Origin of the sequence: Colwellia sp. 1_MG-2023, assembly GCF_030546755.1 — a bacterium.
In the GTDB taxonomy this organism is placed as follows: Bacteria; Pseudomonadota; Gammaproteobacteria; order Enterobacterales; family Alteromonadaceae; genus Thalassotalea_H.
Map to the genome: position 1 here is coordinate 1 of NZ_JAUOPE010000008.1, position 57,671 is coordinate 57,671.

49 protein-coding genes and 5 pseudogenes (1 of these 54 running past the window's edge) are annotated in these 57,671 nt (G+C 37.1%); 32 read left to right on the forward strand and 22 right to left on the reverse strand.

The genetic code is table 11. The features are described 5' to 3' along the window. Nucleotides 1–531: 531 nt before the first annotated feature. On the reverse strand, nt 532–1,359 hold the full coding sequence (pssA, locus tag Q4493_RS10465; RefSeq protein ID WP_303452321.1) for a CDP-diacylglycerol--serine O-phosphatidyltransferase: 828 nt from the start codon (nt 1,357–1,359) through the stop codon (nt 532–534). A gap of 180 nt (nt 1,360–1,539) precedes the next feature. Here pssA and Q4493_RS10470 point away from each other — a divergent pair, with 180 nt between their 5' ends. After that, nucleotides 1,540–1,950: a DUF4124 domain-containing protein gene (locus Q4493_RS10470; protein ID WP_303452323.1), complete on the forward strand. Its 411-nt coding sequence runs from the start codon at nt 1,540–1,542 to the stop codon at nt 1,948–1,950. Between the two features lie 64 nt (nt 1,951–2,014). Here the strand turns inward: Q4493_RS10470 and rpsO are convergent, their stop codons facing one another. The 6 genes from rpsO to rimP all read right to left on the reverse strand — a co-directional run bounded on the left by rpsO (nt 2,015) and on the right by rimP (nt 8,685). Continuing rightward, nucleotides 2,015–2,284 (reverse strand): 30S ribosomal protein S15, encoded by a 270-nt coding sequence (rpsO, locus tag Q4493_RS10475; protein WP_303452325.1) that lies wholly within the window; start codon nt 2,282–2,284, stop codon nt 2,015–2,017. Nucleotides 2,285–2,415: 131 nt separating this feature from the next. Next, the gene (gene truB, locus Q4493_RS10480) at nt 2,416–3,363 is read right to left on the reverse strand and encodes a tRNA pseudouridine(55) synthase TruB (protein WP_303452327.1); all 948 of its coding nucleotides are present in this window, start codon (nt 3,361–3,363) and stop codon (nt 2,416–2,418) included. A gap of 4 nt (nt 3,364–3,367) precedes the next feature. Continuing rightward, nucleotides 3,368–3,769, reverse strand: a complete 402-nt coding sequence (rbfA, locus tag Q4493_RS10485) for a 30S ribosome-binding factor RbfA (protein WP_303452329.1) — start codon at nt 3,767–3,769, stop codon at nt 3,368–3,370. Between the two features lie 219 nt (nt 3,770–3,988). Continuing rightward, on the reverse strand, nt 3,989–6,670 hold the full coding sequence (infB, locus tag Q4493_RS10490; RefSeq protein WP_303452331.1) for a translation initiation factor IF-2: 2,682 nt from the start codon (nt 6,668–6,670) through the stop codon (nt 3,989–3,991). 22 nt (nt 6,671–6,692) lie between these two features. Beyond that, entirely contained in the window at nt 6,693–8,186 is a 1,494-nt protein-coding gene (gene nusA, locus Q4493_RS10495; protein ID WP_303452333.1) for a transcription termination factor NusA, read from the reverse strand. 37 nt (nt 8,187–8,223) lie between these two features. Further along, the gene (gene rimP / locus Q4493_RS10500; RefSeq protein ID WP_303452335.1) at nt 8,224–8,685 is read right to left on the reverse strand and encodes a ribosome maturation factor RimP; all 462 of its coding nucleotides are present in this window, start codon (nt 8,683–8,685) and stop codon (nt 8,224–8,226) included. A 572-nt stretch (nt 8,686–9,257) separates the two neighbouring features. On the opposite strand from rimP, the gene Q4493_RS10505 reads away from it, so the two are divergent. The 8 genes from Q4493_RS10505 (at nt 9,258) to nth (ending at nt 17,768) form a co-directional block, all read left to right on the forward strand. Beyond that, nucleotides 9,258–11,129: an EAL domain-containing protein gene (locus tag Q4493_RS10505; RefSeq protein ID WP_303452337.1), complete on the forward strand. Its 1,872-nt coding sequence runs from the start codon at nt 9,258–9,260 to the stop codon at nt 11,127–11,129. 287 nt (nt 11,130–11,416) lie between these two features. Beyond that, entirely contained in the window at nt 11,417–11,998 is a 582-nt protein-coding gene (gene rsxA, locus Q4493_RS10510) for an electron transport complex subunit RsxA (protein WP_303452339.1), read from the forward strand. Beyond that, nucleotides 11,998–12,576 (forward strand): electron transport complex subunit RsxB, encoded by a 579-nt coding sequence (rsxB, locus tag Q4493_RS10515; protein ID WP_303452341.1) that lies wholly within the window; start codon nt 11,998–12,000, stop codon nt 12,574–12,576. Before rsxA ends, rsxB begins: the two co-directional genes overlap by 1 nt. Further along, nucleotides 12,577–14,676, forward strand: a complete 2,100-nt coding sequence (gene rsxC / locus Q4493_RS10520) for an electron transport complex subunit RsxC (protein ID WP_303452343.1) — start codon at nt 12,577–12,579, stop codon at nt 14,674–14,676. Between the two features lie 2 nt (nt 14,677–14,678). After that, on the forward strand, nt 14,679–15,728 hold the full coding sequence (rsxD, locus tag Q4493_RS10525; protein ID WP_303452345.1) for an electron transport complex subunit RsxD: 1,050 nt from the start codon (nt 14,679–14,681) through the stop codon (nt 15,726–15,728). Between the two features lie 8 nt (nt 15,729–15,736). Further along, nucleotides 15,737–16,375: an electron transport complex subunit RsxG gene (gene rsxG, locus Q4493_RS10530; RefSeq protein WP_303452348.1), complete on the forward strand. Its 639-nt coding sequence runs from the start codon at nt 15,737–15,739 to the stop codon at nt 16,373–16,375. A gap of 3 nt (nt 16,376–16,378) precedes the next feature. Beyond that, nucleotides 16,379–17,083 (forward strand): electron transport complex subunit E, encoded by a 705-nt coding sequence (locus Q4493_RS10535; RefSeq protein ID WP_303452350.1) that lies wholly within the window; start codon nt 16,379–16,381, stop codon nt 17,081–17,083. A 52-nt stretch (nt 17,084–17,135) separates the two neighbouring features. Next, nucleotides 17,136–17,768, forward strand: coding sequence for an endonuclease III (nth, locus tag Q4493_RS10540; protein WP_303452352.1), 633 nt, complete (start codon nt 17,136–17,138; stop codon nt 17,766–17,768). A 130-nt stretch (nt 17,769–17,898) separates the two neighbouring features. Here the strand turns inward: nth and Q4493_RS10545 are convergent, their stop codons facing one another. Beyond that, nucleotides 17,899–18,720, reverse strand: a complete 822-nt coding sequence (locus Q4493_RS10545; RefSeq protein ID WP_303452354.1) for a DUF4437 domain-containing protein — start codon at nt 18,718–18,720, stop codon at nt 17,899–17,901. A gap of 149 nt (nt 18,721–18,869) precedes the next feature. On the opposite strand from Q4493_RS10545, the gene Q4493_RS10550 reads away from it, so the two are divergent. Together Q4493_RS10550 and Q4493_RS10555 are read left to right on the forward strand one after the other, a co-directional pair. Next, nucleotides 18,870–19,826 carry a LysR family transcriptional regulator gene (locus Q4493_RS10550; protein ID WP_303452355.1) on the forward strand — a complete coding sequence of 319 codons (957 nt, stop codon included), beginning with the start codon at nt 18,870–18,872 and terminating at the stop codon, nt 19,824–19,826. A 1-nt stretch (nt 19,827) separates the two neighbouring features. Further along, nucleotides 19,828–20,088: pseudogene (locus Q4493_RS10555) on the forward strand (endonuclease III); the annotation flags it as partial. Between the two features lie 111 nt (nt 20,089–20,199). On the opposite strand, the gene Q4493_RS10560 reads toward Q4493_RS10555, so the two are convergent. Further along, nucleotides 20,200–20,940, reverse strand: coding sequence for a hypothetical protein (locus Q4493_RS10560; protein WP_303452357.1), 741 nt, complete (start codon nt 20,938–20,940; stop codon nt 20,200–20,202). Nucleotides 20,941–21,232: 292 nt separating this feature from the next. On the opposite strand from Q4493_RS10560, the pseudogene Q4493_RS10565 reads away from it, so the two are divergent. After that, nucleotides 21,233–21,481: pseudogene (locus Q4493_RS10565) on the forward strand (endonuclease III); the annotation flags it as partial. A 143-nt stretch (nt 21,482–21,624) separates the two neighbouring features. Here Q4493_RS10565 and Q4493_RS10570 read toward each other — a convergent pair. From Q4493_RS10570 to Q4493_RS10580, 3 genes are all read right to left on the reverse strand, one after another. Beyond that, entirely contained in the window at nt 21,625–22,017 is a 393-nt protein-coding gene (locus Q4493_RS10570; protein ID WP_303452360.1) for a nuclear transport factor 2 family protein, read from the reverse strand. 130 nt (nt 22,018–22,147) lie between these two features. Beyond that, nucleotides 22,148–22,765: a DsbA family protein gene (locus tag Q4493_RS10575; protein ID WP_303452362.1), complete on the reverse strand. Its 618-nt coding sequence runs from the start codon at nt 22,763–22,765 to the stop codon at nt 22,148–22,150. Continuing rightward, complete coding sequence (locus tag Q4493_RS10580; RefSeq protein ID WP_303452364.1) at nt 22,759–23,625, reverse strand: MBL fold metallo-hydrolase; 867 nt, start codon at nt 23,623–23,625, stop codon at nt 22,759–22,761. Before Q4493_RS10580 ends, Q4493_RS10575 begins: the two co-directional genes overlap by 7 nt. Nucleotides 23,626–23,740: 115 nt before the next feature. On the opposite strand from Q4493_RS10580, the gene Q4493_RS10585 reads away from it, so the two are divergent. After that, nucleotides 23,741–24,637 carry a LysR family transcriptional regulator gene (locus tag Q4493_RS10585; protein ID WP_303452366.1) on the forward strand — a complete coding sequence of 299 codons (897 nt, stop codon included), beginning with the start codon at nt 23,741–23,743 and terminating at the stop codon, nt 24,635–24,637. 233 nt (nt 24,638–24,870) lie between these two features. Here the strand turns inward: Q4493_RS10585 and Q4493_RS10590 are convergent, their stop codons facing one another. Next, nucleotides 24,871–25,224, reverse strand: coding sequence for a DoxX family protein (locus tag Q4493_RS10590; protein ID WP_303452367.1), 354 nt, complete (start codon nt 25,222–25,224; stop codon nt 24,871–24,873). Nucleotides 25,225–25,326: 102 nt separating this feature from the next. Between Q4493_RS10590 and Q4493_RS10595 the strand changes: the two genes are divergently transcribed. From Q4493_RS10595 to Q4493_RS10615, 5 genes and pseudogenes are all read left to right on the forward strand, one after another. Further along, on the forward strand, nt 25,327–26,220 hold the full coding sequence (locus Q4493_RS10595; RefSeq protein WP_303452369.1) for a LysR family transcriptional regulator: 894 nt from the start codon (nt 25,327–25,329) through the stop codon (nt 26,218–26,220). Between the two features lie 155 nt (nt 26,221–26,375). Next, nucleotides 26,376–26,621: pseudogene (locus Q4493_RS10600) on the forward strand (endonuclease III); the annotation flags it as partial. A 148-nt stretch (nt 26,622–26,769) separates the two neighbouring features. Further along, nucleotides 26,770–28,953, forward strand: coding sequence for a hypothetical protein (locus Q4493_RS10605; RefSeq protein WP_303452371.1), 2,184 nt, complete (start codon nt 26,770–26,772; stop codon nt 28,951–28,953). Between the two features lie 171 nt (nt 28,954–29,124). Continuing rightward, nucleotides 29,125–29,370 (forward strand): annotated as a pseudogene (locus Q4493_RS10610) (endonuclease III); the annotation flags it as partial. Between the two features lie 512 nt (nt 29,371–29,882). After that, nucleotides 29,883–31,985: a glycosyl hydrolase 53 family protein gene (locus Q4493_RS10615; protein ID WP_303452373.1), complete on the forward strand. Its 2,103-nt coding sequence runs from the start codon at nt 29,883–29,885 to the stop codon at nt 31,983–31,985. Nucleotides 31,986–32,415: 430 nt separating this feature from the next. Here the strand turns inward: Q4493_RS10615 and map are convergent, their stop codons facing one another. Further along, nucleotides 32,416–33,189: a type I methionyl aminopeptidase gene (map, locus tag Q4493_RS10620; protein ID WP_303452375.1), complete on the reverse strand. Its 774-nt coding sequence runs from the start codon at nt 33,187–33,189 to the stop codon at nt 32,416–32,418. Further along, nucleotides 33,182–33,388 carry a ParD-like family protein gene (locus tag Q4493_RS10625; RefSeq protein WP_303452691.1) on the reverse strand — a complete coding sequence of 69 codons (207 nt, stop codon included), beginning with the start codon at nt 33,386–33,388 and terminating at the stop codon, nt 33,182–33,184. The genes map and Q4493_RS10625 overlap by 8 nt, the downstream gene beginning before the upstream one ends. Before the next feature lie 231 nt (nt 33,389–33,619). On the opposite strand from Q4493_RS10625, the pseudogene Q4493_RS10630 reads away from it, so the two are divergent. Beyond that, nucleotides 33,620–33,868, forward strand: a pseudogene (locus tag Q4493_RS10630) (endonuclease III); the annotation flags it as partial. A gap of 248 nt (nt 33,869–34,116) precedes the next feature. Here the strand turns inward: Q4493_RS10630 and Q4493_RS10635 are convergent. Beyond that, on the reverse strand, nt 34,117–36,330 hold the full coding sequence (locus Q4493_RS10635; protein WP_303452377.1) for a prolyl oligopeptidase family protein: 2,214 nt from the start codon (nt 36,328–36,330) through the stop codon (nt 34,117–34,119). Nucleotides 36,331–36,970: 640 nt separating this feature from the next. Here Q4493_RS10635 and Q4493_RS10640 point away from each other — a divergent pair. The 3 genes from Q4493_RS10640 to Q4493_RS10650 are packed head-to-tail and all read left to right on the forward strand — an operon-like array spanning nt 36,971 to nt 39,286. Then, on the forward strand, nt 36,971–37,717 hold the full coding sequence (locus Q4493_RS10640; protein ID WP_303452380.1) for a hypothetical protein: 747 nt from the start codon (nt 36,971–36,973) through the stop codon (nt 37,715–37,717). 27 nt (nt 37,718–37,744) lie between these two features. Continuing rightward, complete coding sequence (locus tag Q4493_RS10645) at nt 37,745–39,094, forward strand: hypothetical protein (protein ID WP_303452382.1); 1,350 nt, start codon at nt 37,745–37,747, stop codon at nt 39,092–39,094. Nucleotides 39,095–39,112: 18 nt separating this feature from the next. Next, complete coding sequence (locus Q4493_RS10650) at nt 39,113–39,286, forward strand: hypothetical protein (protein WP_303452384.1); 174 nt, start codon at nt 39,113–39,115, stop codon at nt 39,284–39,286. A 127-nt stretch (nt 39,287–39,413) separates the two neighbouring features. On the opposite strand, the gene speA is transcribed toward Q4493_RS10650, so the two are convergent. Beyond that, entirely contained in the window at nt 39,414–41,375 is a 1,962-nt protein-coding gene (speA, locus tag Q4493_RS10655; protein WP_303452386.1) for a biosynthetic arginine decarboxylase, read from the reverse strand. A 12-nt stretch (nt 41,376–41,387) separates the two neighbouring features. Beyond that, the gene (gene speB, locus Q4493_RS10660; RefSeq protein WP_303452389.1) at nt 41,388–42,317 is read right to left on the reverse strand and encodes an agmatinase; all 930 of its coding nucleotides are present in this window, start codon (nt 42,315–42,317) and stop codon (nt 41,388–41,390) included. 182 nt (nt 42,318–42,499) lie between these two features. Between speB and Q4493_RS10665 the strand changes: the two genes are divergently transcribed. After that, nucleotides 42,500–43,462, forward strand: coding sequence for an adenosylmethionine decarboxylase (locus tag Q4493_RS10665; RefSeq protein ID WP_303452391.1), 963 nt, complete (start codon nt 42,500–42,502; stop codon nt 43,460–43,462). Further along, entirely contained in the window at nt 43,452–44,312 is an 861-nt protein-coding gene (speE, locus tag Q4493_RS10670; RefSeq protein ID WP_303452393.1) for a polyamine aminopropyltransferase, read from the forward strand. The genes Q4493_RS10665 and speE overlap by 11 nt, the downstream gene beginning before the upstream one ends. Before the next feature lie 189 nt (nt 44,313–44,501). Here the strand turns inward: speE and Q4493_RS10675 are convergent, their stop codons facing one another. Both Q4493_RS10675 and Q4493_RS10680 read right to left on the reverse strand, forming a co-directional pair. Next, nucleotides 44,502–46,580 (reverse strand): S9 family peptidase, encoded by a 2,079-nt coding sequence (locus tag Q4493_RS10675; protein ID WP_303452395.1) that lies wholly within the window; start codon nt 46,578–46,580, stop codon nt 44,502–44,504. A 219-nt stretch (nt 46,581–46,799) separates the two neighbouring features. After that, a complete protein-coding gene (locus Q4493_RS10680; protein WP_303452397.1) occupies nt 46,800–47,684 on the reverse strand; it encodes a LysR family transcriptional regulator in 885 nt (294 codons plus the stop codon). 105 nt (nt 47,685–47,789) lie between these two features. On the opposite strand from Q4493_RS10680, the gene Q4493_RS10685 reads away from it, so the two are divergent. Then, nucleotides 47,790–48,545, forward strand: a complete 756-nt coding sequence (locus Q4493_RS10685; RefSeq protein WP_303452399.1) for an SDR family oxidoreductase — start codon at nt 47,790–47,792, stop codon at nt 48,543–48,545. Nucleotides 48,546–48,592: 47 nt separating this feature from the next. Continuing rightward, entirely contained in the window at nt 48,593–48,994 is a 402-nt protein-coding gene (locus tag Q4493_RS10690; protein WP_303452401.1) for a hypothetical protein, read from the forward strand. 492 nt (nt 48,995–49,486) lie between these two features. Here Q4493_RS10690 and Q4493_RS10695 read toward each other — a convergent pair whose 3' ends face one another. Next, nucleotides 49,487–50,128, reverse strand: a complete 642-nt coding sequence (locus Q4493_RS10695) for a hypothetical protein (protein ID WP_303452402.1) — start codon at nt 50,126–50,128, stop codon at nt 49,487–49,489. A gap of 387 nt (nt 50,129–50,515) precedes the next feature. Here Q4493_RS10695 and Q4493_RS10700 point away from each other — a divergent pair, with 387 nt between their 5' ends. The 6 genes from Q4493_RS10700 (at nt 50,516) to Q4493_RS10725 (ending at nt 57,409) form a co-directional block, all read left to right on the forward strand. Further along, complete coding sequence (locus tag Q4493_RS10700) at nt 50,516–51,001, forward strand: Hsp20 family protein (RefSeq protein WP_303452693.1); 486 nt, start codon at nt 50,516–50,518, stop codon at nt 50,999–51,001. 298 nt (nt 51,002–51,299) lie between these two features. Beyond that, nucleotides 51,300–52,250, forward strand: a complete 951-nt coding sequence (locus Q4493_RS10705) for an ABC transporter ATP-binding protein (protein WP_303452403.1) — start codon at nt 51,300–51,302, stop codon at nt 52,248–52,250. Further along, nucleotides 52,240–55,167: a Gldg family protein gene (locus tag Q4493_RS10710; RefSeq protein ID WP_303452404.1), complete on the forward strand. Its 2,928-nt coding sequence runs from the start codon at nt 52,240–52,242 to the stop codon at nt 55,165–55,167. Before Q4493_RS10705 ends, Q4493_RS10710 begins: the two co-directional genes overlap by 11 nt. A gap of 11 nt (nt 55,168–55,178) precedes the next feature. Beyond that, nucleotides 55,179–56,111, forward strand: coding sequence for a DUF4340 domain-containing protein (locus Q4493_RS10715; protein WP_303452405.1), 933 nt, complete (start codon nt 55,179–55,181; stop codon nt 56,109–56,111). Between the two features lie 135 nt (nt 56,112–56,246). Then, the gene (locus Q4493_RS10720) at nt 56,247–56,543 is read left to right on the forward strand and encodes a hypothetical protein (protein WP_303452406.1); all 297 of its coding nucleotides are present in this window, start codon (nt 56,247–56,249) and stop codon (nt 56,541–56,543) included. Between the two features lie 17 nt (nt 56,544–56,560). Further along, complete coding sequence (locus tag Q4493_RS10725; protein ID WP_303452407.1) at nt 56,561–57,409, forward strand: RNA polymerase factor sigma-32; 849 nt, start codon at nt 56,561–56,563, stop codon at nt 57,407–57,409. Nucleotides 57,410–57,522: 113 nt separating this feature from the next. On the opposite strand, the gene Q4493_RS10730 is transcribed toward Q4493_RS10725, so the two are convergent. Beyond that, nucleotides 57,523–57,671, reverse strand: the end of a protein-coding gene (locus Q4493_RS10730; RefSeq protein ID WP_303452408.1) for a sterol desaturase family protein. Its footprint extends 604 nt past the window's final position; only the last 149 of its 753 coding nucleotides appear in the window; its start codon lies beyond the right edge, outside the window — the gene reads right to left on this strand; it ends in the stop codon at nt 57,523–57,525.

Here is a 57,671-nt window from a genome sequence, read left to right on the forward strand (position 1 = left end):
TTACGTCCAATGGACTTATGTAAAATCAATGTAATGTGAGTGCCCACACAAATTGCATGATAACTAATTGTTAAAGATGCCTACTGATGTAGGTATGCCGAATCGTTCACGGATGAACGTTTTATTCGGCGCGAGGTAACAATCTCATTCGTTGTTAAACCGCGTTGCTTAATTCAGGTTCTAGCCCTTACCTCAAGCGAGATGCGCATTCTACGCACCTGAGTTTTAATGTCAACATTTTATTTAAAGAATTTTCATTTTTTTCAAAAGAAAGTTTTTAAACATTATGTTCAAGGTTTTGCTATCAATAAGGATAACTAAACCACTTAAAACTCGCTTCTCAGGTCTCCCTGAAGAAGTGGAGCGCATTTTAGGGATTTCTGTGAGAACGTCAACCCTTTTTTGAAGTTTATTTTAAAAAAGAGTCCGAGTGATTAAAAATAGTACAGTGTTTATATTTTTACTAGTTTAAAAATCAAAAAAAGTGCAAAGATGCACTTTTTTTAAATATTGATAAAGAAAGACTCCTAATTATTTATCTTTATTTGACTCGTTAATTTCTGAGTCGTTAATATGTTTATCTTCAGCTTTAAACTCTGCATCTTGATCATCTCCAACCACATGTTCGAGTTTTAATTTTTTTACCGTCCTTATTGTCGTAAACGGGCCTGAAGAAGCGTAAAGAACAAAAATAACCGTTAGTAGCTCAGCTGGACTTGCTGCAACAATAACAAAAACTAAGACTATCAATAATACAACGATAAAATTAACCTTGCCTTTCCAGTCAACATCTTTAAAGCTGTTATACCTAAAATTACTCACCATGAGTAAGCCACTTACTATAGTAATAACTCCCATGACAATACCAAAGTCTTGGCCTGCTAATTGGTATTCAGTGCCTAACCATACCAAGCTAGCAATAACACCAGCGGCAGCGGGACTAGCTAATCCTTGAAAATATCTTTTATCAGCAACACCAACTTGAGTATTAAACCTTGCAAGTCTTAAAGCAGCAGCAGCGACAAAAACGAATGCTGCTAACCAGCCAAATTTCCCCATTCCTGATAATGCCCAATTATATACAACTAAACCAGGTGCTATACCAAAAGATACCATATCAGCCATACTATCGTATTCAGCACCGAACTCACTTTGAGTGTTTGTCATTCTTGCTACACGGCCATCCAATCCGTCAAATATCATCGCGATAAAAATTGCGATTGAGGCACTTTCAAAATGACCATTCATAGATGAGACAACAGCAAAAAAACCGGAGAATAAACCCGCCGTTGTTAATAAGTTAGGTAATAAATATATACCACGAGTAGGTGTTTGTTCAGATGAGTTTTTATTTAGCATATAAAGATTTTTTAATAAAAATAAAGGCGTAATCTATCATACCTATTATTAGTTCGCATATAAAATGTAACTTAATAGTCATGAAATTAATTAGAATATTTGTAAACTTGCAATTGACTTGTTATAAGTTCTATATAGGTAATTATTTTCAATACTGAAAATAACAATCAGGTAGTTTGTATGAAAATTCAAAAATTTACATTGGGATTATTTCTCTTTAGTTCATTCGCTTATAGCATGGCAGAGAATGTTATCGTTTACCGATGGGTTGACAGTAATAATGTTGTTCACTTTAGTCAGCATCAACCAAAGCACGACAATTATACTGAAATTTCTATGTCAAATACTGTTAAAGCTAAAACAGAAACAAAAGATGACATAACTGAAAATAAACCTGAAACACCTATTAAAATTGCAGCAACACCAAATAAATGTGATGAAGCAAAAGCCAATGTAGAAACATTAAAAGGTTTCGATAAAATACAATACACTAATGCAAAAGGTGAATTACAAGTATTGAGCGACCAAGAAAAAGTACAGCAGTTGGCGGTAAACGAAAAACAAGTTGAAGTCTATTGTGGAACTAATTAATTTTTAGTATTTTCTAACGAAAAAAAGAGCCGAAAGGCTCTTTTTTTATATAGAATACAATCGATTAACGACGTAATCCTAATTTACCGATTAAGGTAGTGTAACGCTCAACGTTTTTACCTTTTAAGTAATCAAGTAATTTACGACGTTGGCTTACCATGCGTAATAAACCACGACGTGAGTGGTGATCATGGATGTGCTCTTGGAAATGACCTTGAAGGTGGTTGATTTGCGTAGTTAATAAAGCAACTTGTACTTCAGGAGAACCTGTATCACCTTCTTTTTGAGCATATTCTGCAACGATTGCAGCTTTTTCTGTAGCGTTTAAAGACATTTTTAATCCTTAGTGTGAAATACCTAATTGGTATTAATAATAATCCCATCTGCCAAACACTAATTCAGCAAGGACGGTAAAAGAGCGCGTATTCTAGCAACATATCTAACGAATGCAATAGATTTATACAATTATTGCATGTCTACCACCGTTATTCGTTTAGGTGCGACGAGTCCATCATCATCAATGATCCCCACACCGATAAATTCATCACTATTATCCTCACCAATATAGACTTGTACCATTCCTTCTGCAGGTGAATTTTCGGCTTTAACTGGGTTGCCATGGCGTAAGAAGTTCGCCGACATTTCATCTACATACACTTTTGGAATTCCATCACAAGCTGTATTCATAGGTAACAATAATGGATCTAAGAGCGTAGAGGGCGAAATATTTTGCTCGTTAGCCTGTTCAAGTAGTGTTTCAAGTTGCTCTATGGTTACCATTTTATCTGTAGGATAATTGCCAACAGCACTTCGATGAAGATGAGCGACATGTGCTCCACAACCCAGTAATTCACCTAAATCATCAACAATAGTTCGAATGTACGTGCCTTTAGATACGTGAATATCTAAATCAACCTCATCATTTTCAAAACGTAATAACGTAAGATGAAAAACCGTAATATCTCGAGACTCTCTAGGAACTTCAATACCTTCTCTGGCATATTTATATAAAGGTTGTCCTTGATATTTTAACGCCGAATACATTGAAGGTACTTGCTTTGTCGTACCACGAAATTGATCAAGAGCATCCGCTAATTGTTCCGCAGAAATATTAACGGGTTTATGACTTACGACTTCACCATCGGCATCGCTAGTGGTGGTTCTGATCCCTAACTTAGCCGTAACTTGATACCTTTTATCCGTATCAAGTAAGAATTGAGAAAATTTAGTTCCTTCGCCTAAACAAATTGGTAACATTCCTGTTGCCAGTGGATCTAATGCCCCTGTATGCCCAGCTTTTTGTGCAAAATAAAGTCTTTTAACTTTTTGTAAGGCACTATTTGACGACATTTCATATGGTTTATCCAATAATAAAACCCCATTAATTGGACGACCTTTTCTACGTTTAGCCATTTACTTACTCAGCTCCTGGCTCAACATCTACGTCGCTTTCATGATTTTTCTCATCTTCAGCAATCGCTTTATCTACCAAGTTGCCCATTCTTACACCTTCAACCATAGATTTGTCATAGACAAAACGTAATTCAGGCATAATGCGCGCTTTGATACGCTTTGCTAATAGTGTACGAATATAACTTGAAGCGTCATTTAAAATCTTAATAGACTCATCAACATTTTGACCTTCTAAAGTAAAAAAGGTCACAAATATTTTTGCATAAGCTAAATCACGTGTTATTTCCACAGCGTTAACCGTTACCATACCTAAACGAGGATCTTTAACTTCACGTTGGATGATCATCGCAATTTCTTTTTGGATTTCTTGACCGACTCTGTCGGTACGAGCAAATTCTCTTGCCATAATGGCTACTCCTCGTAACGCTATAAAAAGCTATTGATAATTCCAATAAACTTTATAGCAAAAAATGGAGGCTAAGCCCCCATTTCATTAATCATATTGTGATGTCTGTTGTTTTAGATTGAAGCTAATATTAATTAGAGCGAGGCGGAAGCACACAGTTAACGAACGTCAATGAGTACTTCCAACAATGCTATTATTGAAATTAGCAATAAAATAAAGTTACAGGCTACGTTGTACTTCTACCGTTTCAAATACTTCGATTTGGTCACCAACGCGAACATCATTATAGTTCTTAACGCCAATGCCACATTCAGTATCTTTACGAACTTCTTGAACATCATCTTTAAAACGACGTAATGACTCAAGTTCACCTTCATAAATCACCACGTTTTCACGTAGTACACGAATAGGTGCAGAACGTTTAATGATACCTTCAGTAACCATACAACCCGCGATAGCACCAATTTTTGGCGACTTAAATACATCACGTACTTGAGCAAGACCAATAATTTCTTGTTTAAATTCAGGTGCAAGCATACCGCTCATTGCTTGCTTAACTTCGTCGATCAATGCATAAATAACACTGTAGTATCGTAAATCAATCTTTTCAGATTCAATAATCTTACGAGCAGCAGCATCAGCACGAACATTGAAACCAACCACAATCGCATTGGAAGCAGCCGCTAATGTTGCATCTGTTTCAGTAATTCCACCAACACCTGAACCAATAATCTTCACTTTCACTTCATCCGTTGAAAGTTTGACTAATGAATCCGAAATCGCTTCTAACGAACCTTGTACATCTGACTTAAGTACCACATTTACTTCTGAAATATCGCCTTCAGCCATATTTGCAAACATGTTTTCAAGTTTAGATTTTTGTTGACGAGCAAGTTTAACATCACGGAATTTACCTTGACGATATAAAGCAACTTCGCGTGCTTTCTTCTCATCTTTAACAACGGTAGCTTCATCACCAGATTGCGGCACACCGCTTAAACCTAAAATTTCAACTGGAATTGAAGGGCCGGCAGATTGAATAGCTTTACCATTTTCATCACGCATTGCACGAACACGGCCATACTCTAAACCACAAAGTACGATATCTCCTTGATTCAACGTTCCTTCTTGAACAAGTACCGTTGCAACAGGACCACGACCTTTATCTAGTTTAGACTCAACAACCACACCGCTTGCCATTTTATCAACAACAGCCGTTAGCTCTAAAACTTCTGATTGAAGAAGAATAGAATCGAGTAATTCATCAATACCTAAACCAGTTTTAGCAGAAACATGACAAAACTGTACATCCCCACCCCAATCTTCCGGGATAACGTCGTGTTGTGACAATTCAGTTTTAACACGATCAGGATCAGCAGTTTCTTTATCCATTTTGTTAACGGCAATAATAATTGGCGCTTCAGAAGCTTTTGCATGTTGAATAGCTTCAATCGTTTGTGGCATAACGCCATCATCAGCAGCAACAACAATAATAACAATATCAGTCGCTTTAGCACCACGAGAACGCATAGCTGTAAACGCAGCATGTCCTGGAGTATCTAAGAAAGTGATCATGCCATGACCAGTTTCTACATGGTATGCACCGATATGCTGTGTAATACCACCCGCTTCACCATCGGCAACTTTTGCTTCACGAATATGGTCAAGTAATGATGTTTTACCATGATCAACGTGACCCATGATAGTAACAACAGGTGCACGCGTAATTGCATCACCAGCATCACCACGATCAGAAAGTACCGCTTCTTCAAGGGCATTTTCTTTCACTAATACCACTTCACGACCCATTTCTTCAGCAACGAGTGCTGCAGTTTCTTGGTCAATAACTTGGTTAATAGTCGCCATAGCGCCCATTTTGAACATAGTTTTCACAACTTCAGCGCCTTTTACAGACATTTTATTGGCTAACTCAGCCACTGAAATCGTTTCACCGATACGAACTTCATTCATTTTAGCTTCAACAGGTTTTGTGAAACCATGTTTTAAGCTTTGCGGTGCAGATAATGTTTGTTTACCTTTACCACCACGACCGCCTTTAGCATTGCGATCTTGTTGATTATTCTTTTTCTTACGACGACGACGTCCACCTTCATCGGCAGAGTCAACTTTATCTTCCGCTTCTTGTGCGTATTTAGAAGACGTTAAATGAACAACTTCTTTTTCTTTCGCTTTACGTTCAGCTTCTTGAGCTTGCCAACGAGCTTCGTTTTCTTCGGCAAGTTTACGAGCAGCTTCTGCTGATTCTTTCGCTTCTGCTTCAATCTTAGCAGCCGCTTCAGCTTCTTGTTGAAGTCGTAATGCTTTTGCCTCATCACTTTCAGCAGCTTTTACTGGTGTTTGCTGAGCTTCTTCAATATTTTTAGCTTTAGCTTGAGCCGCTTGTTTTGCTTTTGCTTCAGCTTCTGCTTTAGCCTGTGCCTTACGTTCAGCTTCCGCTTCTGCTTTTGCGGCTGCAGCAGCTTTTGCATTTTCAGCTTCTTTTGCTTCAGCAATTGCTTTTGCTTCAGCTTCGGCTGCAGCTTTAGCAGCCGCTTCTTCAGCTGCTTTAGCTTCAGCTTCGGCCATTTGTTGCTCTTCTAATTCACTACGCTTAACGTAAGTACGCTTTTTACGTACTTCAACTTGCACAGATTTAGCTTTGCTGCCGCTGCCCATAGTCAATGTAGATTTTTTCTTACGGCTTAACGTCATCTTGCTTGGTTTAGCAGATGAATCATCACCGTGTTGTTTTTTAAGATGTTCAAGAAGAGACTCTTTCTCTTCTTGGGATACAGAATCCGATGCACTTTTCGTTACACCAATATCTGCCAATTGCCCAACCAATCTATCGACCGGTGCGCCTATTTCATTGGCAAGTTCTTCTACTGTTACAGATGCCATCTATTTTGTACTCCCGGTGCTATTACTCTTCATTAAACCAACAAATATTACGCGCGGCCATAATAAGCTCGCCTGCTTTGGTTTCATCTAACTCTTCAATATCTGAAATTTCATCAACACCTTGTTCCGCTAAATCTTCAAGAGTAACAACTCCTCGACTTGCTAAAACAAATGCCAAATGACGCTCTAAACCTTCTAAATTCAATAAATCTTCAGCTGGCTCAGCGTTTTCTAAGGATTCTTCACTTGCGAGTGCTTTAGTGGTTAATGCTGCTTTTGCTCGTTCGCGAAGCTCTTCAACAATATCTTCATCCATACCATCAATATCTAATAACTCAGATGCTGGTACGTATGCTATTTCTTCTAATGAAGTAAATCCTTCTTCGGCTAGTAACAATGCAAAATCTTCATCAATATCTAATTTGTCTGTAAATAACGATAAGACTTTGTCATTTTCAGCTTGATGTTTTTCATTCATATCATCAACGGTCATTACATTCAGTTCCCAGCCGGTTAATTGGCTAGCTAAACGAACGTTTTGACCACTACGGCCAATCGCCATAGCAAGATTGCCTTCTTCAACAGCAATATCCATAGTGCCTTTATCTTCATCAACAATGATCGAAGCAACTTCAGCAGGCGCCATAGCATTGATAACGAATTGTGCAGGATTGTCATCATATAAAACGATGTCTACACGCTCGCCACCTAGCTCACCCGATACTGCCTGTACTCTAGAGCCGCGCATACCAACACAAGCACCAACAGGATCAATTCGCTTATCGTTTGATTTAACGGCAATCTTTGCTCTTGAACCTGGATCGCGAGCGGCTCCTTTGATTTCAAGCATTTCTTCGCCAATTTCTGGCACTTCAACTCGGAATAACTCAATCAGCATTTCTGGTTTGGTACGAGAAACAAACAATTGAGCGCCACGTGCTTCAGGTTTAATAACATAAAGTAAACCACGGACACGATCGCCTGGACGAAATACTTCACGCGGCAATAAATCATCACGATAAATAATTGCTTCCGCGTTATTCCCTAAATCAAGAATAACACTTTCACGGCTCGCTTTTTTCACAACACCCGTGATTAATTCACCCACTTGATCTTGATACGCATCAATAATTAATGCACGTTCAGCTTCACGTATTTTTTGTACGATAACTTGTTTTGCCGTTTGTGTGGTTACACGATCAAATTTTACCGATTCGATTTGTTCTTCAACATAGTCACCGATTTCTAAATCAGGTTGATCATATTGAGCAGCCGACAAACTCATTTCAGCAAATGGGTTTTCTGTTTCAGCATCATCGGCAACAACTAACCAACGTCTAAACGTATCAAATTCACCTGTTTTACGGTCAATACAAACACGTACAACAATATCGCCTTCATACTTTTTCTTGGTGGCAGTTTCTAATGCAGTTTCCATCGCTTCAAAAATACTTTCACGAGGTAATGCTTTTTCGTTAGATACAGCATCTACTACCAGTAATATTTCCTTACTCATGCTACTTAGCCTTTAATAATCGTTATAATTCAATACACTATTTTTCAAAATTATGAACAAGATTGCCCTTGTCAACATTACTGAAAACAAGTTCATACTCTTCATTATCTACCGTTACTATCAAGATGTCGTTTTCAACAGCATTCAAAATACCTTTGAATTTACGACGTCCGTTTAACGGTAGAGATAATCTGACATTAATCGTTTCACCTATCGCCGCTTGATAATGTGCTAGAGAGAATAAAGGTCTATCTAAACCCGGAGATGAAACTTCTAAATTGTATTCTGTACTAATTGGATCTTCTACATCAAGCAATGCACCTACTTGACGACTAACCTCCGCACAATTATCAACATCAATGCCATTTTCATGGTCGATAAAAAGACGAAGTATCGAGTGTTTACCCGCACTAACGAACTCTATACCTAATAATTCAACACCAACCTCTTCAACAGCTGGTCGTAACATGTCTGTTAATTTATGTTCAAATTTAGCCAATCATTTTCTCCAGTTTTCTAGCTTTTAGATACAAAAAAAGGGCATATAGCCCAGCGATAACACATGCTGTAATGCATCTTTTTAAGATACAAAAAAACCCCAAATCGGGGCCTATTTTCACTGAACCCGCAATGTGTATTATTTCAAATAATGGTGTATTAATTTTGAAATAATGAACCGAAACAATAATAAGGGAGTACAAAAAACGTTGTAATCACTTTCAGTGAAATACTGCTACGGAATAAAACGAACAAATTATATAGCGCTGAGACAATAATCGCAAGTCCCTTAAAGAGATAAGTTAGTTTAATTTATTAACCAAAAGACAGAAAAATTGACAGTTTATGAAAAAACCATCGAATATTTAGATAAATTGCGAATTAACAGTTGCTTAGTATTGATACTTTATTCATGGTATAGCATTATTCAACGATTTATTAATTTATTTACTTACTTAACATCTTCTAAATATTAGTTAGCTGTTTTAACAGCTTATAGACTATAGTTGATAATGTGATACATGTGTTTGACTCATGTATTAGTATGTTTTATTGAGGTTTTTAAGGTTTTATATGTATACATACTCGCAGTTAATCTCACGTAATATGATTAGCACGGCAATATTAAGTGTTATTTTTATTGTCATTGCTTATTTCATTACCTCTGAGCAAGTTTTAAAACAACAAAAAAACCAGCAGGAATTAGTTAAATTATATTTTTCAACTAGCTCAGCAGATAATATTGAATCTTTAGCAAAAAAATTAATGCAAAATCAACGCTTTACTTTTTTCAAAGTCGTCAGTGATGATAAACAAGTGATATTTGAAGCGTCCTCGAAAACTAATTTTTTAGCAAACTTGCTTACGCCAAAGCTGGTTAACCAAAAAATATTTCCTCAAGGTTTTTCAGTTTCATTACAAACCAATGCTTCAAATTACGCTCACTTTTTATTAGTCGTTTGCGTAACCATGTTGGTGTTGTCTTTAGTTTTTGTTTTTATTGCTGGTAAATTCAGCATCAATCGATATAAAAACATCATCAGCAGTATAAACGAACAAATTAAAAAAGAATTAACTCACGTATTACAAAACACGGAAAAATCCACTGATGAAGATCTTTTTGATTTACCTGAATTAAATGCGGGTATCAGTGAAATAAAAAATCAAATTAATAGCCATATTTCTGACGCCGGTGCGCTAGAAAAAGAAGCATTTATTGAACCTTTAACTCAGTTAGAGAATCGCTCTCGTTTTGTGCAATTTTTTGAAACAAAAGCAGAATCTATCGATTTTGGTGTATTAACGATCACTCGTTGTTCTGAGTTACAAACCATTAACCAAATTCACGGTTACACCGAAGGCGATAATTATATTTGTAAGGTTGCTGATATCATGAAAGCTGCAGCGACCAAGTTTCAATCATCTAAAATATTTAGATTAAACAGTTCAGATTTTGCCACTATTCTACCTAACACAACTTTGCAAGATGCAGAGAATTATGCAAAAGAATTAACGATCCAATTTAATAAATATCAACAATCTTCTGATTTAGATTCTGTCGGCTATACCGGCTTAGTGAGCTTTAAAAATAATAACCCTCTTGGTGAATTATTAGCGCTAGCTGATACGGGAATAAGTGTCGCGCAAACACAGCAAATTAATTCATGGTATTCACAAACTGACAGTAGCATTTTAGAAAGCTCAAGCGCTAGTTACGGTAACCAAAATTGGCGACAAGAAATTGAAAACGTAATTAAATACAACCGTTTAACATTACTAATACAACACATTAAGCCAACAAGTAGAAATACTAAAACTTATAATGAAGTATTAGCACGCTTTTTAAATGTAAACGATGAAATGCTACCGACAGCATCTTTTATTGCCATGGCAGAAAAACTCGACAAAATTGTTGAAATTGATCGAATGATCATCGAAAAAGTGATCACTGAAATTGCAGATAAAAATCTTCATGATCAACAGTTTGGCATTAATATTAGCTCTCGAACCATCCATGATGAGCAATTTTTAATATGGTTAGAAAGACGTTTATTAAGAGATCCCGCAATTAGTAAAAACCTAGTGTTTGAAATTACCGAATTTGGCCTTCAACAGAACATAAAAACGAGTAAACGTTTTATCGATATGATCCATCGTGCAGGCGCTAGAGTCACAGTTGAACGCTTTGGTGTAGGCTTAACATCCTTTAAGTTCTTCAGAGATCTTAAGCCTGATTACATTAAAATGGACAGTACCTATACACGAGATATTGATGAAGATAAGAACAATCAATACTTCCTACGGTTAATGGTAGATTTAGCACACAGATTAAGTATCACTGTATTAGCTGAAAGCGTTGAAAGCCAAGAAGAAATATTTACATTAGAAAAACTTTTCATAGATGGTTGCCAAGGCTTCCATATTGGTAAACCTCAGCCTTTATAAGCTTTTTAATATTCGATTACTCAACGTAGAGCGTATGGTTACATTCCCACTAGTTTCAATACGCTTTATGTTTGATAAATAAAAACCATTTTTAATATTGTTATTTTAATTGATAAAAATGTCCTCCCCTACCTATGAATAGCAATTTGTAAAATAATCATGACATAGTGTTTCCATTTACTCCTCACAATATTGCATATGCAACAATAATTATTCAATAGATCGGTTGTTATCTTGCCCAGAAAATCGGATAATAAGACTAACTTATTCATTACTATTCATTTAACATGACTGACTACCTATTATTATTAGTGGGCACAGTATTAGTTAATAACTTCGTGCTTGTGAAGTTTCTCGGTTTATGCCCGTTTATGGGGGTCTCCTCCAAAACAGAAACTGCCATAGGCATGTCATATGCAACGACTTTTGTGATGACCCTTGCTTCGTTATTAAGCTACTTAGTAAAAACTTACGTTCTCTCTCCTTTAGGGCTTGATTACTTAACTACAATGACATTTATTCTAGTTATTGCTGTCGTAGTGCAATTTACAGAGATGGTGGTGCATAAAACTAGCGCCAACTTATACCGTTCATTGGGAATATTCTTACCACTGATCACGACCAACTGTGCCGTACTTGGTGTCGCTTTATTAAACATGTATGAACAACATAATTTCTTAGAATCAATTATTTACGGCTTTAGCGCTGCACTTGGCTTTTCTTTAGTGTTAATCATGTTTTCAGCTATGCGTGAAAAACTTGCCAATGCTGACGTACCTACCCCTTTTAAAGGCTCTGCCATTGCCATGATCACTGCCGGTTTAATGTCATTAGCTTTCATGGGCTTTACAGGGTTGGTTAAATTTTAATGTCAATTATTATCGCAATTTTAGTTATTGGAGTAATTGGCTTATTTTTTGGCGCTTTACTCGGTTTTGCTTCGATAAAATTCAAAGTTGAAGGAGATCCACTCGCCGAACAACTTGACGCGCTTTTACCTCAAACTCAATGTGGACAATGTGGATACCCTGGCTGCAAGCCATATGCCGAAGCAGTTGCAAATGGTGAAGCAATTAACAAATGTGCGCCGGGTGGCGATGATACCATCAAAAAAATTGCTGATTTAATGGGAGTTGAAGTACAACCATTAGATGGTAATCATGAAACAGATAATACCCCTAAAGTCGCCTTTATCATTGAAGAAGATTGTATTGGTTGTACCAAATGTATTCAGGCATGTCCTGTAGATGCCATTATTGGCGCAACAAAACAAATGCATACCGTTATTATCGATGAATGTACCGGTTGTGATTTATGTGTAGCACCTTGCCCTGTTGACTGCATAGAAATGCGGCCAATAAACCAAACAACTCGCAACTGGCAATGGGATTTAAATAGTATCCCTGTTGTTCAACTAGATGCTACATCGCAGGAAAAAGAGGTTTAAGTGGAATCGGTAATTGAACGCATAGACAAAGGTCTTTTTTGGAAATTTCATGGTGGAATTCACCCACCACAAATGAAATTTTTAACCTCTGATAAACCTATTCTACAGCTTCCTCTCCCCGAAAAGCTTGTTATACCTATTCAACAACATATTGGTGAAGCAGGAGAAGTAATTGTAAACGTTGGCGATGATGTCGTAAAAGGGCAACCGTTGACACGCTCAACTTTGCCTATTTCAGTTCCTATTCACGCCCCTACTAGCGGAAAAATCACTGCGATTGAAAACGCAACCATTGCCCATCCATCAGGTTTAGAAGAATTATGTATTAAATTAATCCCTGACGGTAAAGATACCTGGTGTGAACGAACAATTTGCCCTGAATATCAGCAATTATCTAAAGCTGAGATTATCGAAAAGATTTGTAATGCCGGAATTTCAGGTATGGGGGGAGCTGGTTTTCCCACTCATATTAAAGTTGGTACAACAGCACAAATTAATTACTTAATTATCAATGCCTCAGAATGTGAACCTTACATCACTGCCGATGACTTATTAATCAAAGAGCATAGTTCTGCAATTCTTGATGGGATTAATATTCTTGATCATCTACTTGAACCTGCTTTTATACTAATCGGTATTGAAGATAACAAACCAGAAGCAATTAAGGCGTTACAAAACGCGACGCAAGGTATTGATAAAATCAAGGTTTGTGTATTACCTACACAATACCCCGTTGGCGGTGAAAAACAGTTAATCATGGCATTAACAGGAACGGAAGTTCCATCGGGCGTGCTACCTACGTCTTTAGGTATTGTAATGCAAAACATTGCGACATGCTTTGCAATAGCCGATGCGGTAATTCATGATACGCCGTTAATAAAAAGAGTCGTAACGGTTAGTGGTCAAGCGCTTGAGAAACCTCAGAACGTTTGGGCATTATTAGGTACGCCTGTTGAATTTTTACTCAACGAATGTGGGTACCCACAACAAGAGAAGAAACATATAATCATGGGCGGCCCTATGATGGGCTTTAGTTTGCCTAATAATCAAGTGCCTATTGTAAAAACAACCAATTGCATTTTAGCTCCAAGTGAAGCAGAAATTCCCAATGATAACCAAGAAGTAGAATGTATCCGCTGTGGACAATGTGCTGAAGTATGCCCCAGCCAACTTCTTCCTCAAGAATTACAATGGAGCGCTAAAGCCAAAGACCATCAACAACTAGATACATTAAACTTATTTGATTGTATTGAATGTGGTGCTTGTGCCTATGTTTGCCCAAGTCATATCCCCTTAGTTCATTATTATCGTGTCGCTAAAGCTGAAATCCGTCAACAACAGTTGCTTGATTTAAAAGCAGAAAAAGCAAAAGTGCGTTTTGAGGCTAGGAAATTACGTTTAGAGCGTGAAAAATTAGCGCGTGAAGCAAAACATAAAAAAGCGGCAGAAGCACGTAAAGCGCGAATGAATTCAGGTACCCCAGAAGCGAATAATGAAAAATCAGCGGTTGCCGCCGCTTTAGCAAGAGTAAAAGCGAAAAAAGCGCAGGCAAGTGCTGAGCCGACAAATAGTGCTAATCCGAGCGATGACGCCAGTTCAGAAAAAAAATCTCAAGTTGCTGCAGCAATAGCTCGCGCTAAAGCGAAAAAATTAGCAGCAAAAGATAATAACTCAATAGCGGAAAAGCCACCTGCTGAAATCAATCCTGTAATCATTGATGAAAAAATAGAAGAGAAGCAAACGTTAGATCCGGCAGAAGCTAAAAAAGCAAAAATCGCCGCAGCCATCGAGAAAGCGAAAGCGAAAAAACTAACGACAGAGGCAAAATCATCAACATCGTCAGAGATAAAGACAGAAACAGTAACAGCACCATCTCCTGCTGACGCCAAAAAAGCGAAAATTGCTGCCGCTGTTGCAAAAGCGAAAGCAAAAAAACAGCAAGCTGAGCAAAAAAAAGAAATTCAATTATCTGCCAATGAAGATATTACTTCTTCGATAAAAGATGAACCAATAGCAGAAGCTGTTACCGATAAAAAAGCCCGTATAGCTGCAGCAGTCGCCAAAGCTAAAGCCAAAAAACAACAAACAGAGTCAAAATAAAAATGGCCTATTGGATTGCAAGTTCACCCCATAACCACCTGCAAAGTAAAACGTCAGCATTAATGCGTTTGGTAATATATGCGACAATTCCAGGCATTCTCACCCAATGGTATTTTTTTGGTTGGGGTAATATCATCCATATTAGCTTAGCAATTGCGACAGCTTTGCTAACTGAATTTACGGTATTATCTTTAAGAGAAAAAAAAGTCAGTGAACAACTCTTTGACGGCAGTGCAATTTTAACCGCAGTTTTATTAGGAATAAGTTTACCGGCTCTTGCGCCATGGTGGATTTCTGTTATCGGCAGTATCTTTGCCATTGCAATTGTGAAGCAACTCTATGGAGGAATAGGTTTAAACCCGTTTAACCCGGCAATGGCTGGATACGTCATGCTATTAATTTCTTTTCCTGTGCAAATGACCTCGTGGCAACCGCCTCTTGAATTAATGTCTGTTCCGTTAGATTTTATCAACACGTTATCGGTTATTTTTACTAACTTTACTTATGATGGTTATTCAGTTGAACAATTACGTACTCATATTGACGGCCATACAATGGCAACGCCATTAGATACTGTAAAAACCAATTTAACCTTAGGTTTAACTATCACAGAAAGTATGAACAATATTGTAATTGGTGAATATGTAGGTATCGGTTGGCAATCGCTAAATTTAGCTTTTTTGATCGGCGGTGTTTTTTTACTGTTTAAAAAAGCGATCCCGTTAGTAACGCCTTTAAGCTTTTTAGGTAGCTTATTTGTTTGTTCATTTATTGCTTTCTTAATAAGCCCAGACAGTAACGCTTCCACTTTATTCCACTGGTTTAATGGCGCATGTATGTTGGGCGCATTTTTCATTCTAACTGACCCTGTATCAGGCGCAACGAGTATTAAAGGTCGTATTATTTTCGGTGCTTTAGCAGGCTTCTTAGTGTTTATCATCCGTAAATTTGGCGGTTACCCAGATGCAGTCGCCTTTGCCGTTTTACTATGTAATATGTCAGCACCATTAATCGATCAGTACACTCGACCACGCACTTACGGGCATAAATAGGAAATATGATGCGAAAAACCATTGAAAAAAACGCCCAGTTACTCGCACTTTTTGCTGTTGCCTGCACAGCGTTGATTGCTTTTGTCAATTTCTTAACACAAGACAAAATTATAGAACAAGAACAACAACAGCTTATTTCAACGTTATCGAGTATTATTGAACCGAGCAGTCATGATAATTCTATTAGTCAAACATGCATTATTCTTGAAGATGAACAATTAGGTGAATTACCACAAAAAGCCTATTTAGCAACCAACAACAATAGCCCTGTTGCTGCCGCCATCACCACCACAGCTCCAGATGGCTATAATGGTAATATCTTTCTATTAGTTGCTATTAACTTTGATGGAACACTTAGTGGAGTTAGAGCAATAAAACATCAAGAAACGCCAGGCTTAGGTGATAAAGTAGAATTACGAAAAAGTCAGTGGATTTTAAGTTTTAACGGTAAAAAAATCCTTGATGAAAATGATCATCGCTGGGCTGTCGCGAAAGATGGCGGCATGTTTGACCAATTTACTGGCGCTACGATTACGCCGCGAGCAGTTGTTAATGCCGTAAAAAGAACCACAAATTATTTTAATCAACATAAAGCTGAACTCTTTAATACCGCACCTAATTGTTCAGAAAATGCCGAGATCAAATAAGCCATGAAACTATCAGATGAATACAAAGAACTCACCTGGCAAGGGCTTTGGAAGAATAACCCAGGCTTAGTACAACTGTTAGGTTTATGTCCTTTGCTTGCGGTTACATCAACAGTAACCAACGCCTTAGGCTTAGGTCTTGCAACCATGTTTGTATTAATTTGCTCAAACGCCACCGTTTCAGCGATTCAACAATGGGTGCCAAAAGAAATACGCATTCCTATTTTCGTTTTAATTATCGCGGCTTTTGTTACTTGTGTTCAATTATTGATGAATGCTTTCACATACGGACTTTATCAATCTTTAGGTATTTTTCTACCGCTTATCGTTACTAATTGCGCCATCATTGGTCGTGCAGAGGCTTATGCTTCTAAAAACCCTTTAAAACAAGCAAGTTTTGATGGCTTTATGATGGGCTTAGGTTTTTTATTAGTGCTAATTGTATTAGGTGGTATTCGCGAAATATTAGGTCAAGGCACCCTTTTTGACGGTGCCGACTTATTACTCGGCGAATGGGCAAGTGTTTTACGTGTTGAAGTTTTTCAACTAGATAATCAATTTTTATTGGCAATATTACCTCCTGGCGCATTTATCGCGATGGGTTTTTTAATTGCCGCTAAAAATAAAATTGATGCTAAATTAGCTGAAAAAGCCCCCAAAAAAGCAAATGTAGAAATAGAGCGTGTTCGAGTTAACTTTGACAGTTAATCTCCAAAAATTGAAGCACAGCTAAACACCGTTTAATTGCACAGATAATAAAATGAATAAACAGAAACGCTTAGAAATATTAACCCGATTACGCGATAATAATCCTCACCCAACGACTGAATTAAATTTTAGTTCACCGTTCGAATTATTGATTGCGGTATTATTATCCGCACAAGCAACTGATGTGGGTGTTAATAAAGCTACGGCTAAACTGTATCCTGTTGCCAACACACCACAGGCCATTCTTGACTTAGGGCTCGACGGTTTAAAATCTTACATTAAAACCATCGGCTTATTTAATACCAAAGCAGTTAACACTATTAAAACCTGTCAAATGTTAGTCGATTTGCATGGCGGCGAAGTTCCAGAAAATCGTGAAGCTTTAGAAGCCCTACCAGGTGTAGGCCGTAAAACCGCTAATGTTGTACTAAATACCGCGTTTGGCTGGCCGACTATAGCGGTCGACACCCATATTGACCGCGTCTCAAACCGTACTAAATTTGCCATGGGTAAAAACGTGGTAGAAGTTGAGCAAAAACTACTTAAAGTGGTGCCGGCCGAATTTAAAGTAGACGTTCACCATTGGCTGATTTTACATGGTCGTTATACCTGTGTTGCCCGTAAACCTAAATGTGGCGCGTGTATTATTGAAGACTTGTGTGAGTTTAAAGACAAGACTGAGTAACTCTCTTTTTTGAAAAGTTTTCAGTCTGTAGATTAAGTTTTAGGGCAACTAACGGCTTCTTTTATACAAATATGGCTAGTTGTATAAAAGAAGCCAATTAAACGCTTGCCATTCTCATCAATAAATAACGCTAATTAACTTGGTACTTGCTATCTGTTCTAATGTAAATCGTAGTGTCTATTTTTCCTTTGTTTTCAATGCCATGTGTAAATTCCCCCTTCGATTCTAAATAACTACCTGCACTTAGGTATTGTGGTTTCACTTGCTCTTTTGAATTGTATTCCACAGAACCGTTGATCACTACTGCCCGAAACTCTGTTGCATTTGTGCTAATCTCGCCTTTAAAGCCTACTGGTAGTTTAATCATTGAACCGCTTATCTTTGCGGTGCTTCCCCAAACATAAGTAAATTGCACACCATCAACATTAATATCATTTAGATCGTTGTCGTTTAACCAGACAATATTGTCTCGATGTAAGTTTAAAGGACGTTCGCCATTATCAAATTTTTCCTTTGAAGGTTTAACTAAGTAGGGGCCTGAATCAATTTCAAGGTAAATTAAGTTAGTTACGTTATTAGCCGCAGTGGTATGCTTTTCGCCTGCCGGCTGAGTCCAAAATGAACCTTCTGGCATCCACATTTTTTCAGCGTTTGGATCGTCATTATGCATTAATCCTTCAATCACAATTCCGCGATAACTAATGTTGTGAATATGTGGCGGAGACTCGAAGCCTTTTTTGAAACGGACTAACATACCAGTGGCGGTGTCCGCAGTGCGATCTCCCCAAAGGTCTGCTGCACCAGGGCTTTTGTCACCACGGAGTGGATTTAGATACCCCCATTTTATATCACTTGCCGCCACTACTTTAGAAGCTTTATCAACGGCAAAAGCTGACGATGACATCAGTGTTGCTGCCAAGGCCAAGCTAGCTACTTTTAAAGATCTTTTCATTTGAAAACCTGCGTTAGTTGAGTATACAGTTACTCTATACCTTAAAATTCATTCGATAAATGAGCGAATGTTCAATACACTTTCGCTAAAACGTGGATAATAGATTTATGTTCTAAGCTTGGTCACAGACTCCAACCTAAGGGGATTAAATGAAAATTGCTGATTTACAAGTATTGCTAAAGGTTGCTGAGCTTCTTTCTATTACCGCAGCGGCCAACAAATTAGATATGAGCTCATCTGCCGCTAGCGTATCGCTTAAGCGTATTGAGCAAGAGTTAGGTGCCCAGCTATTTGTGCGCACAACAAGGCAATTACGTCTAACGCCAGAAGGCGAGCGTTACTTGCCGCTTTGTCAGCAAGCATTAGATTTATTGCAACAAGGGCAGGTGTTAATTAACGAAGAGCAAAAATCTATTTGTGGTGAAGTACGTATGGCGGTATCTTCAGAAATGGGCCGTAACCTAATGCGTGTATTGCTTAACAATATTTTGGATAAACAAAGTGCCGTAACTTTGCGCTTGCATGCCAGTGATAGTCGCGCCGATTTTTACCGCGACGGAGTAGATGTGGCCTTACGGGCAATTACCAAAGAGGCAGCCAAAGAGCTAAATTTGTATGGTTTTAAAATTTGTAATATTCCTCATCTAATATGTGCCGCGCCTAATTATATCGCAAGGCACGGTCAGCCACTAACTCCCGACGAACTCCCTCAACACAATGCGTTACTCTACAAACTATATGAAGTCGTGCACGATCGTTGGGAGTTTTATTACAAAGAACAGAAATACAAAGTTAAAATGAGCAGTAATCGTGCGGTAAATGACGGTGATATTGTTAGGCGTTGGTGTATTGACGGTGTGGGGATTGCTAAAAAATCAGCGATAGATGTGAGTTTAGATTTGCTTTCGGGAAAACTGCAAAGGTTGATGCCGGATTATAAAATCCCATTAACTGAAATGTGGCTAGTTCTACCCAGCCGTCAGTTGATTTCACCTGCTATTCGGCTGATCCGTGACGAACTCAAACAAGAAATTAACAAGCGAAGAGAGCTATTAATCGCGAATCAAATTCTGACCAAAGAAGAATGGCCAGAAGCTGAACTTTAATCTACTTTCCTTATTCTTTAGTTGGCCTACTATAGCGGTAGACACGCATATTAATCGTGTTTCCAACCGCACTAAGCTTGCCATGGGTAAAACCGTTGATGACGTCGAACAAAAGCTCTTAAAAGTCGTCCCTGCGGAATTTAAAGTAGACGTTCATCACTGGTTAATATTGCACGGACGTTATATTTGCGTGGCCAGAAAACCTAAATGTGCTGCCTGTTTGATTGAAGGCTTGTGCGAGTTTAAAGATAAATCAGAGTAACGTTTAGACTGCTTTGAACGAGAATCTGAATGAGGTGTTGCCCCTTGAAAGACTACTTCAAACAAAAGCGAAAAGTCTAAAGAGCATAACAAAGAAACTCTAGGCTGATGGCTATTGCTCACCGTTGATAAAATCGATTTGTTTTTCAATTATAGTGATAAATTTTTCTGTGCGTTTTTGTAACTCTTTATACATATCAAAGTTAGATGCTCGCAGTAACTGCTGATGATGAATGTCATTAATATATTGCTGATTTTTACAAACGTCTTGAAAACGCCCGCTAATCTTGTATCGAAAAAAATAAAGGGAATCGTTAGTTTGTGTCTTCTCTACAAAATAGGGGGATTTGTCAAATGGCCAAGTATTCCAAGATACCCTAGAGTTATCGCTAATATCCAAACTATATTGCTTACTAATAGCTGAATATTGATTGAGTAGGATAATAAAGGTATCTTCATAAAGAGGATAAAAAGACTGGGTGTATAGCTGCTCCAAGGCAACCGTATTCAAATTCAAAGAAAAGTTATACGCAAAGGTGTCGAGTGTTTCGTTAAATATCATCTGACTGTCATTGTTAGCATCACACTTTAACAGATTCTGCATATTTTCAATAAATAGCATTTCTCGAGCCTCGGCAGATTCGATGTAAAAAGAAAATAGTTTATTATTTTCAATCGCTTCTGCTTTTGCTTTCTCAAGCGATTTAGTCGCAAGTTGATTTAAGTCGTTATTATCTTTCCATTCTGTAACTTGCAATGCTACAAAAATACCAATTACAACGACCGAAAAATCAAGGAAAACAGCGAACCAATTTTCCGCTTTCACATGTTTTATAAATTTCCGCAAAAGCATTAAAAATCCCTTTTTCTTTTATTATATAATTTTTGACTAGTACAAACGTATTTATAAATTCATCTTAATCTAGCATAGAGGAAATTAATTAAATATCGAAATATAAGCGAAATTTAGGCTATCGACTAGCCTAAGCGACTACTTCTTGTTCACTGTGTCAAAGTCATGCGCCTAACACGATACGTTTTTCAGAATCTAATGTAATGGCGATTGGGTGACCGTTTTTCTCGTCATGAGGCAGATGGGCTGATTTACGTGCAAAACAGAACTGACTAATGCTCTACTTTGATTATCCTTCGGCTGGCCTACAATAGCGGTGGACACCCACATAGACCGTGTATCAAACCGCACTAAATTTGCCATGGGTAAAAACGTGGTTGAAGTGGAAAACAAACTGCTTAAAGTTGTCCCTGCTGAGTTTAAGGTCGACGTTCACCACTGGTTAATTCTTCACGGTCGTTATACCTGTGTTGCCCGTAAACCTAAATGTGGCGCATGTATTATTGAAGATTTGTGTGAGTTTAAAGATAAAACAGACTAAGTCGTAGTCTGCTCATAACCCAAAAAAAACATTAAGCTTTTGCAAGTTCATGAGCATATTTAAGGCAATAACAGCCAAAAATTTCTGCTCATTTGTGGTGTTAGTTTAAGCCTGATGCATCTTATAAAATGAAATAATGAAGACTATTGCATAGTTGCCATTACAGGCACACTATCAACAAATTGCTCGAAACTAAGGATTTTATTGTTTTCTAGTGTCCATAAATGGGCAACTCTAGCGTTAAACGTACGTCCTGTTTCATTGTACGTACCATAGTAAGTGCCATACGCAAAAACACGATTGTCAGCAGCCACATAACGTTCAACAACGAATCGAAAATCGGTCCATTCCGTTGATAGCCGCTTAAAAACTTTCTTCGAAATCTCCTCAAACCCTATATAAACACCAGCGAGAGGAAAACCATCAGCTTCTTTCCACGTAATATTCTTTGACAAATACTTCTGTAAACTTTTTCCATTTTCTTCTGCAGTTTCACCTTCATATGTGCTATTAATAATATCTAAATTTGATATCATTTGAACATTCTCCTCTTTAATAAATTGTTTTTTATCAGATAAATAAGTCTTTGTTTTTACATAAGCACTGAAAAACAAAAGTGATAACTATTTTAATATTCATTTAACTTCTCCGTTTTACTCACCTAAACTACAGTTGTTCAATTAAGGATTTAAACTGGCTATGGGCTTGGTAGTAATTTTCATGAGGTAGTAAGGCTAAACTGCCTTCTTTTTCTGTAACAAAGGAAGGGAATCCGCTCAGACCCCATTGATTCATCAAATACTGGTTTTGTTGAATATCATCATCAATGTGTTTCTCCTTTAGCCTCATTAAACTTAACCATTCACTTTCTTTAATACCTAGTTGTCTAGCGATAGATGTTAGACAACTAAGGTCACTGACATCCCTTGCGAGCTGGTAGTGTGCTTGTTGAATAGCTTTCAATATATCAAAGCCCCTTCCACAAAGTTGCTCCATAACGCTTACCGCTTGGGCAGTGATGTATGAATCAAGAATAATCGTTTTATTGCTGCTTAATCGATTATGATAGTCTTTCGAAAACAGTTGCCCTGTCGTTAAGGCTATTTTTTTATCAAAACCTTGAGCCATTGTTCGAAAACCTTCATCCATTTCTCGTCTTCGTATCATTCCGCCTGCGTGCAACACCAAATTTATATTTGGTGCAACATGCAGTATTTCCGCAAGAGGAGTAGCGCCATAGCACCACCCACACATAGGGTCAAAAAAGTAATGTACCGTTACCATTTCAATTCACCTTTATGAACTTTAGCGCCAATATTTAACGATAAAGGAAACTGAGCGTCAGGATAAAGTACATTCATTTTATTGATTAGGCTCTCAGAGTCAGCGCTATTCTCTTTTGCTTGTTCAAAATTGGTTAAATAAGTGCTTGTATACTTTAGGTTACTCGCATCAAGCTTTGTGCCTTTTTTCATATGACCAGGCACAACAATCTTTGGAGACAATTCCTTCATTTCAACGAGTTGCAATAACCAAGCGTCCCACTGAGCTTTATCTTGAACATCAGCCGTCCACACATGCACACCGCCAAACACAGCAATATCACCTACAATGGCCTCTATAGACGGAATCCATAAATATGGTCTATGTGCTAACAAACCAGTAGAATCTTTAATTTCAATAGCATGTCCATCAACAGAAAAGGATAATTTTTCATAAGCATTCGGTATTAGTACATTTTCAGGAGCGTTTTTGCCCATTTTAGGCCCCCAATAAGCAACTTTCCCAGCCACTTTCTTTTCAATCACTTTTTTTACTGATGACGTTGCAATAATTTTTGCTTCAGGAAAAAGTTTTTGTAGCGTTTCAGCACCAAAATAATAATCAGGATCTGCCTGACTGATAAAAATAGTTGTTAATTTTTTACCTGAATCTAAAACATTAGCAGCGATTCTTAATGCATCTGCTTTGGTAAAACCTGCATCAATCACCGCGGCTTCAGTATCACCATAAACCAAAGTAGAGTTGACATGAAAACTATTGCTACTCGCGTTATATACCTTTAACGATAGCGGTGCATCGTTTGCGGCATAAACTAAAGAGGCAAGAAAGAGCGTGGTAAGTAGAAGTAGAATTTTATTCATGTTTTATCCTTGTTTAAATCATTAATCATTTTAAGATGAAGCGATCATAAATAATTGACTTGAACAGATAAACGCCAAATACTAAGCATCATTGTTTCATTATACGTGCATATATATGGATAGAATTACCGCTGCTGAAGTGTTTATTGATGTCACTCGATCGGGGAGCTTTACCGCAACAGCAGATAGACTATCGATGTCCAGACCCATGGTCACAAGATATGTAGAGGCATTAGAAAGCTGGTTTGGTGTACGTTTACTGCATAGAACCACCCGAAAAGTAACGTTAACTACCTTAGGTGAACAATGCCTTTCAGATTTGGAGTTATGGATTGATGACGGTCAACGGTTAATTGCCAACGTTAAACCTAACGATGTATTAACAGGCTCAATTAAAATTGCAACCAGTGTATCTTTCGCTCATACACAGCTAATGGCGGCTATTAGCGAGTTTATGATATTACACCCCAAAATCAGTATTGAAATTGACTTGCAAGATACCACCAGTGATTTAGTTAAAAGTCGCATAGATTTAGCTATCCGCATTGCTTCTAATCCTGATGCATCGCTAATAGGCAAACCAATTGCGCTGTGCCGTTCTGTTATTGTTGCCCATGAAAGCTATTTAGCAAGGATGCCTGCTATAAAAAAACCAGAAGATCTCAGTCATCATCATTGTCTCGGTTATACCAATTTTGAAAATCAAGTATGGCATTTGACTCGCGGCACAATACATAAGTCGATTAGCGTTAATGGTCGATTAAGTGCAAATGAAGCAACAGCCTTACTTGAAGCTACTTTATGCGGCACAGGCCTTTCTTTACAACCTACTTATATGGCAAATAAAATGATTCAACAAGGAGATTTAGTTCAGGTATTACCTGAGTGGAAGCCCAACGATATGAATATTTATGCTCTGTATTCATCACGTAAATTTTTAGCACCAACAGTAAGAGCTTTTATTGACTTTATTGATGAGTACCTTAAGAAATACAAATGGGATATTCAGTAAAATGAATATTGCCCTATTCAACTTAAGGGCTAAAAGTATTATTGACTTTACAAATATAACTTTAATGGAAGATTAGCTAATCGTTTGCTTTTAAAGCACTAAACTGCCATTCTTCGATAAATTTTCCACCATTATGTGTATTAACCGCATTAGACGCATAGTGTTGTGCCTAACGCGACAAGTTTAAGAAACAAATACATTTTATTTTTGCGTATAAATTACGGTTTTGTAGGTTATACCGGATACCAAATCGCATCTTTCTTACGAATAAAAATCGCGTAAACAGCCAATCCGATAAATATAACTGATGGTACTGCTGAAGGAACTTCATAAGCAATATGATAATATGTGGCCCCAATCATTACTGGAATCAATCCAGTTGCAGCCAATGCTGTCCACTTGCGCACAAACATCGCAATACCAGCGAGTAACTCAGCTAACCCAATAAAGTATCCAAACCACTCGGGCAACCCCATTTTTGCGAAACTATCGTGTAACTCTGGTAAACCGGCTAGTTTTGCTCCACCAGCCAAAATCATTACCAAACCAAGTAGTACAAGTGGCACCCAAAGTAACATTTTTTTCATCGCTTTCTCTCAAGATTATCAATTTCATTTCGTAGACTATAATTTATTATCAAGTTAATATATATTGATATTATCTTATAAACTTGATTCATATTTTTTATCATGATTACAATAGAACAATTAAAAGTCTTGAGAGCAATTGCAGAAGAAAAGTCACTAAGAGCTGCGGCAAGTAAATTAAACAAAACACAACCTGCGTTAAGCCATTCACTTAAACAGTTAGAAACACAACTGGGATTAGAACTATTCACAAGAGATAGCTATCGATTGAGGTTAACTAACGCGGGTAAAACAACATTTCAAATGGCACTTAAAGCCCTTCGAGAAGTATCGTTGATTGAACAATATGCAAATCATCTAAATCGAGGAAATGAAGCAAAAATTGTTATTGCTATAGAAGCAGCATTCCCTATTGAAGCGTTATTTCCGGTATTTGAACAGATGAGAAAACGATTCCCTTTGACTCAACTATCTATCACTCAAGAATATGTTTCAGGCGCTTTACAACTTGTGGCGGAAGGTAAAGCCCAATTAGCGCTTACTGGCGCACCAATTGATTACTTAGCCAAGTCTAGCGAACTTTTTTCAAAACAGATCGCAGAAGGTGAATTGATTAACGTAGCAACACCACAGATGCTAGAAAAATATCAACCAATGGATTCAATAGAAGCTCTTGTCAATGAAAATCAGATTATAGTGAAAGACACAGGTAAAATAACGCAAGACAATTATTTCAACACACAGACAGGACAACAGCGCTGGTACGTAAATAGCTTTGAAGCAAAGCTTAAACTCATATCCCATAGCCTAGGTTGGGGAATGTTGCCTAAGCACTTAATTTCAAATCAATTAGCTTCGGGAACCTTACAGGAAATTAACGTCGCAGATAAAGATAGTTCAAGTACGTTTCCATTATATTTAATAAAAAACAAATCGAAAATGCTTGGCCCAATATCGAATGAAATTTGGAAGGAATTCTCAGAACTCACGCTTTGATGCTAGAAAAAATTATACATTAGCGAAAATACCCCCGAACACTTTAACGAAACAATATCTCTACCTTTTAGAATTCACTCTTTCAATATATTGTGGGCAAATATTCGAATGTAAGCATATTAAACATTTAGAAATAACATCTACCTTCCTTATACTTTGGCTGGCCGACTATCGCCGTAGACACGCATATATACCGTGTTTCAAACCGCACTAAGCTTGCAATGGGTAAAACCGTTGATGACGTCGAACAAAAGCTCTTAAAAGTCGTCCCAAAAGAATTTAAAGTAGACGTGCACCACTGGTTAATACTGCACGGTCGTTATATTTGCGTGGCCAGAAAACCTAAATGTGGCGCGTGTATCATTGAAGACTTGTGTGAGTTTAAAGATAAAACAGAGTAACTATTAGTTATAGCAATTGTTCACTAAAAACATTGCTGGATCAATTTATCTAAAATTAACATCAAAACACAACAAAAAGCGCTTTAAATTGCATCGACGTACAATAAATACTAATCTAATTAGGAAATAATTATAACGAGCAGGACGCATGGCCTTTTTCAAAGAACTCAAACGACGCAACGTATTTAAAGTAGCAAGTGTCTACTTGATCACCAGTTGGCTAATTCTGCAAATTATTGCCGTTGTTTCGCCTTATCTGCACTTACCTACCTTATTTGGCACAATAGTTACGGTAGTTTTATCCATAGGTTTACCCATTGCTTGTATCTTTGCTTGGGCATTTGAGCTTACTCCGGATGGATTAAAGTTTACCCGCGATGTCGATAAAGAAAGTTCAATTAGCCATCATACCGGTAATAAAATTAATTACTTATTAGGTGGTGCCCTAACTTTAGCCTTGTGTTTTATCGGTTATGATAAATTTTTTACCCATCAAATAGATACGGAACAAACACTGTCTATCGCGGTGTTGCCATTTGAAGATATGAGTGCCGATCACTCACAAGAATATTTTGGCGATGGCATGGCAGAAGAAATCCTTAACTCGTTAGCAAAACTGCCGCAATTAAGTGTTATTTCACGTACGTCATCATTTGCATTTAAAGATAAAGATAATAGTGTTAAGGAGATTGCTTCAGCACTAGGGGTTAACTATATTTTAGAAGGCAGTGTCAGAAAAAGTAGCAACACTCTTAGGATTACCGCGCAACTTATTGAGGCAAATTCAGGCGCTCATTTATGGTCTCAAACTTACGATCGCCCACTGGCTGATATATTCACGATTCAGGACAACCTCACCTACGCCATTACCCAAGCATTACAATTAAATTTATTGCCTGAGCAAGTCATCAGCCAATCAGGCGAAACTAAGCCAGGCATGACAACTAACCAATTAGCGTACGATTTATTTATTCATGCGCGAGAATTGCAATATTTACGCACCACAGAAAGCCTAGAGCAAGCAGAACAGCTACTTAATCAAGCCATTGATTTAGATCCTAATTTTCTTACCGCTAAAGCTCAGCTTTACACTGTTTATCACTTTATGAGTTACTACGGTGTTGCTTCGGTAGAAAATACACAAGCCAAGCAAGAACAACTATTTAATGAGTTAGTGGTTAGCGATCAAGTGTTTGCGATGAAATACTTAGTTATCGGCTATCATATGGCGTATAGCAAAAACCTGTATCAACATGCTGCACAAGCGGTAACCGTTGCAGCGAAATTAAACCCATCAGATCCAATAATTCAAAATTTATATACCTTGTTGCCCAATATGATCAATGGTGATGTTGACGAGTCTATAAGGCGTCGGGAAGCGCGCTATCAAAAAGATCCATTAGACCTGATCAATACTGTTAATTTACTTTCGCAAACTGTTTATGCAGATATGAAAGATAAAGCTATATTTTATTTAGAAAAATTAGAGCAATTAAATTCTGAAGCGTCGATAAGCTTAACAACACAAATTCAATATTACTATTTAATGGAACATGACCTTAAAAAAGCCCTTAATGTAAATTTAACTCATAACGGTAAAAGCAGCGTTAGAAGTGATACTCAGCAAATACGCTTGTTAGCGCTGAACAATCAACTTAACGACGCGCTGACGTTACTTGAACGTTACGCTAATACTGAATCACAAATTAACACTCAAGTATTGGAAACCTTCGGCTGGCTAAAAGCTTATGTTGAAAGGTTTGAGCGTGAAAATATCTCTGCAAAGCTGGCTATTACTAAGCTTGAAGATAGCTTATCGAGCAAAGACTTAATGTTAGTTAATTTATGGCGAGATAGCCTGCTTGGCAATCTTGATAGCGTTGAACAATGGGCAAAAGGCTACCTTGCAAGCGATGCAGCACCCGATAAATTTAATCTTACTAACGTCGATACAATCGAGTTTGGTTTAATTTATAGCTTAGCATTTTACTACCATCCTAATAGCAACAACGATTATTTCAATAAAATTGAAGAGTTATTTAATGCGCAACTGCCTAGGTGTCAGAATAAATATTATATTACGAATGGTTGTGTCCCTTTTTTGTATTTATCGGGCGACATTTCGCAACAACAGGCGGTAACTGACTCGCTGTCGTTACGAGCTATACTTGATGATAATCGAATTGGCGATGATTTATTTGCCGATACATCATTATCGCTTTCTGGGGTAAACATCGATCCGCAATTTAAGGCATTCTATAAAGAACAAATACTCCCCATGTATGCCAAAGTAAATGCCCCGATACACACTGCGATGAGTGCTGCTCCATAGTGTTTAACTTATTATTCTCTCTAGCTAGTGATGCTGCGCTGTAAAACATCCCCTAATGGTCGGTTTACCTGAGTTGGCACTTGGACCAAAAAGTTATCAGAATTTTCACACAGCCTGAGCACAACACAACCTTAAAATTCAGGAATATTTGAATACCTACCTTAATTAACTTTTGGCTGACCTACTATCGCCGTAGACACACACATCGATCGCGTCTCTAACCGCACTAAATTTGCCATGGGTAAAAACATGGTTGAAGTAGAACAAAAACTACTGAAAGTGGTGCCGGCCGAATTTAAAGTAGACGTTCACCATTGGCTTATTCTACACGGTCGTTACGTTTGTGTGGCACGTAAACCAAAATGTGTCGCGTGTATTATTGAAGGCTTATGTGAATTTAAAGATAAAACTGATTGATATATCGACTCCATTAAACGAAGAAACTATCTAAAAAAATATTTTTTCAATTCCTATCATACCGTTAATCAGTTTATAGCGACTCCCCTTTGACAAGCAAAAGCTTTCTATGACAAAAAGAAGATCTGTCAGAAGATCCATATTCGGAGTTTATTAGCTATTTACGCTATCTCCCTGAGGATTTGCACTTGTACAGTGCTTCGTTTGTTAAATCAAAAATTTTGAGCCACCTATTTTGTGCTAAAACAGTGAAACTTTTATTGTCGGTTTTAACCTGAAGCATTTACTTAAGTGCAATAAAAAATCTATATGTGATGACTAAATATCCTTGGCTACCAAATTTAATTATTGTTTAATTTCAATATGTCAGAAAATTTAACTGTGTCATTTTTATTTTTGAAAGGCAGTACTTTTTAACTTAAATTAAATAAAATTATTAGAAGCGAATTTAAAATTTCAACTCAATCGTACAATTGTGCTATAAATATTTTATTTATGTATAAGGAGCTTTCATGCGTAGATCATTTAAACGAATTTTATTAATTAGTTTTCAGACATTTTTTCTATTGGGGTGCGGTGGAGGTTCATCAGGATCTTCTACAACGACTCCTACTTCTCCAGTTACTACTAATAGCCCTCCAATAGCTAATGCGGGTGATGACCAAACGGTATATGACTTAAATAAAGTCACACTGGATGGTTCTAATAGTAGTGACACAGATGGCTCGATTAGTAAGTTTACTTGGAAACAAATAAGCGGTATATCAGTTGTTTTAAATGACTCTTCAACGGTTAGCCCTACATTTACAGCACCTAACGTAGGGGCTGAAGAAATACTTACTTTTGAGTTGCAAGTTACAGATAATGCTAATGGGGTAGCGACAGATCGAGTAGATATTACAATACAAGACGCTAATACTCCTCCTGTTGTAGATATTGAACAAGAGTTTGTAGTAAATGAACAGACCTTACTAACATTAACACCTACAGTAAATGACGAAGACTTGGATTCCATAGAGTATAGCTGGATACAATTATCAGGCTCGACAGCTGATATCAATAACCCAAATGATAAAGAATTAACAATCAATATTCCTGCTACAAATATTGACACCAGTTTGGTTTTTAAGCTGACGGTAACAGACAATGAAGGACTAGCAACAGATGTTTCAGTGTCAGTTCAAGTTAATGATGTAGCATTTACACTTGAATCACACTCTTCAGAAGCAATTGACCCTGCTAATAATACCCAACAACTAAGTTTAAACTTTAATGAAGAGCTAGGAGCAGATATAAGTTCTGTGGAAGTATTTGAAAATGATGAACTAATCAACTTTGAGATTGTTGCTAATGGAATTGCTTTGAATATTAAACCTCATGGTGGATTTAAGTATAGTTCTGATTACAGAATAGCCTTGTCTGAGTTAACTTCTTTTAGTAATTCTGATTTTCAAGGTTCTGATTTAGCTTTCACAACAAAAGCTCGTGATGAAAAAATGTTTGTTGGCGCTGTAGTAACAGATGGCGTTTTAAATGCTATGAATGTCAATGATAGCGCTTGGACGCCTGAATCACTTTTTACAATCCTAAATGAAAATGGCATTAATAATTTTCGATTAGGAAATCGGATAGGTATCACCCCTGAGCTAGATGAAGCACCACTCGACGAATGGGATGATATTCTAAGTAACAATGATCTACCAAATAGTTGGAGTTCACGTGAACTTGCAAGATACACAATAACTAAAGGTGGTAAAGATGGAAACAATCATTCAGTATTCTTATTTCTAAGTGATGCAGCAACTCACGCAAGTACATATTATCCAGGCGATGATTGGGCAGCCTTAACATTTGAACAACGTCTTGAAGCAATAGAACTCCATTCGGCTGAAGTGGCTCAATATTTCTTAGATTTTGGTGTAAATGTCAGCCAATTTGAGATTGGTAATGAAGTTGACTTTGGTATCGCTGGAATTCAGATTGGCGACGAACTAGTAGGCGAAGATATTGATGTAAACTTAAATGATAATAGTGCTCAAGAAAAACTATGGCCATATCATGTTGCAGTATTTAATGCGGCAATAAAAGGCATCCACTCTGTTAATCCTACAGCGAAAATTGGGCTCCACCTTGCAGGTATGGCTTATAGCGAACAAAATATTTATTCTATTGGATTTTTTAAGCATATGATCAATGAGAACGTAGACTTTGATGTTATAGGTCTTTCATACCCTTACCTGATCTTTGAATACAATGAAGGGATTAGTTTCCCTTACTTTAAAAATGATGATTTTAAATTTTTAATAAATTCATTGGCTGAATTAAACAAAAAAATTCAAATTAGTGAATTTTCATACTTTACGGACAGTACAAATATAAAAGTTGCAGTTGAACAAAGGTATTCAAATACAGAAGAAGGTCAAGCTAACTTTATGCAAGACTTTTTGAGCGAATTGAATAGATATCCGGCAATTGAAGGGGTTTATTATTTCTATGCTGATTATTATGATGAAATGGAGGGTCCAGATGAACTTTCAGGGATTGGTTTATTTAGGAATCAATCAACTCCTAAACCAGCTTTATCTAGCAGTATAAAAAATTTCGTAGAAAATTAACTATTTTACTTGTGTATATGAATATACACAGTATTAACTCCCATTAAACAAAGGTGCTGTGTTCATACGTGGTACCTTTGTTATCCTCTGGACTTCCAAGCATAATGAACAAAAAGTAAGCGTCAGCAATACGAAAAACGTGTCCTCAACCTACTTTAAGACGACGAACCTAACCTGAGTACAAAGCACATACCTAACGTGTTTAAAGTAAATAACGATCTACTTTAACTATTTTTTGGTTGGCCAACCATAGCGGTAGATACACATATTATCCCTGCACCAAACCTCACTAAAATTTATTCAGAAAAAACAATGAGTTAGATAAACAAAAACCGTTCAAGGAGGTATATATCGAACTTCCCTAAAATAGAGCCACTCGAAAGGATTAGATTAAAGATTTAAATCAAAGTTATTATTTTACATCAAAGTGTCAAAAGCGTTCTTCATCTCGCAGAGTAAGCACTTCAAAACCGTCAGATGTAACCAAAATAGTATGCTCCCATTGAGCAGATAATTTTTTATCTCTAGTGACTACTGTCCATCCATCTTTTTTGGTTTTAGTTTTGTAAGATCCTTGATTGATCATAGGTTCAATAGTAAAAACCATTCCTTCTTTCAGACTAACGCCAGAATCAGGTTTACCATAATGTAAAATTTGAGGGTCTTCGTGCATTTCTCTACCAATACCGTGTCCACAATAGTCCCTTACTACAGTGTAACCATACTTTTCAACGTGATTCTGTATTGCATTCCCTATATCACCAGTTGTCGAGTTAGGCTTTACTGTTTGTATGCCTTTCCACATAGCTTCATAAGTCACATCTACCAGTCTTTTAGCGAGTGGTGTTACTGTACCAAGACAATACATTTTACTACTATCAGAAATAAATCCATTCTTTTCTAATGTGACATCAATATTAACTATATCGCCGTTCTTTAGCTTTTTCGCCTCGGAAGGTACACCGTGACAAACAACCTCATTTATTGATGAATTTAAAACATATTGGTAACCATATTGTCCTTTGCTTGCAGGTCTAGCTTTCAAGCTATTAACAATGATGTCTTCGACAAAATCATTAATTTCCAACGTTGATTTACCCACTTCAACAAACCTATCTAATTCATGGAAAACCTTAGCCAGTAGCCGACCTGATTCACGCATGAGTTTGATTTCTTCATATGTTTTGATATTGACACTATTCATTGATAAGTTTCATGGTTGCAATATTTTGATTTTGTTTCTCTCGCTCAATAATTTGTTCGTATGTCATCGTAGGATTTTGCTCTGCAATCCGACCAATTTTCATCCAAAACTCTGCTTGAGAGTTTATGGAACGTTCCATTACTGAGCTGTTTTTCCTCACTTCCTCATGAAGTCCATCTGAAATTTTTACTATGCCCATAGTCACCCAAAAAAACATTCGTTTTGCTATAATTTGTAGCATATCATAACAAAACATACACAACAAAGTTTTCTGAATAGCAAATTGTATGGGTATATGATTTAGTAAAATAATTAATAACCAGATATTCGCTTATTATATAACTCATATATAAGTGCCCGAGTGGCTATTTAGCCTTGAAAGCAGATAAATAAAATACATCAATGGTGACTGTTTTATATACCTTAATTATCTTTTGGCTGACCGAACATCGAAGTGGTCACGTATAAATTTAGAATGGCATATCGCACTAAATTTGCCATGGGTAAAAACGTGGTAGAAGTTGAGCAAAAACTACTGAAAGTGGTGCCGGCCGAATTTAAAGTAGACGATCACCACTGGCTGATTTTACATGGCCGTTATACTTGTGTGGCACGTAAACCTAAATGTGGCGCATGCATTATTGAAGACTTGTGTGAGTTTAAGGATAAGGCTGACTAGACTTATGTCTGTTTTAAGCTTTGAGAAACAGGCAGTGAGAGCCTAAAGTCAAAAATCGGCTGCGATGAGGAAATAACGGTTCTCTCAACTAAAGCTTAGTTTCCTCCTCCCAATCTTATTAATTCCAGCATTGTTTTCTGGTAATACAAAAATGCCATTTGAACTCACACTTTGGTTAAGTTCAAATGGCAGAAGTTCAAACGCATGGTTAAACAACAATATTATTTAATAACAAATCTCAACTAACCCTAATCAGCTAGTTTTTGCATAAGATAAGTGTGCTGAAGAGCTAGGCGTTTAGCTGTTTCCTTTAAGTTAGCTGCCGCGCTGTGGCCCCCATCAATATTTTCGTAATACAAGAAATCATGCCCTTGATCTTCCATACGTTTAGCAACTTTACGTGCATGCGCAGGGTGTACTCTGTCATCTTTTGTTGATGTTACAAAAAATACTTCCGGATAATCACTTGCAGGGTCGACATTATGATAAGGCGAAATTTGGCGCAAAAAGGCACCTTCAACAGCATCTTCAGGGTTACCGTATTCACCCATCCATGAAGCGCCTGCTAACATTTTGTGGTAGCGCATCATATCGAGTAAAGGCACAGCACAAATAACTGCGTTAAATAAGTCAGGACGTTGAGTAAACATTACTCCCATAAGTAAACCACCATTCGAGCCACCTTCAATCCCTAGATGCTTAGGACTAGTGATGCCTTTTTCAATTAGGCTTTCAGCCACAGCAATAAAATCATCATAAATGCGCTGACGTTCGGTCTTAAGTCCTGCTTGGTGCCACTTAGGTCCATACTCTCCACCTCCACGAATGTTAGCAAGCACATAAACACCGCCATTTTCTAACCAAAGTTTTCCTCTGAGCGCGGAATAACTCGGGTTAAGAGAAACTTCAAAACCGCCATATCCATAAAGCAATGTTGGATTACTAGAGTCCATTGCTATGTTCTTATTTCGGACAACAAAATAAGGAACTTGAGTACCATCTGAGCTCGTAGTAAAAAACTGTTCCGATACCATTGTGCTCGCATCAAACCAAGCTGGCAGCCCTTTAGCTTTTGCCTTTTCGCCACTTGCCGTGTTGTATGTCCAAAGCGTATCAGGCTCTAAAAAACTCTCTGAGCTAATAAATGCAACATCTTCTTTATCATTCGTAGACCCTATCGATACAGTGCCATTAGCTGGGAAGTCTAGCTTTTCAGAGCGCCATTGGCCATCAACCAAATCAAATGCAAATGCGGCGCTAGTAACGTCTTCAGATATTGAAACTAGCAATTTGCTTTTAGTAGTACCTACATTGTTAAGCGATGATTTTTCATTTGGACTAAACACTATGGTAACGGTCTCAATTTGGCCGTCTTGCATAAAGTCATGAATATCAAAACTGACTAAATCACCGGTTTTAAATCCGCGCCAGTCCTCGTTTAGCTGTACAAGCATTTGGTCTTTGAATAAGCCGTATATATTCTTCTTTTCCGGAAGAGGTAGGATAACTGGAGTTTGCGGTTGACCGTCTTTCATCGGTATCCATTCGTAAATAGAATCGTAAAAGGTAAGAGAGCGCGCATTCATTATTTCGCGCGATCCATTAGCCAATTCAAACACACTGCCCCAGTAACCGACATCTTGTTGCTCGCCTTGACCAATCTCTTTCGCTTCTGATAAAGGAGTGCCACGTTTCCAAAGCTTAGCGATCATTGGATAACCGCTATCAGTCATGGTGTTATCACCAAAATCAACGCCTATTACTACGTGATTTTCATCAAGCCATGACATTGAGCCTTTGGATTCTTCAGTAACAAATCCATCCTTAACCCAACTCTTACTTGCCGTATTAAATTCACGACGCACAACAGCGTCTTTTCCGCCATCAGATAAATTAACAATACAACGCTTATAATCTGGGCCAAGGCAGCTATTACCTTTATAAACCCAATTCTTGTTTTCATCTTTAGCGAGCTTGTCAAAGTCTAGTACCGTTTCCCATTTGGCATTTTCCGACAAATAGCTTTCGAGGGTACTCTTACGCCATACACCGCGAACATGAGTTTCGTCTTGCCAAAAATTGTGTACCTCGCCTCCTCGGTAAGATACATAAGGAATTTTGTCTTTCGAGTTAAGGATTTCTAGGGCTTCTGCCTGCATAGTGTCAAAACGTGGATCTGACATGAGTCTATCTAAGCTGCGAGTATTCCATTTATTTACATCTTTAAGCGCTTTTTTCCCCAATACTTCTTCAAGGTAAAGATGATCATTGTCTGTTTGGCCAGGCGTTTTGTACTCAATGTTTTTGTAATTCACTTTACTTAAAGTCTCTTGTGGTGATGATTTTGCTATAGCTTCTTCATGCTGTAATTGCTTGTTATCGTTTTTACAACCTGAAAGCCCTGCAATAGACAAACTTAGTGCTAGCCCTAACGTCGTAACGCTTGTTATTGAAACTGACATCTTTAGTCCTTAATTTGATGATTTTTATTTTTAAGAGACCCAGTTTAGTTTGAACCTATCAAAGGTTCAAGAGACTGATGATTTGTCACTTTACAGAAGAGATAGGCTGTTGGTTGCTAATGGTAACGTTTAATAATAAAAGATTAGACATAGCTCTTTTTCAACGTCAACTTTAACGCACATAAAACGCAGAAAAGGCGAACCTTTGTCACTTTATGTGGCGTAGTAGATGAAAACAAAAATCTTACCTTTATTATCCATTATCTGGCCTTTCATTGCCGTATACATGCACATTTTTAAAGTATCCAATCACACTAATTTTGCTTCTGGTAAAACGAGATAAAAGTAGAGCAATAGCGACTTAAAGTCATCCCTACAGAATTCAAAATCGACGTCCACCACTAGTTGTTCCTTCTTGGTCGCTATACTTGTGTAGCACACCAACCATAATGTAGTGCTTTTATTATTGAGGACTTGTATGAGTTTAAAGATAAACCTGAATAGCTTTTATTTATAGCGTTTATTCACTAGGAACAATTTATTTAAAATTAACATCAAAACGCAAACAAAACGGTTTAAATTGCATCGCCGTGCAATAAATACTACTCTAACTAGGAAATAATTATAACGAGCAGGACGCATGGCCTTTTTTAAAGAACTCAAACGCCGTAATGTATTTAAAGTTGCGAGTGTTTATTTAGTCACCAGCTGGCTTATCTTACAAATTGTTGCCGTTGTTTCCCCCTACCTCCATCTCCCCACCATGTTTGGCACGATAACTACGGTAGTGCTTGGAATTGGCTTTCCTGTTGCTTGTATATTTGCCTGGGCATTTGAACTAACACCTGAGGGTTTAAAGTTCACAAAAGACGTTGAAGAAGATGAATCTATTCGCGAAATAACGGGCAGTAAAATCAATAAATGGTTAGCAATGGCATTTACCTTAGCCATTGCATTTATCGCGTACGATAAATTATTCGCGCCAAGCGATGAAGTAACCAAAGAGTTATCAATCGCTGTTTTGCCTTTTGCGGATATGAGCCCAGATAACTCACAAGAGTATTTTGGTGATGGCATAGCAGAGGAGATACTTAACTCATTAGCACGAATTAACAGCCTTTTGGTGATCTCTCGAACATCGTCTTTTGAATTTAAAAATAAAAATTCAGATATTCGAAAAATAGGCGAAACTTTGGGGGTTAATTACGTACTTGAAGGCAGTATTCGAAAAGACTCTGAAAAATTACGAGTAACTGCGCAATTAATAGAAGTTGTATCAGGAAGTCATATTTGGTCTGAAACCTACGACCGAACACTTGATGGTATTTTTGCCATACAAGATGAATTAACCTTTGCCATTACCCAGGCATTAAAGCTCAATTTATGACCCAACGAGCTCAATACCGAAGCGGGATTGACGCGTAACGAGCAAGCATATGAATTATTTGTAAAAGGCCGAAGTTTAGCTTACCAAAGGAAGCCTGAGTCGCTTCAGCAAGCACGAAACTATTTACAACAAGCAATTAACTTAGATGATAAGTTTTATTTAGCGAAAGCGCAGCTATTTGCAGTGTATGAGATGGCAAGATCTTACGGGGGCTTAACTGAAGCCGAACGCAACAAACAACAAGAAAAACTATTTAACGAGTTATTAGTAGCACCGCAGTTTCCCCTTAAGCACTATGTTGAAGCAAATTATTTGTATAGCAAAAATCACAATGACTTAGCGTTTGAAAAACTGCAACTAGCCTTCAAACAAGCCCCAAATGATCCTTTTATTGAGAATTCGTATTTACTTGCACTTTCTGGCAGTAAAGGTTTTGAACAAACGGTAGAAAATCGCTTGCAGGTGCTGAAAAGAAACCCTACTAATATTGTCAATTTATACAACCTTGCTTATAGCTCATACGTAATTGGCAACACCGAACTGAGTTTAACAGCAATTAAGAAAATACATGATCAAAAGGATTCAAGTAGTAACGCCATAGATGCTCTGCTGTTTAAACATTATGTCATCGAACAGTCACCACAGAATGCGTTGAACTACTTGCAAAGTATTGAAAGTAAAAAAAATACGTTGCAAAGAGCACAAGAAATTTCTTTACATATTGTGCAAAATAATAACAACATTGCCTTAAAAGAATTACAAAACGATTTACAGGAAAACCCTGAAAACTTTAACGACTATGGGTGGCCTTTAACCTTGTTATATGCAATGCAACAACAGCAAACGCTGAGTTTTGCAGAAACTGAATTACTAGCTAAGTTGCCGCTGCCAGAAAAATTTAAACTAGAAGGCCAAATTATGGCAAACTTACTTCTCGGGGATACAACGTTATTTAATAATACATACGGCAAAGACGGACAAATATCATCAGAGCAGTACGAACAGTTAGCAAAAGATAATCTGATTACGCTGCTACTCTATAGCGCAATATTGAAAAACAAAGGCGCTGAAATTTTACCTGAGCCAGTCGCATTTATAGTCAAAGATTCGCTCTCATTTTGTATGGTAAATGAAGGGCGAGGTGGTTCTGCATATTGCCCATTAGTGCTTTATCTTGATAACAGTTTAACACTTGATGAGCAGTACCAGTATTTTAAAAACTCACTTCAAATGCTCGATGTTTTCTATATAGGTTTAGAATCTTTTTTACTGACTAACCCCAGCTATTATGGTGTAAAACAACATCCAAATTTTGAAATAACAGCCAACCAATTTTTAGATAACACGGTAAGAAAATGGCAATTATCAAACTTGTAGCAAACATAATGAGTTAATTTGCCCCTAGCTTTAAAGGCTTTAACTTTAAAGGCTTTAACTTTAAAGGCTTTAACTTTAAAGGCTTTAACTTTAAAGGCTTTAACTTTAAAGTTTTTAGTTTTAACGCTAAGTCCTTTAACTCACTTTTATGAAAAAATCACAAAAAATGTCTTAAGCTTTAATCAGCAATAATTAACTAATTTATTATTGCTGTGAATCTAGGCAACAACTTAAACAACAAGTTTAGTTAACTAGACACTACGATTTTTTTTCATCAATACTTTAAAATGAGCAGGAGAAATTTTTATACTGTAACTAGCTATTTAAGGTAGGTATAACCTTCTAAGCAGTCGTCATAAAAATCGATCCATTGTACTCCTTCCCTTGGTTTTATCTTGCCTCGTTGAATTTGCTTATCAATTTCTTTTTTCACCACCTGCGCCATAATTTCAGGCGTATATTGCATGGTAGATAACACATTTTTCACCATAGAGCCCCTTACCACTTCTTCCATGTAAAAGTCTTTTGGATCATCATCGTAACTCACAATATGCACTTCATTGAGGCGACCAAATAAGTTATGCATATCACCCATAACATCTTGATAGGCACCCGTTAAAAAAATACCAATGAAATAATCTTCACCTTCGTTTAATGAGTGTAATGGAATATTAGTCGCAACTGTTTCATCACCAATAAATTTATCAATTTTACCATCACTGTCGCAGGTAATATCAACTAAACTGCATAGCTTGCTTGGTTTTTCATTTAATCGAGAAATAGGAACAATAGGTAATACTTGATCAATGGCCCATGAATCAGCAGCCGATTGAAACACAGAAAAATTGGCTAAATATTGAGAAGACAACATCTCAGGTATTTCTTTTAATTCTTCAGGTACAAACTCTAAATCTTGGATAATATTGTCAATACCGCCTAAAATTCGCCAGTAAATTATTTCAATTTTGGCCATTTCCTCTAATGACATAATACCCAGCTTAAACGCTTGCATTGCTTGTTCTTTTAGCTGTGCGATATCGTTATAGACTTCTTGGTGATTTTCACTGGTTAATCCTGATTCAATTTCACGAAAATTGGTGACAATAATATGCTCGCCAGTTTCTTTACGTGTGTTGTACACAACTCCTCGGGGATGAATTTCGCCTATCACCTTTGTGACAACACATGAATGATGAGCTGTCATCGCACGACCACTTTCACTAACTAAATGAGGGTGAGAGACGCCTTCCAAATCACAATTTTGTTTAAAACCGTACACAATATCGGCAATATATTCTTCAATACTGTAGTTACAAGAAGAGTCATTAGTTGATTGTGAACCATCGTAATCAACCGCTAAGCCGCCGCCAACATCAACATATTCAAGAGGTACGCCTTTCTTAACTAAGCGAGAATAAATTAAAGAAGCTTCTTGTACGGCTTCTTTAATGGCTCGAATGTCGGTAAGTTGACTGCCAATGTGAAAATGCAATAACTTAATCGCCTCAGATAAGCCTTCTTGCTCAAGCAAAGACACCGCATTAAGAATTTCAGCGATGCTTAAACCAAATTTTGCCCGCTCACCACTAGAGCTTTCCCATTTACCGCGCCCTTTCACCATCATTTTAACGCGTAAGCCTATCATAGGGACAATATTGAGTTCTTTGGACAGTGAGATGAGCTTAGTTAATTCACTAAATTTTTCAATAACGATCACAATTTTACGATTGATTTTCACCCCGAGTAAGGCAAGTCGCAAATACTCTTCATCTTTGTAACCATTTAAAATAGTTAATGAATTTTTATTGGTGTTATAAGCTAATGCAGCGATCAATTCAGGTTTAGAGCCTGCTTCTAAGCCGTAATCAAAACGCTCACCAGCGTCAACAATTTCTTCGATTACTTCTCGCATCTGATTAACTTTTACCGGGAACACCCCTAGATAGCGCCCTTCATACTCAGCAGACTCAATCGTGCTACGAAATGTGCGATTTAAACGTTCCACTTGAGATCGTAAAATATCATGAAAGCGAATAACAGCAGGAAATTCAATGCCTTTCGCAGACATTTCATCAACAACTTCACGCAAATCAATGTTTAAATTAGGTTGTTCATAACGAGGAGTTACTTCGATATTCCCTTTCTTACCGACAGCAAAATATCCATTGCCCCAACGTTGTACTCGATAGGTTTTTTCAGCGTCTTCTACTGACCAAGTTCTCTCGTTAGCAACATCTGTTTTTGCTAACTCATCCTGTAATTCTGTGTGTGTTTTACTCAATTTTTCTTACTCTTACTTATCTAAACATAACAACAGTTCACGAACGACTTTTGCCGCAAACACATCACTATTACCGGTTTGATCAATTTCTGGTGACAACTCCACAACATCGCAACCTACAAAGTGCTTTTGTTTTAACAATTTGCATAAGCTGACAAAAGAATGAAAATCTTCACCGCCAGGCTCTGGTGTGCCTGTACCAGGAAAAAAACTAGGATCGAAATAATCTAAATCTAAGGTTAAATATACAGGCTTGTCATCAGGAATCGCTGCGATAGCCGCTAAAAATTCTGCACGACTTTGTTTTAAAGTGTGATTAGCCTGCATCCATTGATACTCTTCCTTTGTACCGGAACGAATACCATATTGAATCAGTTGATGACCCTCATTAAAGAGGTCAAACACTCGACGAATGATAGAGGCATGGGAATAATGATACCCTAAATAACCATCTCTTAAATCGGCATGAGCATCAAGATGCACAACCACTAACTCGGGAAATTCTTGTAAATACTTTTTTATCGGCGCGTAAGATATTGAATGCTCGCCACCTAAAGTTATTATTTTCACGTTGTCATTTGCTAAAGAAATATTAGCAAACTGCGCGTCAAAAGTTGCAACGGCTTGATGCCATTGCTGTTCAATATATTCTGGTTCGGATTGCACGGTTATTTGTTTATCAATGGCTAAATTACCTAAATCGACAAAACAAATATCTTGGAGATCTTCATCTAAATAAGGTGAATATGACTCAATACCGTCTGATACCAAGCGCAATGCATCAGGCCCATGTTTAGTCCCTTTTCGAAAACAAGCGGTACCATCAAACTCAAAACCGATAATATGAGTGGTATTTTCATAAATGGCTTTATCATCATATGACCATTCAAAAGGCTTTTTTGTTGGTAATATATTATGGTCAATATTTTGTAGTTTTTTCACGAGATACACTCATAGATATTTTGCGTAATTATGCAAAAAATTCCAAATAAGTATAGTTTTTTTTCATCATTGGATTGTTCTGTTATATTTGCCCAAATAACAACCAAAAAAAATACTTGTTTCATCACAAAAAATTTGTAAAATACCGCACCTTTTTACGTGCCTATAATGAGGATAGCCAATTGTTTTTCGAAGGCTCAGAAAAAAAAGCAGAAGTCCTAATTGATGCAAACAACATTAACTTGTTAACAGATGTAGATAACTCGTTCTGGGCGAAGTTGGTAAATTGCTGCCACGCACAGATACTGTCTACGATTGAAAACTCGTATTGCAAAGCCTTTGTGCTTTCAGAATCGAGCCTATTTGTTTGGCAAGACCGATTCTTAATTTTAACTTGTGGTGAAACTCATTTAATTAATTCTGTCGAGTATTTTATAACGCATTATGGTCGCGAAATAATAACTCATATAATTTATCAACGTAAAAATGAATACTTTGCTCAAGCACAACCGAGTTGCTTTGGTGACGATATAAAAGTATTAGCTAAGTTTGTTGATGGAAAAGCCTACCGGTTTGGCGAACTCGATTCACATCACACTTATATGTTTCATCAAACGAATGATTTCAAAGCAGATGCTAACGATAAAACTTATGAGCTGTTAGCCTATCAAATTAGTAAAAAAGCATCAGAAATACTGACTCAGAAGCATTTATCGAAAGAAGAAGTGAGACGCTTTTTATGTATCGATGAACTATTACCTGAGTTTACTATTGATGATTTTGTTTTCGATCCATACGGATATTCGATGAATGCCATAAAAGGCAAAGACTACTTTACTATTCATGTAACGCCACAAGAAAATAGTAGCTATGTATCATTTGAATCAAGTTTGAATTTAGTGGAATTAGCACCGAAGATTGTCGATATATTAAAGCCCGCATCTTTTGACTTACTCAGTTTTAATGAAGCTGATTTCGAGTCTTTATGTAGTAACAACATACCAAGCGATTATGTTAGCAATGTGCTCGCGTCAACGATGCTAGATAACCATTATCTTGTACACTTTGCTAACTTTATCCTACCGCAAACACAATTTACTTCCCCTATTGAACTCGATGTTTCAGGAGAAAACCATGCACTCTAATTTATGGGTAGAAGAAAAATTCCAAGATTTTTTGGGTTTAAAATTTAAAGTTGAGAAAGTGCTTTTTTCTGGAAAAAGTGAATTTCAAACCGTTGATGTTGTAGAAACCAAAGGCCATGGAAAAATGCTCTTGAACGACGGTTTGATCATGGTTACTGAACGCGATGAATTTGCCTATCACGACATGATCACTCACGTACCACTATTTGTTCATCCTAATCCCAAAAATGTACTAGTAATAGGTGGAGGCGATGGCGGTACTGCGCGTGAAGTAATACGCCATACGTCTGTTGAAAAATGTACTATGGTAGAAATTGATGGCATGGTGGTGGATGCTTGTAAAGAACACATTCCACAGACTTCTTGTGCGCTTGACGACCCTCGTATTAAGCTAATTATTGGTGACGGTGTTAAGTTTGTTGCTGAAACCCAAGAAAAGTTTGATATAATTATTGTCGATAGCACAGACCCCATCGGCCCTGCACAACCCTTGTTTGGTGAAGCTTTTTATCAAGATGTATTTAACTGTTTAGCTGACGATGGCATTGTCGTTTCTCAGGGAGAGTCTTCTTGGTATGCGATGGATATTCAGCAATCTTTGCTTAAAGTGCTAAATGCTGTTTTTCCAAAAAGCTATTTGTACAGTTTTAGTAATTTAACATACCCTGGCGGCCTGTGGAGCTTTACCTTTGCTTCTAAGCAATATCATCCTGTCGATAACTTTAACGCAAATCGTGTATTAGCAAGTAATTTAACCTTCGATTATTATAACGCTGCATTACACAGTGCTTCTTTTGCATTGCCAAGCTTTGTTAAAAAGGGACTTGCCGGTTTAATTGATAACGATTAAAAACTTTTAGGTAAGTGACTTACGCTAAATTTAATGCAAAAATCAATTCAAGGCCGAGATTCAATTTCTCGGCCTTTTATTTGCCAATGAAAAGTTTATCTTGAGCGAATATTTACCCGAAGTTGAAAAGTAAAAAGCCCCGTTACTATTACAGTAAACGGAGCTTTTTAGTATCAAGAAAAACTAATGCTAATTTTCTTTTTCTGCAGCATTTTTCTCGTCTTTATATTTATCAAACCACGCTAAGATATAGCCAACTTTACGCGCTAGATTAGATGGCTTAGCAGCAATGCCATGATAAGCGCCCTGAATACGTACAAGAGAACTTTCTACGCCTTGTAAACGCAAGGCACCATAGTATTGTTCACTTTCAGACATAGGAGTACGTACATCTAATTCCCCGGTAAGTACCATAGTAGGAGTTTTTACATTGCCTACTAATGATAACGGCGAACGATTCCAATATTGCTCGTAATCGTTCCAAGGTAAGTCTGTGAACCAATATTTACTCATAAAGGCATAGATATCTGAAGTACCTATCATACTTGTCCAGTTGATTACGGGTTTTGCGACAACAGATGCTTTGAAACGGTCAGTTTTACCAATGATCCAAGACGTTAGCGTTCCGCCACCAGAGCCCCCTGTCACAAATAAGTTCGACTCATCAACATAGCCTTTAGCAATTGCACTATCAACCATATCCATTAAGTCATTATAATCTTGCGATGGATAGTTTTTGTCAATCAAATTAGCAAACTCTTCGCCATGCGATGTAGAACCACGTGGGTTGCCGTATAATACAACATAACCCGCTGCTGCCATCAGTTGTATTTCTGTTGAGTAACTTGGGCCATACGCGGTATGTGGTCCGCCATGGATCTCTAAAATCAGTGGGTATTTTTTCTTTGCATCAAAATTTGGGGGTGTCACTATCCAAGCTTGTAAATCTCGATTATCTACACTACTTTTTAACGTCATTAATTCTGGCTTGTTCACTGTTTTGTGATCAAAAACATCACCGTTTAAATCAGTAAGTTGTTTAACTACCCCTTTTTTACTCACGATGGCAAGGTCGGCAGGACGATCTCCAGTAGAGGAAGTATACACCACACTACCTTTAGGAGTTACGTCATAGTCTCCTGAAGTATAAGGTCTACCTAAGTTAGTTCCGCCTAAATTACTTGTTATATTTGAAATTTTACCTGATAAACTAACATAGGCTACATTCTTTTTCGCCATATCATCATAGCTGAAATATAACCCTTTACCGTTATCTGCCCATGTTATTTCACCTACTGAGCGGTCTAAATTATTTGTTAGGTTTTCAATATCAGAGCCATCTACATTCATTACATATAATTGGCTTAATTGATTTGACTTGCCATTATCTTCATTGCCAACAAAAGCGACTTTCTTACCATTAGGACTTATCTGAGGACTGCGCTCTGGTCCGGTCATATCAGTTAACTGAGTAACTTTAAGCGTATTAATATCAATACTAAACAAGTCACTATTCAGCATATCAAATTCAGCATCATCTTTTGTGTTTGCCGAGATAATTAATTGCTGAGCATTTCTAGTCCACGCAATTGAACCTGCATGATCATGCGTACCTGAGGTTATCTGTCTTGGTGTTCCACCGATGGTTGGTACAACATATATTTGCATATTACCTGGGCGTTTCATCCCCATACCATCGCGTTGGAAATTAGTTTGGTCAATATACTGAGGTTTTTTTGCCCACTTAGCACCTTTAGGTTTAGAGCCTAATGTAAATAAAGGTTTAGCTTTTGTTGGGGTAAACATAGCAAAGGCTAAATACTTACCATCAGGTGAAAAACTCATACTGCTAGGGCTCATTTCTATATCAGTTACCCGAGTTGTACTATTTGACGCTAAATCTTTTAAATATATTTGTACCTTACCCTCTTTACTTGAGAGATAAGCCATCTTATCTCCATCAGGTGAAAATACCGGGCTAAAGTGGTTTTTACTGTCAGATAGAATAGGTAAATGGCTACTTCCGTCCAATGCAACAGACCATAAGTTTCGGCGCATAGAATCAGTCATAATATCCATGCTTCGGCGCTCGTAAACTACATGTTTGCCATCAGGCGTTACTACAGGGTTAGCGGCATATTCAAGGTTAAATACGTCTTTTAAAGCTAAAACATTCTCTGAGAACTCATCAGCAATAGCTGAATGACTGGCAAATAACGCACTTATTAACAGCGTTAATGACGATTTGATTAAACGTTTTTTATTCATGAAGGTTTATCTCTTATTGTTTTAATTAGATAAATGACAAAGTTGACTTAAACATAGCTTATTCAATGATAAAAACACCATCTATTTAATATAGGAAGTATACTTTACAGGATGAATTACATTTTATAAAAGTGCAGCGAGGTTCGAAGGTTTATTTTAGAATGGCGGCATGCCTATCATACATGCGCCATTTGTAAATTTAACTGTGAAGCTTGTACTTTAGCTAAAATCACTTCCACCGTAACGTTCAACAAGTAAGTCTATAAAACAACGAATTTTCGCAGGGGTATAAGTTCGCGATAAATACAATGCATGCATTGGATAACTTTTATACTTTTCATTAGGTAAAACACTCACCACCTCCCCTGCTTCGATTTCTTGTTTAAATGCCCAAATGGGCCCTAAATGCAGACCTTTATCTCGTAAAACTAGCTGTTTTATGGCGCTAATACTATTAATAACAAATTTGCATTGAGGCTTTATCGTTTTGGTTCCTATCGTTATTCCTGATTCAACATGCTGCTTTGTATAATAGATAAAGCGATGATTTTCTAATTCTTGAATTCGTTTAGGCATGCCATGCTTTTCAATGTATCCTTTAGAAGCAACAAGCACTCTTGGGACATTGCCAATTCTTCGACAAATCATATTCGAATCACTTAGCTCACCAACTCTTATTGCGACATCAATCCCTTGTGTTAGTAAATCTTCAAAATGACTCCCTAATGCTAATTCAACGGTTAATCCTGAATATTTTTCAGACATAGTTTCAAGCACATCGGCTACAAATTCGGCACCAAAGTCATGTGGTGCAGTTACCTTTAGATGGCCTGAAGGTGTATTAACCGTACCACTAATAAAGCTTTCTAGGGCATTGTGTTCTTCGAGTAACTTTTTTAGGCCTTGAAAAAACAAATTCCCCTGTTCAGTCGGAACTGATTGTTTAGTCGACCGTTCCATTAATTTAACATTCAATTTCTTTTCAAGGTTTGACACTCGACGGCTTACTAGTGAAGGGTCGATATTAAGCAACTCTGCAGCGCCTTTAAAGCTACCACTTTCTACAACTTTCACAAATATCTGTTCATTCGAAATATCTTTCATCAGCTTATTGCATTTTAATCAATTAATAGATGCATTTTTCATAATACCCAACTCTTATGCATCTAACTATAGTGTATTTGAAAACAACCACCAAGGAGTTTAATCATGAATTTAAATTTACAAAACAAAGTAGCCATAATAACTGGTGCATCTAAAAATATGGGCAGTGCCTTTGCTATCGCGTTAGCAAAACAAGGCTGTAATATCGTAGTACATTATAACAGCGGAAGTTCAAAAACAGCGGCTGAAAATACGGCAAAACTTGTTGAAAATACAGGGAGTAAAGCATTGATTGTTAAAGCCGATTTAACAACACAAGTAGCAGTAACTGAATTATTCACAAAAGCTAAAGCGGTATTTGGCAAGATTGATATTGTGATTAATAACGCAGGTAAAGTGATCAAACGACCATTTGTAGATTATACAGAAAATGACTTCGACCAATTATTCAATATTAATTGTAAAGCCGCATTTTTAGTGATGAAAGAAGCAGCAAACCACATTGAAGATAATGGCCGCATTATTAATATGGGCACTTCTTTATTAGGCGCGTTTACCGGTTATTACGCCTTATATGCCGGTTCAAAAGCTCCTTTGGAAGATTTTACAAAAGCTTTAGCGAAAGAGATTGGCTCACGAGGAGTAACTGTGAATACTATTTGCCCTGGCCCTGTTGATACGCCCTTTTTCCACGGAGAAGAAAATGATGAAGCCGTGGCGTACCTTAGCTCAGCAAGTGTTGAAAATAGATTAGGTCGAATTGAAGATATCGTTCCAATGATTGAGTTTATTGCTTGTGAAAGCGCTCAGTGGACAACCGGACAAACCTTATTTGTCAATGGTGGTTTTGTAGCAAGATAGGACTAAATTGGGGCTTCTTGCCCCTTATCAAAATTAGGAGAGACGTAATGTTAGTTAAACATGAATTTTCTGCGCATGGTAAACATCACCTTGAAGTAAAAGGAAATAAGCTTATCTGTAAAATAAGTGGTGCTTGGAATTTAGAACAAGCCCAAAATTTTGTTAAAGACCTCAAAGCAACGATAAATCAATATCAATTAGATGCGAGACATCAATGGGTTAGAGTGGTAGATATGAGAGAGTGGGAGTTATCTACACCTGATGCTCAACAATGTATAAATAACTACCTTAAGTGGGAGCAGTCAAAAAACTGTATACAACGATATTATTATGGTTGTAATAGAATCCAGAAAATATTGATATCTGAAAAATATCAAATGTTTGGAAGGTTAACTTTTATTAATGTTATATCAAACGATGATAAATATTTAACTAGGCTTTATGCTTGAACCAATAAGCTTGTGGAAATAGGTTCAACAATTTACGTTTATTAATTTTCATAAAGTATCAGAAGGAAGTTATGTGAGTTTTCAACGTTACATGTTATTTTTAATTATTTTAATTTATTCAATACCTTAGGAGCACTCTCAACCTTCAATATTACCATAAAAATTTCAGCTAAAAACCAAGCCATCCAATAATGAAAAATAGTGAAGGTATTGCTCTCGTCAAAGGTGATTTATATGAATAAAGATAAAAGTACTTAAACACAAAACATGCTTTGATGTTGCACTTATGCTTGATAATGTACTTATGCTCTATGTGGTACTTATGTAAGTTCAAAGTAAAACAAATATGAGATAAAAGTAAAATAGAGTAGCTTTACATATATTGCAGATTTACTCTCTTTTAGGTACAAAGTTCAAAAAGATATCCGTCGATTAAATTGTCTTTCTTCACTGCTTTTTATCTCACTGTTTTTTATCTGACAACTTTGCATCTCACTGCTTTAAAGTAGCACTGCTATAACGTTTGAACATCAAAATTACCATCCCAGTTAATAATAACCACACACTATTTGGACTAGGAACTGTATGTTGATTTACTTGAGTCCATACAGCCCATACTTGCCGCTGCGGATTAGGTGTATTAGGTTGATAATGATCTACTGGGATAAAATCAAAATGATCATCAGGGAAAGGGACTCCTGCAGAAAATGCATCAGGTGATGAATCTGCGTAATTAACCGCAACATGTGCTCCAATATTACCCGATGTATGCGTTCGAAAAGCGGTAAAAATCCAACATTGATCATTGTCAGTATCTTCGCAACCAAACGTTAGTTCAGGCATGGTATCGTAATCGTCCAACAACACTTGGTCTAAAAGTGCCGCCGTAAAAAAAGCTTTATTTACATCATTAACGGGGCCAAAGTCATATCCCCCGCCAGGTTGTTCGAAGAGTTGTCGAGCAGTTAAATCCGAAAACCGCACGTTGTACAAACTACCATCAACTGTCACGTTGTCAGCGCCAATTAGTAAATTATCTGTATTGAGTATTAATGTGGCGTATACATGAGATGCAATGAATTGGCTACAAAGTAAAATGAAAATAGCAGTGGTTTTTCTCAATGAATGGTTCATGATAAATCCTCTTGATTATTTCATTGAAAATCAAGCATAGGCCATACCACAACAGAAATAAAACCACTATTCAACTGCTTACTTAAAGCCGATTTTTCGCAAATATCTAAAGTGTAAATAAACCTGACAGTTGTTATGAGTATGAAAATGCCAGTAAATCTCCATGCCTCATAAAATTAATTTCAGTTTATCCAGAATGATATATCTACTTCTTTATACAAAAAATCGCATAATAGTTTTGTTTTTTATTTAAATCTAAACTAAAAAAATTGCTTGAATTTCATTTACCAATCCCTAAATAAATTATCGTGGTTATCTTGTCTTTTAAAGAGATTTAACCACATCAAATTGTTTAAATTTTATGTTGCTTCCAATGGAGGATATATGATGAATTCAGTTGATTTAACCCCTTTATACCGCAATAGTGTTGGTTTTGATCGTTTTGCTTCTATGCTAGATAATGCATTAACTTCTGACGCATCAGTAAGCGGTTACCCCCCTTATGACATCGAAATGATAGAAGATAACCGATACGCTATTACTTTAGCTGTTGCAGGATTTTCCCAAGATGAACTCGACATTCAAGTTGAAAAAGGCGTGTTAACAGTAAAAGGTGATAAAAATACCAAAGAAAAACCCAAGTATCTTTATAACGGGATCGCAAATAGAACATTTGAACGTAAATTCAATCTTGCAGATTATGTTGAAATAACAAATGCTGAACTTACCAATGGACTATTAACAATTGACCTTGTTAAGGAGATACCCGAAGCGATGAAACCTAAAAAAATTGCAATTAATCAACAGCCAAATGCTATAGAGCATAAAACTGAGGAAGAAACCAAAATCGCTAAAACAGAAAAAGTGGCTTAGCAAGAGGGGGCACTTTATTGCCCCCTACCTTCATACTAATCTATTGATTGTTAGATAAAATAAATTTCATAAGGAGTTTATTAAAAAATCAACTTTCAAACTTGAAGTTTTATATTTAGACCATATCAAAAAAACCGACTCGTTTCGTACATGTTTTCTGGGAATTTCCCCTGCAACTTTGGAGACTTAAACAATGTATCTTTCGATATTTAAAAACGCTCTTAATAAAGCACATTTACCTCGACTTCTGACATTTTATATTCATAAAACTATTAATCTGTAATCCTTGGAGAATACTATGCTTAATGTGAGTAACTTAACTCGCAGCTATGGCAGTTTTGTCGCTGTAGATAATGTGAGTTTTTCTATCAAAAAAGGCGAAATCATCGGTTTGCTTGGCCATAACGGAGCAGGTAAAACCACGATCATGAAAATGATCAGTGGTTATTTAGAAGCTGATACTGGCGAAGTTTCGCTCAATGAATTGTCGTTAAAATCGCAAACAAAATTATTGCAAAAACAGTTAGGATATCTACCGGAAAATTTACCTGTTTATCCTGAAATGACCGTTGCAGAATACCTAGATTATGCCGCTGATTTAAAAGGAATGAAGGCTAATAAGAAAGTTGCTGAAATTAAAAGAGCTATCCAAGCGACTGATTTATCTGCAAAACTGCTTGCACCCATTGAAACTTTATCGCGTGGTTATAAGCAACGCGTAGGGGTTGCACAAGCTATTTTAGGTCGTCCAAAATTATTAATCTTAGATGAGCCAACAAATGGATTAGATCCAGAGCAAACTCAGCATATGCGAACTCTCATCAAGGAAATAGCTAAAGATGCGACGGTAATTTTATCTACTCATATCATGCAAGAAGTGAATGCCTTATGTGATCGTGTTCTAATCCTTAAATCAGGCCGTTTAGTGCTCAATGAAAAATTAGCCGCCTTACAGCACAGCCAACATATTACCGTTAAAACTGATTACAAAAACTGTGACTCTCTCACAACAATATCAGGGGTTAAGCACGTTGAAACTTTCGGAAAAAACACCCTTAATATAGCAATATCAAAACAAGAATTTGCTCAAAATATTTGCAGTGACATAAGCAAAACCATCATTGAATCAGGCGCAAGCCTCTTTGAAATTTATCCACAAAAACGTGATTTAGAAACGGTTTTCAATCAAATAAATAATAATGAATACAATCAAGAAGGGTCAGATAAGGGGGTAGAAAATGCAGCCTAATCAAACTGCTAATTTTAATATAAAACGAATTGCCCGAAAAGAAATTGCTTTGTTTTTTGCTTCACCGATAGCGTACCTTTTTATTGGTGCTTTCATTGCCATCACCCTTTTTATTTTTTTCTGGGGAGAGTCTTTTTTTTCAAGAAATATTGCTGACGTGCGTCCTATGTTTGAATGGATGCCTTTATTACTTATATTCTTGTGCTCTACCCTAACCATGAAACTTTGGAGTGAAGAAAGAAGAAGCGGCACCATAGAATATGTCCACACACAATCAGTGCCCCTATGGCATTTTGTAATAGGTAAATTTTTAGGATGTTTAACCCTCTTAAGCATCGCCCTTTTGATGACCTTACCTTTACCCATAACCGTTAGCCTTTTAGGCGAACTTGACTGGGGACCTGTTTTTTCTGGTTATTTAGCGGTGTTATTACTTGGCAGCGCATATATCGCAATTGGCTTAGCGGTTTCTGCAAGAAATGATAATCAAATTGTTAGTTTGATCACCGCTTGTTCTATCGGCGGCTTATTTTATTTTATAGGAAGTTCAGCTTTCACCGATTTTTTTGGTCATCAAAGTGCAGAATTTTTTCGTCAATTAGGAACCGGTTCTCGTTTTGAAGACATCACCCGTGGCGTAATAGACCTTCGAGATTTGTATTATTATATTGCGTTAACTTTAGTATTTTTAGCGCTCAATACTTACTTTCTTGAACAAGAACGTTGGGCAATTATCACGGATAAAAAAACCGGAAAAAGTAGTTACCATCAACAATGGCAAATGATCACAGCTTTATTAGTAGTCAACTTACTAACCGCGAATTTATGGTTAAGCCAATTGCCACAATTGCGCCTTGATACAACGGCAGGTAAACAGTACTCAATTTCTGAAGCCACTGAACGTTACTTAGCACAATTACAAGAACCTATGTTGATCCGTGGATATTTCAGTCAAAAAACACACCCGCTGCTCGCCCCACTCGTTCCTCAAGTAAAAGATTTACTTGAAGAGTATGAAGTTGCAGCAAATGGTCGTGTCAGAGTTGAGTTTATTGCCCCACAGGAACACCCTGAGCTAGAAGAAGAAGCAAATAGTAAATTTGCTATCAAGCCTGTGCCTTTCCAAGTAGCCGATCGCTACCAAGCATCAATTGTCAGCTCATACTTTAATGTCTTAGTACAATATGGGGATGAACATAAAGTGCTGGGTTTTCGAGATTTAATAGAAGTGAATGCCCGAGCAGAGTCAGATGTAGAGGTGCTTTTACGCAACCCTGAACACGATATAACTAGAGCCATTAAAACCGTTCTACATGACTATCAAAGCTCAGGAAACTTGTTCGACAATGTAAAACAAACCCTAACGTTTACCGGCTATATTTCATCGCCTGAAAAATTACCAGAACAACTGGTTGAATTTAAAACCAGCATTGAAGAACAGTTAAATGCTATTAAAGAAAAATCAGATAATAAATTACACATAGCATTTATCGAACCTGAAAAAAACGGAGGAACAGTTGCACAACAAATAGCTGACGATTATGGTTTTCAACCGATGGCAACAAGCTTATTTTCTAACCAAGCGTTTTATTTTTATTTGACGCTATCAGCAGGAGAAAAACTCGTTCAAATACCGCTTGATGATTTTTCTGATACAAGCTTTGAAAAAAACATTGATGCCGCGATAAAACGATTCGCTACTGGTTTTACTAAAAACGTCGCTCTGGTGACGCCGCCAACTTCACCTTATAGTGGTTACGGCATGTCACAAGCAAACTTTAACCAACTTGAGCGTATGCTTGGTGCAGAGCTTAATGTGATAAATGAAGACTTATCCGACGGTTCCGTTTCAGGGGAAGCCGATGTATTAATGTTAGTTTCACCAAAATCCTTGGATGAAAAGCAAGTATTTGCCGTTGATCAATTTTTAATGAAAGGCGGTACCGTGATCGCCGCAACCTCCCCTTATTCTGTAAATTTCACAGGTGGCGGCTTATCAATGTCTTCCCACCCAAGTGGCCTTGAGGATTGGTTAACTCACCAGGGTTTAACTATCGAAAAAAGTCTGGTGATGGATGCTAATAACTCGGCATTTCCAATTCCTGTTACGCGCAATGTTGGCGGTTTCCAAATTCAAGAGATGCGTATGATAGATTATCCTTATTTCATTGATATTCGAGAGGGATTAAATCAAGACAATTTAATCACCTCTGAATTACCACAGCTAACTGTACCGTGGGCTTCACCAATAAAAATTGCTGAGCAAAGCAATGGCATTACGTTTACTTCACTTATAACAAGTTCAACGAATGCTTGGACATCAACGTCATTAGATATTATGCCGAAAGTGAACCAAAGTGGTGAAACAACCTATTCATCACATGGCGAAACAGGCAAGCAAACTTTAGGGGTACTTGCTCAAGGTAGATTTTCTTCGTATTTTGCTGAGAAAGAATCCCCTCTACTAGCTTCGTCTTCAGATAAATCAGAAGAAGTGAATGCCGAACAATCGACAGAAGGGGCAGAAAGTACCACGAAGGAAGCGTCTACACTTGATGTCAGTAGTGTCATTAAACACGCGCCAGATAGTGCCCGTATTATTTTAATTAGTGCGAATGATTTTGTACAAGATCAAGTTTTACAATTTACCGGCGGTGCTAGTCAAAATGATTATCTCAATAGTTTGCAGCTATTAGTCAATAGTATTGATTGGTCATTAGAAGACCGTGGCTTGATGAGTATTCGCTCACGCGGGAATTTTAATAGAACTTTACCGCCAATGGAGCATAGCGAACAACTCTTTTGGGAATATACAAATTATGTCATCGCTTTTGCGATGTTAGCAGGCATGGCCTTGTGGCACCGCCAACAAAAAAGACGTAAACAACGTTATTATTTAACGTGGTTAGCACAATAGGAGATTTTAATATGAATAAGCACATCCCCCTATTATCGGCCTTTTTGCTTTTACAACTCGTCATTGCTGGTTTATTGTTTTCTGCCAATCCGACCATGGATAATGTGACAGAGAAAAAGCCATTATTAACCATCACCCCTGATTTGATTAGTAAAATTAAAGTCATAGAGGATGATGAAGAAATTACCTTTGTTCAAAAAGATAATGAGTGGCAGCTTGACGGCTATTCTGGGCTTATTTTACAGAAAAACAAATTGAGCGCCTTAACATCTGAATTGGCTAATCTACAAGTAAATTGGCCTGTAACGAGTACAAAAAGTAGTCATGAACGTTTTAATCTGACGGTGGATAATTTTGAAAAACAAATTATATTTTCAGATAAAGATGGCAATGAACAAGTGCTGCTTTTAGGTAAATCGCCGAGCTATAAGCAATTATATGTTCGAGATATAACTGACAACGACGTCTATTCTATTAAGTTCAGTGCTTATCAAGTCAGTGCCGATGTGAACAACTGGTTTGATAAATCGATGTTAGCTATTGATAATATTAGTAAAATTAATCATAGCCAGGTAAATTTAGCTAAAGTAGACGAAGACTGGCAATTAACGCCGCCTTCAAGCCTTGCTGAGCAACAATCCTTAGATACAGCATCAATAGAAGACTTTATCAATCAATTAACTGGCTTGTCAGTAACAGGCCTAGCTACTGAACCGATACAAGCAACCAATACGTTAACAGTTTTAAACGATCAAGATGACGAGTTTGTTTATCGCTTTGCCGAAAATTCAGATAATTATTTTGTGAAACGTGATGACATTGAATATTGGTTTACGCTGCCAAAAGCTAAATTTGAGCAGTTAGCCAATTTAACGTTAAACCAATTTACTACCCAACAAGACAATAATAAGGAGGAAGACTCAGCAACATTATCAGACGAATAACGTTCAAAGTACCTAGGGGAAGCAGTGAAAAACACTTCCCCTTTAACCATTAATAAAATCAAGATTAATAAAACGTGGCTTTTAAAAGCACAATAAATTGAACATATTTTATATTGCTTAATGTGAGGATATATCATGACTTCAATCTACAAACCATTAATCAAATTTATATTCATCTCAATAACGCTGATTACAGGCTTTGCATTTTCTGCGTTTTCAACGGTAAAACAAAGTCAGTCTCACTATCAATCACAATCTCATGAGGTGAATAACCGAATTAACAAGCAAATGAGCAATGCTACAACACAAGTAAATTTCAAACCAAAATCAAAATACGGCAAAAAATTACAACGCGATATAAATAGGTTAATGCCGGGGAATAAACAATTTACCCCGCGCTTTCTTCAATATGTATTAACAGACAAAAAATAACGACAGGAGGTGAAATTATGTCTATTCATTTACCTATTTCATTGCAAAGTGCAGGTAGTTTTGACGCTTATTTAAGCTATGTAAATAGCTTACCTTTGCTTGATGAGCAGCAAGAAAAAACTTTATTTTTAGCATACCAAGAAAAAAGTGATTTAGATGCGGCACAAAAGATAGTGCTTTCACATTTAAGGTTTGTTGCGCACATTGCTAGAAGTTATAAAGGCTATGGTTTGCCACTAGAAGATTTAGTGCAAGAAGGCACTATTGGATTGATGAAATCTGTTAAAAAATTTAACTTAGACTTTGGTGTCAGACTTTCAAGTTTTGCTGTTCATTACATCAAAGCCGAGATACAAGAGTTTGTCATTCGCAATTGGCGGCTCGTTAAAGCGACAACAACAAAGGCTAAGCGAAAACTGTTTTTTAATTTAAGACGACTAAAAGCTAAAACAGAATGGTTAACGCTGCAAGATAAACAGAAAATTGCGGTTCAACTCGAGGTAGACGAAGCAGATATCGACGAAATGGAAAGTCACTTTACACACTCAGATATCTACGTTAATTCGTTAACCACTAATGATGATGAATTAAACGCGAATTCAACAGAGGCATTATTTGAAGACAAAACTGAACATTTTACCGCTGCCCTTACTCAAAAAGAATTTAAGGAAAAGGCGATAAGTAAAATTAAGGAAGTACTTAACCACTTAGATGCTCGCACAAAAGATATTATCGAAAACAGATGGTTAAGCTCAGAAAAGCGAACACACAAATACTTTGCTGAAAAATATGGGGTTTCACATGAAAGAATTAGGCAAATAGAAGAAAAAGCCATAGCTTTAATTAAGCAAAAAATCAGCTTATAAGCGACTAACCTTATTTAGCGCAGTAGCAATAAAAGGCTCTGCGCTAAATTCAATCAGGTTATTCTACAGCTAAATAAAGCTGTGTAATACCAATTCAAACATAGCCAGCCTAGCTATTTCGGACTTGAAACATCCTTAAACATTATCATCTCAACGATGCGAGACGATGCACCATCATAAAACCCCGTATTCTCAACAAACGTTTTTGGGTTTTTAAAGGTGCCAAATAACATATCAAATATCGGAAGATCAGAATAATTGT

Bases quoted from the DNA above. Each gene is read 5' to 3' on its own strand.
- rsxA (WP_303452339.1), top strand. From the start codon at position 11,417: ATGACTGACTACCTATTATTATTAGTGGGCACAGTATTAGTTAATAAC.
- Q4493_RS10585 (WP_303452366.1), top strand. From the start codon at position 23,741: ATGGATAGAATTACCGCTGCTGAAGTGTTTATTGATGTCACTCGATCG.
- Q4493_RS10595 (WP_303452369.1), top strand. From the start codon at position 25,327: ATGATTACAATAGAACAATTAAAAGTCTTGAGAGCAATTGCAGAAGAA.
- Q4493_RS10580 (WP_303452364.1), bottom strand. From the start codon at position 23,625: ATGAATAAAATTCTACTTCTACTTACCACGCTCTTTCTTGCCTCTTTA.
- Q4493_RS10710 (WP_303452404.1), top strand. From the start codon at position 52,240: ATGCAGCCTAATCAAACTGCTAATTTTAATATAAAACGAATTGCCCGA.
- Q4493_RS10700 (WP_303452693.1), top strand. From the start codon at position 50,516: ATGAATTCAGTTGATTTAACCCCTTTATACCGCAATAGTGTTGGTTTT.
- Q4493_RS10680 (WP_303452397.1), bottom strand. From the start codon at position 47,684: ATGAAAGATATTTCGAATGAACAGATATTTGTGAAAGTTGTAGAAAGT.
- nth (WP_303452352.1), top strand. From the start codon at position 17,136: ATGAATAAACAGAAACGCTTAGAAATATTAACCCGATTACGCGATAAT.
- Q4493_RS10560 (WP_303452357.1), bottom strand. From the start codon at position 20,940: ATGCTTTTGCGGAAATTTATAAAACATGTGAAAGCGGAAAATTGGTTC.
- rbfA (WP_303452329.1), bottom strand. From the start codon at position 3,769: ATGGCAAGAGAATTTGCTCGTACCGACAGAGTCGGTCAAGAAATCCAA.
- Q4493_RS10715 (WP_303452405.1), top strand. From the start codon at position 55,179: ATGAATAAGCACATCCCCCTATTATCGGCCTTTTTGCTTTTACAACTC.
- Q4493_RS10625 (WP_303452691.1), bottom strand. From the start codon at position 33,388: ATGGGCATAGTAAAAATTTCAGATGGACTTCATGAGGAAGTGAGGAAA.
- Q4493_RS10470 (WP_303452323.1), top strand. From the start codon at position 1,540: ATGAAAATTCAAAAATTTACATTGGGATTATTTCTCTTTAGTTCATTC.
- Q4493_RS10505 (WP_303452337.1), top strand. From the start codon at position 9,258: ATGTATACATACTCGCAGTTAATCTCACGTAATATGATTAGCACGGCA.
- Q4493_RS10640 (WP_303452380.1), top strand. From the start codon at position 36,971: ATGGCCTTTTTTAAAGAACTCAAACGCCGTAATGTATTTAAAGTTGCG.
- pssA (WP_303452321.1), bottom strand. From the start codon at position 1,359: ATGCTAAATAAAAACTCATCTGAACAAACACCTACTCGTGGTATATAT.
- Q4493_RS10635 (WP_303452377.1), bottom strand. From the start codon at position 36,330: ATGTCAGTTTCAATAACAAGCGTTACGACGTTAGGGCTAGCACTAAGT.
- rsxG (WP_303452348.1), top strand. From the start codon at position 15,737: ATGCGAAAAACCATTGAAAAAAACGCCCAGTTACTCGCACTTTTTGCT.
- Q4493_RS10705 (WP_303452403.1), top strand. From the start codon at position 51,300: ATGCTTAATGTGAGTAACTTAACTCGCAGCTATGGCAGTTTTGTCGCT.
- Q4493_RS10590 (WP_303452367.1), bottom strand. From the start codon at position 25,224: ATGAAAAAAATGTTACTTTGGGTGCCACTTGTACTACTTGGTTTGGTA.
- nusA (WP_303452333.1), bottom strand. From the start codon at position 8,186: ATGAGTAAGGAAATATTACTGGTAGTAGATGCTGTATCTAACGAAAAA.
- Q4493_RS10615 (WP_303452373.1), top strand. From the start codon at position 29,883: ATGCGTAGATCATTTAAACGAATTTTATTAATTAGTTTTCAGACATTT.
- Q4493_RS10675 (WP_303452395.1), bottom strand. From the start codon at position 46,580: ATGAATAAAAAACGTTTAATCAAATCGTCATTAACGCTGTTAATAAGT.
- rsxD (WP_303452345.1), top strand. From the start codon at position 14,679: ATGGCCTATTGGATTGCAAGTTCACCCCATAACCACCTGCAAAGTAAA.
- Q4493_RS10550 (WP_303452355.1), top strand. From the start codon at position 18,870: ATGAAAATTGCTGATTTACAAGTATTGCTAAAGGTTGCTGAGCTTCTT.
- Q4493_RS10695 (WP_303452402.1), bottom strand. From the start codon at position 50,128: ATGAACCATTCATTGAGAAAAACCACTGCTATTTTCATTTTACTTTGT.
- infB (WP_303452331.1), bottom strand. From the start codon at position 6,670: ATGGCATCTGTAACAGTAGAAGAACTTGCCAATGAAATAGGCGCACCG.
- Q4493_RS10545 (WP_303452354.1), bottom strand. From the start codon at position 18,720: ATGAAAAGATCTTTAAAAGTAGCTAGCTTGGCCTTGGCAGCAACACTG.
- Q4493_RS10535 (WP_303452350.1), top strand. From the start codon at position 16,379: ATGAAACTATCAGATGAATACAAAGAACTCACCTGGCAAGGGCTTTGG.
- speE (WP_303452393.1), top strand. From the start codon at position 43,452: ATGCACTCTAATTTATGGGTAGAAGAAAAATTCCAAGATTTTTTGGGT.
- rpsO (WP_303452325.1), bottom strand. From the start codon at position 2,284: ATGTCTTTAAACGCTACAGAAAAAGCTGCAATCGTTGCAGAATATGCT.
- Q4493_RS10605 (WP_303452371.1), top strand. From the start codon at position 26,770: ATGGCCTTTTTCAAAGAACTCAAACGACGCAACGTATTTAAAGTAGCA.
- Q4493_RS10725 (WP_303452407.1), top strand. From the start codon at position 56,561: ATGTCTATTCATTTACCTATTTCATTGCAAAGTGCAGGTAGTTTTGAC.
- Q4493_RS10575 (WP_303452362.1), bottom strand. From the start codon at position 22,765: ATGGTAACGGTACATTACTTTTTTGACCCTATGTGTGGGTGGTGCTAT.
- Q4493_RS10720 (WP_303452406.1), top strand. From the start codon at position 56,247: ATGACTTCAATCTACAAACCATTAATCAAATTTATATTCATCTCAATA.
- Q4493_RS10690 (WP_303452401.1), top strand. From the start codon at position 48,593: ATGTTAGTTAAACATGAATTTTCTGCGCATGGTAAACATCACCTTGAA.
- rsxB (WP_303452341.1), top strand. From the start codon at position 11,998: ATGTCAATTATTATCGCAATTTTAGTTATTGGAGTAATTGGCTTATTT.
- map (WP_303452375.1), bottom strand. From the start codon at position 33,189: ATGAATAGTGTCAATATCAAAACATATGAAGAAATCAAACTCATGCGT.
- truB (WP_303452327.1), bottom strand. From the start codon at position 3,363: ATGGCTAAACGTAGAAAAGGTCGTCCAATTAATGGGGTTTTATTATTG.
- Q4493_RS10685 (WP_303452399.1), top strand. From the start codon at position 47,790: ATGAATTTAAATTTACAAAACAAAGTAGCCATAATAACTGGTGCATCT.
- Q4493_RS10570 (WP_303452360.1), bottom strand. From the start codon at position 22,017: ATGATATCAAATTTAGATATTATTAATAGCACATATGAAGGTGAAACT.